We start from the raw sequence: 57,360 nt of genomic DNA on the forward strand, positions 1-57,360 counted from the left end.
GCCACGCGGCGTGGATTCTTTGGGCCAACGTGACGCTCTGCCTCAACCGACTACCTTAATTCCCCAACAGGCTCTTAGCGCTTTAAAATGTTGCGGATGCCACCAGCCGGATTTTTTACGTCACCCACATAGCGCGGAATGACGTGAATACTGGCGTGTTCCATGCGCTGACCTGATGCTGCGCCGATGTTGAGGCCCACTGTGAAACCGGCTGGGGCGTAGCGGTTGCTAATCATGCGCTGGGCGTGGCCGGCTAGCAGCCAACAGTCATTCTGCTCGGCCAGGGATAAATCAAAAAAGTTGGCAACGTGTGCCTTTGGTAGTATCAGCGCGTGGCCTTTGCTTACCGGGTAGCCATCAAGCACGGCGTAGCTGCGGGTAGTTTCGGTCAGCAGATGCAGCTTGGGGCTAGGACTGCAAAATGGGCATTTGCTGGCTGAATGCGTGGCTTGAGTGTAATGCTGATACTCGTAAAACTCGGTGTTATCATTACGAAAAATCGAAGGAAACGGCAGTGTTACGGCGCACTGGTAAACCGGCTTTTTATGAAGATAATGCTGGCGCAAGCCGTCCTGGGTAATGTCGCGCCGCACAGCGAAGTAGGCGCGGCCGGTGGGTTTGAGTAGCCGTGCGATGTCCATCAGTACCGCCGCTTGCTCATCCGCAAGCAACACGTTGAGGACGTAAAAGCACAGGATAGTATCAAACTTTCGGGTCGGTTTTTCGGGGAAGTACGTTGGGTCGTAACCCTGCGCGTCGAAGCCTTTGGCCCGTAAAAACTCTATGTCGCGCCCGTAGCCACAACCGTAATCTAATACACGGCCTACCAGCAACCCGCGGCCGTGTAGCATCCGCACCGGCAGCGAGGGAGCGTCGCGCTCCTTCGCTGTAAGATGGCTGTTCGGGTTGGCCGGGTTGCTCATTTATATTCGTAGGGATAGGAAAAACCGAGGTTTTGCGCGGTTTGCAGTTGCGGCAATACCTGCCGTTCCAACCGCTCCCGAAACCAGCCGAATGGTTGTTGCTGTAAGGCATTCAGGCTTTGGGCGAAAAATACGTGGTAGTCTTCCAACAGCTTTTCATGCCCTTGCGCGGCGTGGAACTGAAAGCCAGCAAATTGCAGCCGGGCGTATGCCTCAAAGTACAAGTCAATTGAAGGCAGCCAATCGCTCTTAGCTGAATTAACTGCTTTGGGCGTGGGTATAATATTCCATAGCTGGTCATGCGCCACGTATGACCACGGCAGAAAATGGTCGAGGCTCAGATTAGCTACTGTCAGCGGTTGGCCCGAGTAAATACACGTTAAGCCGGGTGTAGCAGCCACGTATTCTTTCCAGAACTTACCGGCCGTGTTCAATACGCGGGCGGAAGGTTTTTCCAGCTTTTCGCTTAAACCAATGACATTCGGGTTATGCTTTTGCAGGAAGCGCACCAAGTGCCAGTAGGTGAAACCCCGCAGAATGCCACGGTGCCGCCGCAGATAATCAGCCCAGGCCGGATGTACCTCAATAGCATCAGCCATGAAATAATAAGGTGCGCGGGCACTCTGGCCTGCCAATTCTGCTACGTGGGCGTTTACTTGCTGGTCAGGCAAGCCCCGTGTTTCCGCCGCGAAAAACGGACGAATGAAGCGGTAGGGCACCCAGTGCAATAGCACATCTACGCGCTTGTAAAGCTGCGCCAGAATCTCAGGCGGAACCGCCTTGTTGAGTTGGGTAAATAGGCTCGGTGCAGTAGGCCGGTTATCAACTACAAGGTGCTGCGAAACGAAATCTGCAATTGGTCGAAATCCGTCCTGCTTACCGAAGGACAGTTTAAAATAATCCAACGGATACCATACGCCCGCCACCATACGAAGCGACAACTCACGTAGTGGGAGCCTGTTGTCCGTATTTTCGCTCAAGCCATCCAGAATGGCAAGTAGCCAGTAGAACTTGTATGAATTGGTAATGTCCGAGAAAACGGTATTGAGTTTCGCAATATCAAGCCGGTCGTCTGCGGGCAGTTGCATAATAATGGATCAGACAAATAGGCGGACAACTTTTCATGACTTTGTACTATAACCTTAAAAAGGAGAAGCACACACATGGAAAAGACCCGCGAAATCAAAGAAAATATGAAATGCGCCGCTTACGCTAGCCGTCGGCAAGATATAGCAGCCCAAAAGTTTGCTCGTGCACGAAGTGCAGATGAAAAGGCGCTTTGGAAGCGGCAATATAAATTTTGGGGAGCGGAACGGGAAAAAATCGGCAGCACATTCCGGCTGTACACCCTGCACATGTTACTATCCGCTTGTGCGTAACCGCACATCATTTTACTGAAGAGCGTAAGGCGAAGGTTTGGTGGCCGGCGAAGCTGGGGGGATGCGGTAGCAGAGATTGGGGAAGCGGGTCGATAAAACCTAGGGTAGCGCTATCGGATTGGGGAACAATCATATAGACAATGAACTGGGGTAACGCAAGCGGCAAACAGTAGCAACTTAGCGGGAAATATCGGCAAAGAATGTGGGAGATGCTAGCACGATTTTGGGCTGAGTGGTGAAAGGATTGGGAGGTCAGGGGGTTAGTTTCTAAGCAGGCATACACATATAAATTTCACTATTTAATTCAGTTTCAGCGCAGAGAGCGGCAGGCCTTCTTCCCGATTACCTGAACCGCTTCTGCAAGTGGATAGCTTTTACTGTAGCCGAGTTAAGCCTGTATTGCGAGAAGCTGTATACTTGCCCGCCTTAAAGCGGACTTACAACCCCAGCTTCACACAACCCTTATGGAAATCACCAATCCACAACTTTACGAGGAACTACAGCACGACTTCTTTCATCAGCTGCGCGAGTGCGTGGCGTTGCGGCTGGTGAGTGATGCTGACGGCCGCTCTACCCATGACGTAGCGAATCAGTGCGTAACCGATATTATGGCGCTCGGCTTCAATGAAACAAGAGAAGCCGCAGCCGCTGATTTGCTTGAGGAACTGGCGAATAACCCGTTCGTTGAGGAAGTGTACGAAGAGGATGTACTGCAGCGGATTGAATTCTCAGCCGCCAACTTTTCGGACGAGATTCAGCTGTTTCGGCAATTTATCCAAGCCGTGAACCACGGGCGGAAAGACGCAGCCTTACAACCCGTGCAGGCCCGGCTGATGACGTTGCGGTTGCGAAAAGGGCGCTAGTCCAACCAATGGGAATTGAAAACGGGCCAGGCATACGCTATCTGGCCCGTTTTCACTATTTCCCTTCAAGTCAAGAAGCTGGCTTGCTTGTCAAAATTATTATTTCATCAGCATTGCATATTCCTACGTAAAAACAATACCTTGGGCAGGCCGCGGCGACAGATGTTTATTGACTTGACTTATCATCTTTTCATGAATAGCTCTTTATAATCCTATCTATCTGGTTGGTCGCTGCTGGGCCGCAACTACGTTTCTTATCCGCCCTACCGGGCTTCAGGACTATCCTCGTTTTTTGGCACTACTATGCCTCGCATCATTCTCACACCCGGTACCTCACTGGGTACACTCACAGGCGGCGCCACGCCGCGGGCCACTACCCCAACCACTGCTACACCGCGTCTGCACCTGGGGCGCCGCTCGGCCACGTACCTGAAACTGCTGACGGGGCTGGACCACGGTACGCTGCCGGGTACCCGCGGCTGGGAGGAACTGCTGGCGGCTATTCAGCAGGAATTCGGCACGGCTAGTCTGGCCGATGTACCGCTGGGCATTGTGAGCAAGTGTTTTTTGGGGCCACCTTACGAGGTACACACGCTCGACCTGAGCGCCCACGCTATCATCGAACACTACAAGGCTGGGCAGGCCATGCCGGCCGATTTTGAGCGCGCCCGGCAGCTGGCCCGCCACAACGCCTACGCACTGGTGGAGGTGTACGCCAACAAGCTGCTGCTGATTGCGGAAGACGGCTCGGTGAGCCAACTCTAATTCTTTTTCATTCCCCTGCCTTTGCTTTAACCTATACCCGCTGCCATGAGCACCCACCACATTTCCTACGCCGACCTGTCGGGGATTGAGAACAAGTTTTCCCGGCTCCGACAAGAGTTGAATGAAGTTGCTTCCGATGTAAACCACATCGGGCGCGAGCAGTCGCAGATGAAGAGCCAGCTGGAGCAGCTAATTGACGATTTTGCGGAGTTTGTGGATACGGACCGGAAACAGAAGGCGCTGCAACTGGCCGAAACGCGCGTAGGCGTGCTCAGCCAGCAGCTGCAAACTGAATTCGGCTATTACGCCGAAATCCGGCGCTTGGCGGTGGGCATGCTGCAGGGGGTGGACGTGGGCGTGCTCAGCGACGACACCCTGCGCGCCAGCACGGAGGAGGTGATGATAAAAGCCCCCGGCTACTGGCTGGCGCCGGTGCTGGTGACGCTGGCGGCCTGGATTCGACAGGACCAAACGACCATGCAACGGGCCCTGGCCGAAGCCCTTCGCCGCGACGACTACAAGACCACGTTGTTTCTGGTGCTGGTGATGCGCCGTCTGGGCCGCCGCGAGGCCAGCCTGCAGTGGCTGCAGCGCTATTTCCGGCATCAGGACCCGCGCCACCTGGACCGGGAGTTTGTGACCTTGCTGGAGGGCATTGCCACCGGTCTGTTTCCGCCGGCGGCCCGCCAGCTCATGCAGGACCACCTCAGCCAGTGGCTGAACCAGCTTACCGAAGGCGGCGGCTTCGTGGAGAAGCAGCGCCGGAAGTGGGACGAGTTTATGGAGGCCACGGCTGGAATGGTGGGGCCGGCCGCCGCGGCGTATCCGCTGCTGAGTGAGCACGCTACCAACTGGGCCGAGCTGAACCTAGGCTACAACCGGACCCACGTGCACGAGCTACTACGGCAGCACTTTAATAATATCACCTCGGGCGCCCACGACTTTTCGACCTCGCTGAAGACACAGCTGGACGAAACGCTGAGCCGCTTGGTATCCAACTTCGATGACGAGGAATTACCGCTGCGCCACGAAGTACACCTGAATCAGCTTATCGTGCGCAACGAGGGCGACAAAGCGGCCGCGCAGGCGCAGCTAGCCGCCCGAGATGGCCTGTTTGACCAGCAGGTAGATCTGCTCCAACTGCTCACCAATGCTCTGTTTGACTCTGAGCTGGCGGGCACGACCCGCGTGACGCAGGCGCTGGCCTTGTCGGTCAGCCAGAGCTGGATTTTGGAAGCGCACGGCACTTTCACGGGCCGTGCCCGGCAGCAAGCACCGGCTCAGGCCCAACTGGCACTGGATGGCTGGCAAGGACAGTCGGCCGATGGGCACAACGAAACAGCCCTACTGGACAGTCAGAGTAGCCACTATGCTACCATCATGCAGACGGAACTAGCCAAAGTAGCAGCGCCGGTGGGGCGTTTTGTCGGCGCCGGGGTGTTGGCAGCCTTCGGTGTTTGGGCGGCGTTTAACGGCGGCGGTTTGGCTATGCTGGGTGCTGTCTGCATCATTCTGGCTGGGGTGCTGGGTTACACCGGCTGGACGGCCTTTACCAAAACCAAGCAGCAGGTGCGCGACGCGGTAAACGAGCGGCACCGTCGGGCCCACGAAGTGCTGCGGGGCTGCCTGGCCGAACTGGTGGATTTCCGCCGCGACTACAGCCGCCGCGATGCGCAGGCCGCCGACCTGCAGCAGCTGCTGGCCCATATTACGCCCGAGAGCTTCAGCTCCAAAACGTACGAAACCTCCCGCGCCCTGGCTTAATCCTGCACGCACATCATTCTCAGACTATGCCTAAGATTCACTTCTCCGACCCCGCCCAGGACGGTGGCCATGCTGCCGGTACGCCGGCCCAGGCCGCCACGGCCGTGCGCCAGCCTAATATTTTTCAAGGCCGCGCTGAAGGCACGCCGGACCACGCCAAGTTTCCCGACTGGGACATTCTGCCGCCGGAGGGCGCCATCATCAATCCGCGCCTGAAAAAATGAGTCAGCCGCCGCGCACCTACGCCGCCTGGGCGGAGCTGCTGGAGCGCTGCGGCCAGGGCGATGATGCCACGCTCGAGCTGCTGGGGCAAGGCACCTGGCAGCCCGACGCGGGCACGGCCATCCGCTTTGCCAACCTGGTGAATGCGGCGTACACGGCCCGTAAGCAACGCTGGCTGGACGGCTTCAGCCGCAGCCAGTGCGTGGGGCCGGCCATCCGCTCGCCGCAGGATTTTGCCCAGCTGCTGCGCCAGGCCACGGCCAACCTGGCCCCGCTGTACCGGCTTACCAGCTTGCCGGCGCTGCCAGCTGATATGCGCCAGACCCTGCAAACGGATTTGACCAAGTTCGTGCAGGACGTGGCTGCCACGCTGCGCGACAACGTGCAGCGCGAGGGCGGCAACCGCCGCGAAGAACTGCTGCTGGCGCTGCGAGGGTTTGGTATACCGCCTACAACCCCAGTAACGCCGGCACCGCCCTCCACGGCACCAACCGGGGTGGGGCGTCGCATTGTATTTTAAGTTTTCTTTTTGATTCTATATGGCTGCAGTTGCGGAGTTTCGCCAAGGCCTGCTGCGGATGCTGAAAGCCCGCATTCCGTTTATTTCCATCAAGAGCATTGAGCGGGCCCGGGTGCTGAAGGTGCTGGAGGAGCTGGCCGGCGAAATCGGTATTCCGATGTACGTGCACGGCCTTTCGCACGGCACCCGCGACCTGAAGACGCTCAAAACCGTGCACGATGACCGGTCGGTGGCCGGTGGGCTTGATTTTGCGGTCCAGAACATCGGGCAGCGCCAGAATCTGACCTTTGTCTTCACCGAAATCAGCGACATCGAAGACGACGGGATGCTGGCCCGGCACCTGTACGACTGCGTGCTGCAGGCCATTGAGCGCGGCGGCTCCTTATGCGTGCTCAGCAACGGCCGCGGCATCTGGCCACAGCTACAGCGCCTGGGCATGACGCTTACGCTCGACCCACCCGGCGAAGAAGAAATGCTGACGGTGGTGCGCGAGTGCGTGGAGCCCTACCGCGGGCAGATTCCTATTGAATGGGGCGAAGCCGATTTCCGGCTGGCCGCCACCATCCTGGCCAATATGACGCTGGTGGAAGCCGAGAATGTGTTGGCGACGCTCATGGCCAAAGGCTCGCTGGTGAAGGCCGACTTGCAGGAGCTGAGCCGCACTAAGGACCGGCTGTTCAGCGACATTTCCGGGTTAGAAAAGGTACGCGCCGAAGCGGATACGCTCACGGTGGCGGGCCTGGATGGGATGCGGCACTGGCTGGTCCAGCAGCGGCAACTGCTCACGGCCGACCTGAAAGCGCGCAAGCTGCGGCCACCGCGCGGTATGCTGCTGGTGGGTGTGCCGGGGTGCGGCAAGTCCTTGTCGGCCAAATTCGTGGCGGCTTCCTGGAACCTGCCGCTGTACCGGCTTGACCTGGCTTCCATTCACGGGCAGTACCTGGGCCAGAGCGAAAACCGGCTCAAGGAAGCCCTGGCTTCGGCCGATAACGCCGCGCCGTGCGTGCTGTGGATTGACGAAATAGAGAAGGGTCTGGCCGGTGCTACAGGCAGCAATGACGGGGGCACCAGCACCCGCATGGTGGGGCAGTTCTTGTTTTGGCTGCAGGAAAGCGCCGCCAAGGTATTTGTGGTGGCCACAGCCAACGACGTGAGCCGCCTACCCCCAGAGCTGCTGCGCCGGGGCCGCTTCGATGAGCTGTTCTTTGTGGACCTACCCAGCGAAGCCGAGCGCGCTGACATTATCGATCTGTACATCCAGCGCAACCAATTACCAGCACCTTCGGCCAGCATGCGCGAGCAGCTGGTGGACATGACCGAAGGCTTTGCCGGCGCCGACCTGGAAAGCGCCGTGCGGGAAGTAGCAGTGCAGGCTGTCATCAACGGCGACGACGCCGTGACGGATGGCTTATACGCCAAGAGCTTCAGCAACGTGGTGCCGCTCAGCCGCACAAGTCCAGAACAGATTGAAGCTATCCGCCTCTGGGGCCGGGAGCGGGCCGTACCGGCCTCAGGCCAGCCCATCGCCGTGTCCACGGACCGACCGGTGGGTGCCCGACGTGGGATTTTGATTTAAGTATTCTATAGCGGTGTAACAGACCAGGTGACCCGCTAGGAGTACACCATCAGCCCGCAAGTTCCGGAACGAAATTATTGCTGCTATTTACCAGCATCGTTTATTTTCCTGTCTAGTATGCCAGCCTTATCGGCTCTTGACTCCCTATTTTTCCCGGTGAAGCACCGGCCCCTGCAAACGTCCATCGACGACGAGCTGGTGAAGGTGCCCCGCTACCGGGTAGTAACGTGCCCGGCCGGCGTGCTAGGGGTGAAACCGGCCTGGATGCCGGAAGCCAGGCCGCAGCCCTCAGCACTGGGCCGGCACCTGATATTCAGCCACGGGCAGGCCGACGCGCTGAGTCGGGAACTGTACACGGCAACATACGGCATAGAGCCGGCACCGCAGTATTGGGTAGGTGCCCCGCCGGTGGGTGAAACAAGTCCGTTGGGGGCGTGGGCGGCCGTGGTGTACGGGCACGGAGGCTACTCCGTGGCCGATGTGCTGCGCAACCCAGAGCTGCGCCCCAGCACTGTGCGGCGGCTGCCCACAGCCGCCTGGGAGCGGGCTCTGTGGGATGGAGAAGATGGGTTCAGCGAGGAGCTACGCCACTTCGAGCCGGCGCTGGCCTTTACCAACGGCTTCGATTACGACGACGAGCTGACGTTTTATGTGCTGGTGACGCTGCCCGCTACTCTGCCGCCCGTGGATTTCTGGTGGGAGGATATTGAGCTGCTAGGCCGGCCCCGGCGGCCCGTGCTGGTGCTGAAAACGGGTCGGTTCCGAGCCAGTCAGGTGGCGGAGCTGCACCAGGCCACCGGCGACCAGCTGCTGGCCGGTGGCCGCGCAGCGCTACCGGCATTGGCTGAAGGGTTTCAGCGGGAGCTGCGGCGCTTTGCCGAGCACTATTACCACCTGCGGCGCGCAATGGTAGCGCCCGGCGTGCTGGTGCCGGTGCTGCTGGACCTGTACGACACCAACCGTAACGTGAGCAGCATTGCGCTGGATGCGACCCTGCGCAACCGGGTGAAGCGTCGGGTGCGGGCCGCGCAGCAGTTTTTCGCTACCCAGGGCTCGGACCTGGGGGCGCTGGTGCGCTACCTGATGCACGAAGATGCCTTTGACCCGGCCCACTTCACCCGGCAAGCGGCCGAAGAGGTGCTAAGCCAGCGGGACGCCTACCGTAACCTGTGTCGGCGGTTGAGCATTCTGCTGGTGAATGATCAGAAAGCCCTGGACCGGCATTTGCTGAGTCAGAAGCAGGATTATGAGGATATTGAACGGGTGCTTCGGACGTAACCCGGCTAGCGAGGCTGCAGCCGATATGTGCGTCAATGAGGTAATTATTCGGCTTTCTTTCGAGGTGTGAAGCTATGGGTAGACGTTCACGGGAGCGGCTATTGGAGCCTGGCGAAGAAGTAACGGCAACAGCACTGTTTGCGCGGCTGGAGCAGCAGGCTTGTCAGCTTAACGCGCGGAATTTTGCCGCCGACTTCAATACCCTGCGCAAAACAGCCGAAGCGAATGGCGACTTAGCCTCGGCAGCACGCCTGGACCTGGAAAGAGCCGCGCAGCTGGTGTGGTTAAGTGCGCATGGCCTGACACACTTCCACTCGTGGGAAGACCCCGTAGCAGCAGCCCATTATCTGGAAGCGCGCAAAGCCGAAACTACCAATGGCATGCTGCGGCTACGTTACGCACTGGTGTGGCTGATTACTTTACCCAAGGGGCGGCATACGGGTAAGCTGGCAGTGGAAGCGGTGGCTGATATTCTTGCATGGTTGCGGCAGGATAAAGGAGAACATGAAGCCACGCAGGAAACCTATTTTGAGCTGGTTGAGCTAGGGCTGCTTCTGAGTCGGCAGTACCGGTGCCGGGCTGAGGAAGTGCGGCAAACCGTGCTGGACTACTTGCTGAACGGCCGGCAGCCGGTAGTGCTACGGTGGTGGCAGCTGCAGTTTTTTGGCAAGCACCCTGACCTATTCACGCCAGCGGAGTGTGAACGGCTGGATATAGTGGCTCGTCAGATTTACGAGCACTACCACGCCGAGGACCGGTACATGGTACAAATGGTGTGTGACGCCGCTATACCACTAGCGGCGCGGGCCATCCGGGATGCTCGGCGGTGGCATGGGCTGAAAGGGGACTCTATTAAGGCACACGCACAACGCAGGTACACCGAGGACCCTACCGATTTTGTTGTCCAGACTTTGCTGAACGATGCGCTGAACTGCTACCACGCGGCGGGTGACAAGCAACAAGTGCAAGCCGTGGAAAAGTTAATTTCAGCGACGAAACACGCGGCCAGGCTGCAGACTGTGGAACTCGATTTTACGCTGGACGGCCCAGAAGGTAAGTTTATCAGCGCGTGGCTTCGGAAGATGCCGGCGTGGATTTTGGAGGATTCCGGGCTGGTTTTCTGGCGGCTGCGCTACAACCTGGTGCCGCACAGGCCCGGTACCGCAACGGTAGCTGAAAAGCCGGAACTCGCGGACCTATTCCGTCACGTAGCTTTTGATCGGAACAGAAACATTACCACGCGGCATCAGGATCAAGGGCGAAATCTTCCTTTTCGGCCTTACGAGCTGATGCTGGGTTTGTACGGACACATGCGGTTTGAAACATTTGCTCAAGGCTTACAGAACGGCCAGATTACGTACGCAACCACCCTGGGATTTCTGCGCGAGCAGACCTGGTTGGGCCAGATGGAGTTTCAGCGCGGGCAAGACGCGGCAGACGCCCCAGGTTACACACTCATTTCGTGGGTAGAGCCAGCGCTGCGCAGCTACTTTGCGGAAATGGAGCGGGCGCAGCAGGATAAGGAGTACCAGCCGGATTTGATGTTGTGCATAGACTCGCTGACGCTGAAAATGGAGGCTATACTTCGGCATTTTTGCCGGGCTCTGGACCCGCCTATTGCCACCAACCGACGGAGCAAGAGCGGCGACCAGCAGGAACTGACGCTTGAAGAGGTCATTCAAGCGGTGGAAAGCTATTCGGGTTCGGATGCGGGATACTGGCTACGCTACGTATTTACCAAAGAAGGTTGGAACGTGCGCAACAATGTAGCGCATGGGTTTATGAGCCCAAAAGATTATAGTGTGACCATGATGCAAGCAGTTATACTGGCGCTGTTTGTACTGGCTACACTTCATATTGCTCCCCCTGATTCACACCCCCTGGAGAACTAGCCTATGGCATTATATACAGGGTATTAGAGGTCGTGGAAGAGGCCGCGGCGTAGGTTGCAGCCGGCAATCAGCTCGTCGGTGAGGCCGTTGCGGTGCTTTTTCACGTCGAAGAGGACGGTGTCAGCGGTGGGGGTGCCGTGTACGGCGGCGCCGCGGCCCGAGGTGGTTATTCTTCGTCCTCCTCTTCGTCATCGGCTACGGCCGCCAGCATCTGCTCCGCCCACGTATCGGCGACAAAGCCGCTCTTCACGTTGGCCAGGGCTTTGGGGAAGTGGCGGGCGAACGTAACGGCCACGTAAAAGCTAGCCCGCGAGACGGCCACGTACATCAACCGGTCGAGGTCGAGCTGACGGTTTTCTCGTTCCAGCTCGTCAGCGTCCCAGAAGATAATGCCGTCAAACTCCATGCCTTTGATTTCCGATACCGGGAAAACGCGAATGGCGTCACTATCTCCTATCGTCTGGCCTTCGCAGGCCTGGGCATTCAGGGCGGCGTCCTGCATCCGGTAGTCTTCGCTGAGCCTTTCGGCCAGTTCTCTGGCCGTGCCCGAATCTTTTACCAGAACCGCCAAGCTCGGAATGTGCCGTCCGTCCAGCACTTTAGCCAGGTCGACGAGCAGGCTCACCAACCAATCAAAACGCGCTTCGGGGTCGGCGTTACGACAGTAAGTAGGCCGGAGCTTAAACGGCATCTTGATGCGCCGTGACACTTTATATGCGGGCCGCTCCTGCATCTGGCCTTCGTAGAGCTTGGCAGCGAGCCGCAGCAGGGCTTGGCATTGGCGGTACGAGACAGTAAGCGAAGCGCGACCGGTGTCCGGGAATTGATCGGTGTAGTCCTCCCAGCGCAGGAGTCCCTGCCGCTCGAGCCGCTGCATCAGGTCGCCGCACAAAGTCACGCACCGGTAACGTGGGTGGGCCAGTTGGGTAATGATGGCCAGTTGTAGCGGGGTGAAGTCACTGGCTTCGTCTACCCCCACCACCGGGCGCACCTCCTCCCGGTAGCGGCTTAGGTACGGGTTAGTCGATTCGGCAAAAACGTGGGGCAATTGCCGGTAGAATCGGCTGCCCATCTCAAACAGCAATAAGAGCAGGATGTCGGCTTCGTCCGGGTGCAACTGGTTGCTTTTGTCGGCCGACCAACTGGGCTGTGCATCCGCGAAAGCCGCCACGTAGCGTTTGCCGTACAAGTCTTCGCGCCGGAAGGCGTTGAAGATTCGCGGTAACGACCGAAGCATGAGTGTTTCCGGCCCGCTCAGGAGGCGGTCAAACAGCTGCCTGAAGCGCGTACCAGTTGCAATGCCCCCGTGGTTTTCGCGGTCCAGCCGGGTTTCCAGTAAGGCAGCCAGTTGTAGGTTCTGGCCTTTCAGGTCCTGATCCGGCAGCGCACGGGCCAAGGCATAGGCGCGGATGAACGAACGGAGCATTTTGCGCACCAGCATGAGCTGACGGGCGCTGTCGTCCATACCGGGCAGATTGGCATCCTCTTCCTCGTCGGCTTCGATTTCCGGCGCCGCGTCCGGGTCGTCACCGTTATCATGTTCGTTTTCCGCCAGCTGAACCAATTGTCGGTAAAGCGCGGGTTCCTGCCGGGCGCTAGCCAGCAGACGCACCACCACTGCGTCGCGTACCTGTTTATCATCGTCGCGGTAGGTTTTGAGCAGGCTGGCACCTCGCTCCCGCAGCTGCTGCAGGGGCCGTAGTAAGGCGTCAACGGTGGTATGCTCCTTCAGTGCCCGGATTTGCAGCACCAATGCCTGAACGGCGGCATCATGCTGCCAAGCGAACGTACCGACGCTGAAATTACGCTCCAACCGCTCAGCCAGGGCGTGAATATCAAATACTAAGTGCTCCTCCAACTCGGCCAACAAAGTCCGCACCTGCTGGCCCGTGAGATACAACAAGGGTGCACTGGTTCGCAGCAGCTGCCGCTTGCTGTTGGCTCCGATCAGGCCCATGTCGCGTAACAAGCTGTGGCGGTGCTCAGCCCAGGTAGTCACGGTCTTCGGTGAGTAATCCAGCCGCTCTGTTTTCAGCGCATCCTGCAGGTAATACTTGAGCGTTTTATTGGGCGAGTAGAAGCGGAAACGGAAACGACCTGGCTCCTCGCGCAGCAAGGCCTCATCCTCGGCTCCCCAGGTCAGACCCAGCTCCTGCCACCGGCTCGTAAAGTGCTCATCTTGACGCAGGTGAAAAGCATCGAGCAGGTACTGGATGCGGTGAATGAGCGTGGTGGTTTTGCCGGTGCCCGGTCCGCCCTCGATGATGACGGGGCCGGCCAGCAAATTCAGGCGCTTGGCCCTGTTTTGTACCCCATCCAGCTGCGGGCGAATGCGCAGCTTGGCCCGAGCGATGAAGGCGTCCAGCCGCTCGCGGATGCGTTGGATGCGCTGGTCGTTGTCGTTCAGCTCCGCCGTAATGCGGGCAACAGCTTCGTCGTCTTGCGCCTGCTGGGCCTCTTCCTGCAAAGAGAGCAGGCGCTTCTTTTCGCGCAACGCATCCAGCAGGGCTTGCTGGTAGCGCACCAAGGAAGCGATACGCGGAAAATCGCCTTTTAAGGTCGTAATGTCAATGTCCCCCAGGTCGGCGGGTAGGTGCGTGTACAAGGCCCGGCTCAACAGCCGTAGGCCGTTCACTTCCTCGCCCGGCGTAGCTTCGGCCAGCCGGTTGCCCATAGGCGAGTTGCGGGAGATGGCCGAGAAGTTTGGGTCGTAATAGACAGCCTGCCCAGGGGCTGTGGCAACTGGCGTGCCCGTGATGTTACGGATGATGGCAGAAGTCTGCGGTATTTTGCGGTGCAGCCATCGAACTTCTTCCTTGCCATCAAAGAAAAACTGAATACGACCTTCGGCATGCAGCGTAGCGTTAACCGCCTGTTCGTTCTGTAAGCGCCGTTCTAAATCTGATACGATTTGTTCAACTTCAACTGGAATTTCGGCCTGTGCCATGCGTAAGATAGGGAGATAGGCAGGAGAGTGAGGGCTACAAGTTTAATCATTTCCTTCGCTCCTACTGCTACCCTGTCGCATGTACTTTTTTCCATTCAATAGGCTATTCGGGGGGAGGAGGCATAAGGCTTTTTAGCGTATTGCTGCTGCCAGGATGAAACGTGGGCAGATGCAAGTCGTCGGGCCAGGAAGATTGTCGGCTCAACGCGGCTCCAAGTCGTGGAAGAGGCCGCGACGCAGGTTGCAGGCGGCAATCAGCTCGTCGGTGGGGCCGTTGCGGTGCTTGGCCACGTCGAAGAGGACAGTGTCGGCGGTGGGCGTGCCGTCCTCGTACTCGCGGATGTCGTAGTATTCGCCGCGCCAGAGGAAGATGATGCAGTCAGCATCTTGCTCCAGGGAGCCGGACTCGCGCAGGTCCGAGAGCAACGGGCGCTTGTCCCCTCCCCTTTTCTCCACGTCGCGGCTGAGCTGGCTGAGGGCAATGACGGGGGCGTTTAGCTCCTTGGCTAACTCCTTCAGGCCGCGACTGATGCTGCTGACTTCTTGCTCCCGGTTGCCCTTTTTGTCGCCGTGCAGCAGCTGGATGTAGTCGACCAGCACCAGGCCGAGGGGTTGCTGGGCGTGCAGGCGGGCGCACTTGGCGCGCAGCTGCTGGATGGTGAGGGCGGGGGTGTCGTCGAAGTGCAGCAGGTGGCCGTGGGTGCGCAGGCGCTGGGCCTGGTGCTGAATGTGCTGGACCTGCTCGAGGCCGCCGGGCAACTCTCCCCGGCGCAACTCGGCGTTGGTGTAGCCGGGCACCTCGCTGGCGATGAGGCGCTGCATGAGCTGCAGGGTGGGCATTTCGAGGCTGAACACGGCGGTGGGGCGGCCGTGGTCGAGGGCGGCGGTACGGGCGAAGTGCAGCAGGGCGGCGGTTTTGCCCATAGCGGGTCGAGCGGCCAGGATGACGAGGTCGGACGGTTGCCAGCCGCCGGTGAGGCCGTCGAGCTGGCTCATGCCCGTGGGCACGCCGGTGGTGCCGCGGTGCTGCACGGCGTAGGCCAGGTGGGCAAAGGCGGTGTCGAAGGCGGCAGCGGCGGTTTGGCCGGCGCGGGTTTCGAGGCTGCGGTAGAGGGTGGTGAAGTGGGCCTGGGCGTCGGTAAGCAGTTGCAGCGGGTCGCGGGTGGCGTCGTAGCCGTAGGCGGCCAACTCGCGGCCGGCGCGGATGAGTACGCGGCGGGCGTGGTGCTGCTGCAGGATGCGGCAGTGCGCTTCGAGGTGGGCGGCAGAGTTGATGTTGTAGGTCAGGCCGGCGACGAAGGCCGGACCGCCGATGCGCTGTAGCGTGCCACGGTTGCGCAGCTGCTCCACCACCGTGAGCAGGTCGGCCGGCTTGCCGGCGGCTACTAGGTCGCGGATGGCCAGGTAGACAAACTGGTGGTGCTGGTGGTAGAACACCTGCTCGTCGGGCAGCGTGGCCAGCAGGGTGCGCTGGGCCTCGGCTTCGAGCAGGGCGGCGCCGAGCACGGCTTTCTCCAGGTCCAGCGCCTGCGGCGGGATGTGCGCGTTGCTTACCACCGGTTGGCCGGTGGCTGCGGGTCGGCTGGCAGAACGGGTAGCGGAAGGTGGCATGGGTGGCGTTGCGTATCTGGTAGTGGGCTGCTGGATGGATCAGCGCCAGCGGTCGGGGTCGGGTGGCTTGGGCGAGGTGCGGGCCCGACTGGGGGTAGCGTTGGGGGCCGCGGTTGCGGGCTGGAAGTTGGCGCGGCGGCGCATCCAGCCGCGAAAGGCCGCCTGCCAGTCCACCATGGGTGTTTTGCCGCCGACGCGCCAGCCGTTGCTTTGGAAATGGTCGTGGAACGCGGCAGCCTCGGTTTGGGCCTCGGAGCTGGCGGGGTACTGCTCGGCCGCGTAGGCTTGCACTTCGGACAGAACGGGTGGGGCGGCAGGCCGGCGCTTGGCCTCGGACGCTGGGGCGGCCCTCCCCTGCCCTCTGCTCGGAAGCTTGGTGGCACCTGACAACTTTCTCACGGGCTTAGCGGGTGGGGCGGCGTCAGCCGCGCCCTCCTCACTACCCGAAGGTGAAAGTGAAGATGAAAATGAAGGGGTTGGCATTTGCTTATCCCCGGTGGTTGGGATTTGCTTGTCGGTTTGGTTAAGCAAACGGGGGTTGCCGCCCTTGCGGCCTGCCTCCTGGCGGATTTGGCGCAGACGCTCGTCGCGCACCATACGGCGGCAGTACAGGGCGCCGTCGGACTCGCGGCGGCTGGCCACGCCGTAGGTTAGCAGAATGGTTAGGATTTGGTTGGCGGTTTGGTTATCCAAACCTAGGCGGCGGGCTACGACGGCATCGGGCATGGGCTGGCCGTTGACCAGCAGCACGCCCCGTTCGTCGCTGTCGTGCATCATCAGCAGCAGCTCGAACCAGGCCCCGCGCTGCATCAGGTCCAGCGCCTGAACGCCCTGGTCTTTGTGCCAGTCGCCGGGATAGAACTGCATAGCGGGGAGCTTCATTTTCTTTGGCTGTTAGCTATTGGCTGTTAGCCGTTAGCGTCGTACATGAAATCAAAAAGCTATTAGCTATCAGCCAATAGCTAATAGCTTAGAAGGAGCTGGCGGTCGGGTGCGCACTTGCCACGCAGTGCCGCTTCTACTTCGGCAACGGCCTGCTGCGCGGCGGTTTCGAGCAAGCCGGCGTAGGAGTAGGCGCCGGAAGTTTCGTCGTCGAACGCCACGTGCGGGCTGGTCAGGTTGAGCACCTTGCCGCCAGCCAACTCCCGCCGGCCGATGAGGGTAATGCCGGCGCTGTCCTTACTCAGAGAAAAACCGGTAACGGCGAATGAACGGAACAGCGTGGGCAATTCTTCGGCTTCGTCGGGCCAGAAATCGGGGGTTTCGTGCAGCTGCTCGGTGAGCAGGCAGAGGTGCGGCACCAGGCGGGTAAGGGCATGAAGCAGGTCGGGGTGCACCTGCTCGTGGCAGGTAAGGGCAAAGGCACGGCGCGTCGCGTCGGCGGCGCGCTGCTCGGTGAATTCGCAGCTGAGTTGGCCGTCCTTGACCTTAGCCTTCTGCACGCTGATGATGGAATGGAGTGCGGGGTTGTCGGGGCCGACAACGGGCAGTAGTAGCGACATGGAACGATTGGTTTTAGCTGAGCACGACGGCACGTGGCAGGCCGTTCGTGCGAGCAAGGGGAAGAAAATCAATCAGGCAGCCGGGGCTAATGACGGTGAAGGAGCTTCCGCGTCTTGGGGCAGCCGGCGGTAGCGCCGCAGGTAGCGGACCAGCTCCGACTGGCGGAAGCCCCACTCCTTTTCGTTGATGCGTACCCCGGCCACACGACCCTGGCGGCGGGCCTTGCGCAGGCCTTCGGGAGTCAGGCATAGGTAGGCCGCGGCTTCGCGCACCTTCAGAATGCGGTCGGGTGCGGGTGGCGGCGGCGCGGGCGTAGCGGCTTTCAGCGCTTGTACATCGGCCAGCAACTGATGCCACTCTTGTTCGGAAACCAGGATGGCGTGCTGCATGGCTAGGTGGAAGCGACTTTGGTGACGCGCTTTTCCAGGTCAGCAATGCGCTTGCGCTCCTCCTCGACTACGCAGATGAAGGCCTCGGCCACATCGGTGTTGTGGTACCGTCCGCTGAGCACGTTGTAAACCTGCTGTTTGGAAAACTCCTGCCCCTTGGCGGCTAAGTATTCGACCGTGCGGCGGGCGTAGTCGTTGCGCTTGGGTAAGGTGGCCCGCAGCTCAGAAATCTTCTTTGCTAATTGTTCCATTTTGTTTGCTGTTTCGTATCTTTGTTTAGACCTAAGTCGTACAAACCTGGCGAACAAACTTGGTTTGTGCAACAAAATTTTACTACATAACAGCAAAAATAGTGGCACAACAGATGCAAGTTGGGGACCGAATCAGTGCTCTATTGCAGCATTACGGTCTATCCGCCTATAGTTTGGCTGCTAAGCTGGGCTATGAAGGTCCACAAAAGTTGTATAAGCTGGTTCAGAATAAATCGAAGCCCGGCTACGAAACTTTAATGGACATTCTCAACCAGTTTCCGGAACTCAGCGCCGAGTGGCTGATGCGTGGCGAGGGGCCGATGGTGCACGGTGAGGAGACGCCGGCCCAAGCTGCTCCTAGCACGTATCCTGGCATTCCCTATGCCGTGTCGGTCGATGCCAACGGTGAGGAGCGTATTAGCGTGTGGGGCATCAAAGCCCAAGGCGGCTACATGCTGGCCCGGGCGCAGGGCCAGGAGGCACCTGAGGCGCTGGAAACCATTAGCGTTCCAGGCTACAAGGGCCGTTCGGTACGTGCCTTTGAGGTAGCCGGGGACAGTATGCAGCCAATCATCCACCAAGGCGACTTGGTCATTGCGACCTACACCGAACGGCTGGACCTGATTCAGCCCAAGCACGTATACGTAGTCATCACCGACGAGCTGGTGACGGTGAAGCGGCTGCGCGGGCCCGTGAAGAAGAACGAGCCGCTGGAGCTGCTGTCGGACAACCGCTACTACGACCCCTACCTCTTGCCGCAAAAAGACGTGCGGGAAATCTGGCAGGTGCAGGCGCTGCTGACGCGCAGCATTCCGGCCAATCGTGACGAGGCCTACGACCGGATGCTGGTGCTGATGGAAATGCTGGCTCAGGACTCGCAGCAGCTGCGTAGCCTGTTGCTGGACGTGGCAGCCCGCTACGATGTGCGACTAGTGGGCGAAAACGGCTGATTCGGCTGTTGTCACCAATACTGTCACCAAGACGTTACTACCTACTCTGAAACGCGGAGTAAATGGGCTGTTTATTAACAAGTTAGGGCGGTTCTGAAAGTAGTTGTTAGTACCCCGGCTCTGGGTACAAAAAAGCCCCTCCGCAGAGCTGCGGAGGGGCTTTTTGTTTATGAGCACGGCTGTATCGTTAGCACGCTGATGTCATCCACAAGCTGCTGTGCCCACGTTTCGTCAATGGATTTGCGGTGGTTTTGAAACGGCAGCTGCCCAATTTTGGCAAACAGTAATTGAGCCCGGCAGTGCGCCGCCCTCCTGCCGCCACCACCGTATTACCGCGTAGCCGCTGCCCGCGCCGGGCAGCTTCCGTCTTCATTCCGACTGCTCATGGCCCGATTTACCCGCGCCGATGCCGTGGCCCAGGGGCTGCGCAGCCCGCTGATTCCGGTATTCTACCACGCCGAAGCCGCTTACGCCCGCCTCGTGCTGCAGGCCTGCTACGAGGGCGGCGTACGGCTGTTCGAGTTTACCAACCGGGGCCCGAACGCCTTTGCCATCTTTGCCGAGCTGCAGCGCTTCGTGGAGGCCGGCTACCCCGACCTGCTGCTCGGGGCCGGCACCATTTACACGGTGGAGGAGGCCGAGCGGTTTATCAGCGCCGGAGCCGATTACATCGTGCAGCCCGTTATCAGCGCCGAGGTGGCCCAGCTGTGCCAGCGGCACGACCTGGCCTGGCTGCCGGGCGTGCTCACGCCCAACGAAATCTACCAGGCTGATGAGTTGGGGGCGGCGTTTGCCAAGCTATTTCCGGCCAATATCATGGGGCCCGACTACCTGGCGGCCGTACGCGGGCCGCTCCCCAAGGTGCGCATCATGGCCACCGGCGGCATTCAGCCCACCGCCGAAGCCGTGGCGGCCTGGCGGCAGGCCGGAGCCGCCTGCGTCGGCATCGATTCGCGGCTGCTGGACACCACTACGCCCGCCGCACTGACCGCGCAAATCCGGCAGCTGCTGGCGGCCATGCAGCTGCCGCCAGCGTAGTCCCGTTCTTCGGCAACGCAGAAGCGGCGCCCCGAGCAAGCCGGTGAGGCCAGCTCGGGGCGCCGCTTAGGCTAGTTGCCGGGCAATGCGAGTTACTCCGGGAAGTCGGCCGAGTCGCCGAGGCTGGCCACGCCTTCCAGCTCCTGCACCAGGGCCGTGAACTTCTCGCGGGCGCCCTTGACGGCGGCTTTGCCCAGCGGCAGGTGCAGCGGCGGGTTGTCCTGGCGCACGAGGTCGAACATGATCTGGGCGGCGCGCTGCGGGTCGCCGGGCTGGCGGCCGCTGTAGCCCTGGATGCCGGCCAGGTTCTTGCCGACGGTTTCCTCGTAGTCGGGGATGCTGGTCGTCACCACGTTGGCCGAGCGGCCGGCCCAGTCGGTGCGGAAGCCGCTGGGCTCGATGTTGGTGACCTTGATGCCGAGCGGGCCAACCTGTTGGGCCAGGCTCTCGCCGATGGCTTCGAGGGCAAACTTGCTGGCGTTGTACACGCCCACGCCGGGGAAGGTCTTCAGCCCGCCGATGCTGGTGATGTTGAGCACGTGGCCGCTGCGCCGTTCGCGCAGGTGGGGCAGCACTGCCCGCAGCACGCGCAGCGGCCCGAACACGTTCACCTCGAACTGCCGCTTTACCTCGTCGTCGTCGATTTCCTCGATGCTGCCGAGCGAGCCGTAGCCGGCGTTGTTGACCACCACGTCGATGTGGCCCAGGGCCTGAATGGCCTCGGCCACGGCCTGCTTCACCTGCGCTTCGTCGGTCACGTCGCACACGACGCCGTGGCCGTTGGCGCCGGCTTTTTGAGTAAATTCATCGGCCTGCTGCTGCTGGCGGAAAGTAGCGGCTACTTTGTCGCCGTTTTGTAGGATGAGCTCGGCCAGCGCGGCGCCGAAACCGGTGCTGACGCCGGTGATAAACCAGTGTTTGGGAGTTGCGGACATTAGCTCTTGGGTAGAGAGTTGACGGAGCGCCGGGCCAAGCGGCCGCGGCGGATTTGTTCAACTGCCAGCCCGGGGCGAAGGTTTTGGGAAGGGCCATTTCGGCGCTGAAGACCACCATCAGGCCGTCATCCTTCGCGCTGTTCAGGATGAAGGGCTGGTGTAATCCCAAAAACAAAAAAAGCCGCTGCCCAAGCTGGGCAATGGCTTTTTCACGAACTGAGCAGCGAAGCTTACTGCTTCACCACACGCTGGCTGAAGGTCTGGCCCTCGGCCGTGCGCACGCGCAGCAGGTAGGTACCGGCGGGCAGCGTCGTCACATCTAGCGTAGCGGGCTGGGCGGCGTCGAAGCTGACGGCGCGCAGCTGCTGGCCGGTGGCGCTGTAGATGCTGGCCGTGACCTGGCCGGTGGCGCCCGTCAGGCTCAGGCGCAGCCGGTCGGTGGCCGGGTTCGGGTAGGCGCTCAGCGTTACGCCGGCCGTTTTGCCGAAGCGCACGGCGCGCACGTCCGAGGTGGTGGCGGTACCATCGGTATCCACCTGGCGCAGGCGGTAGTAGATGGTAGCGCCGAGGCGGGCCGCTTTGGCATCCACGAAGCGGTAGTCGTGGGCCACGGTGCTGTTCAGCTGGCCGGCTACCTCACCCACTTTCTCGAAGCGCAGGCCGTCGGCGGAGCGCTCCACCTCGAAGCGGGCGTTGTCCTTCTCCTGGGCCGTAGTCCAGGTCAGCAGGGCATCCTGCTGCTGGGCCTGGGCTTTGAAGTCGACCAGCGTGACGGGCAGCGGACCGAAGCCGATGCTGAAGGGCACCGCCTGGGTGTTGGTGCCGCCAAACTCGTCGACCGTCGTAATCGTCACCGAGTACGAGCCGGCGCGCCAGTTCAGCTTGGTGCGGTCCGCCACGGTAATGGCGCCGGTGGTCGGGTTCAGCGTCAGGCCCAGGGCGTCCAACTGGGCGGTACCAGCGGCATCGGTGCTAGCCGAGCGCACGCCGGCGTCGGTGACTGAGGTCTGGTTGTTCGCGCTGTTGAAGCTGTACTCCCCGCCGTTGGCGTCGAAGGCGCTGGTAATCAGGTCACCGTTCTGGTAAGCCGTGGCCAGGCTGCCGCCTTTCAGCGGGGCCGCCGTGTACACCGAGCTGTTGTCGAGGCCCACCGGAATGGCGTAGAGCGCGGTAGTCGATTCGGCCCCGGCGTTGTCGACGGCGAGGTAGCTGAAGAAGGCATTGCCCACGAAGCTGCTCACCGGGCGGAAGCGCAGGTTGCCGGCGTTGGCGGCGGCTACCGTGAAGCGGCCGCTGCTGAGCGCCACGGGGTTGTAGTTTACCCCATCGGTCGAGTAGTAAAGCGTGCCCTGCGTGGCGGCGTCCGGCAGGCTGGTCAGCACGAAGCTGCTGATCGAGCCGTCGGCGTCGCGGCCGCTGAGCGGGCTCAGGGCCTGGGCCGTGGCGGCGGTGTTGCCGTCGGGGGCAGTCAGCTGGTTTTGCAGCGCGTTGGCCACCGGCGCCTGGTTGAGCAGGCTGGTGGAGAAAGTCTGCGTGTCATCCAGCGTATTCGACTGCGCCGTGCTGGTCGTCGTGGCACCGATTACCGTGAAGGCCGTTGTCGGCGCCGGGAACGTGATGGTGTAGGCCAGCGAAGCTTCCTGCCCGGCCAGCAGCGTGGCCGTCGTCGGGAAGGTCACCAGGCCCGAAGCGGCGTAGGTGCCCCCGCCCGAGATGCTGACGGTAGCAGGATCGAGGCCGGCCGGAATCTGCACGCTGAAGCCCACGTTCTGGGCCGGCGAAGGGCCATCGTTCAGGGCGCGCACCAGGTAGGTCACGGGCTGCCCGGCCAGTACGGTGCTCGTCAGGGCCGTGCCCTGGCTGCGCACCACCATCCGCACGTTGCTCAGCGCGTTGATGCCCACGCTCGTCACGGCCGTGTTGTTGGCGGGCGTGCCGTCGCTGCTGGCCGAGCCCACGCTGGCTACCGCCGTCAGCGGGCCCGTGCCGGGCGTCGGCAGGGTGATGGTGTGGGTCAGCGAAACCCCGGCCGCCAACGATGCCGCGCTCGGGAAGGTCACCACGCCGGTAGTGCTGTTGTAGGCGTTGGCAACAACGGCCCCGCCGGCATCGGTTACCACCACCCCGCTCAGCCCGGTGGGCAGCGCCACCTGCTGCTGCACATTGCTGGCCGCGGCCGTAGCGTTGTTGGTCGTCGTGAAAGTAAACGTCACCGGCTGGCCGGCCGTCTGCGCGGCCGCGCTGCTGGTCAGCGTCACGCCCAGGTCGACGGCCGAAGTGGTGGGCCGCAGTACGCTGGTCGTGGCCGTGCTGGTGTTGTTGGCCCGGTTCAGGTCGTTGGTGGCGGCCGTGGTGCTGGCCACGGCAGTGGCGCTGATGGCGGCCACGTCGGGGGCGGCGAAGGTGATGGTGCGCGTCACGGCGCCGGGGTAGCCCACGGCTACTTCGGTGCGCGTCGGGAAGGTCACCACGCCGGTAGCGGCGTTGTAGGCGTTGCTGATGACGGCGCCCGCGTCGTCGCGCACCACCACGCCCGTCAGGTCGGTGGGCAGCTGTACGGTGGTCGTCACGCTGGCGGCGGGCGAGGTGCCGTTGTTCACGGTCCGCACGCTGTAGACCACCGGCGTACCGCTCACCACCACGGCCGGACCGGCCACCGTCGTCACCACGTCCGAAGCGCGGGCGGTGCTGACGGTCAGGGCGCTGGTGTTGTTGCTGGTCAGGTTATCGGCGGTGCCGCTGGTCACGTAGGCCAGGTTCACGAAGGAAGCCGCGGCCGGAGCGTCAAAGGAAATCGTATTGGTCACCGACTGGCCGGGGGCCAGGGCGGCAATAACGGGGTAGGTGAGCAGCGTCTGGTTGGGCTGCACGTCCAGGGCGCCGGTGGTACCGACGGGCAGGTTGCTGGTGTAGCTCAGGCCAGCCACGGCCGGGGGCAGGCGCAGCATCTGCTGCACGTTGTAGGCCGTAGTGCCGCCGTTGTTGGTGGTCGTCAGGGTGTAGCTCACGCGCTGGCCGGCCGTCACGCTCGTCGGGCCCACCAGGCTGGTGGCCACGTCGGCGTTGGGGTTGATGGTCACGAGCGTGGTAGCGGCGTTGTCGCCCATCACCGGGTCGGCTGAGGTACTGCTGACGCTGGCGGCGGCCATGAGCGGACCGTACGCCGGGGCGGGCAGTTGCACGGTGGTCGTCTGAGTGGCGCCGGGGGGCAGGCTGGTGCTGGGCCAGGTCACTACGCCGGTGGTGGCGTTGTAGCTGCCACCGCCCGAAATGGTCAGCGTGGCCGGGTTCAGGCCGGCGGGCAGCGTCAGGGTGCTCACCACGCCGGCGGCCGCGCCGGGGCCGGCGTTGTAGGCCGTGGCCGTCAGCGTCAGGGCGGCGCCGGGGGCAATGTTGCTCACCGGGCTGCCGCCGCTGGTAGCCGTTACGCCGGCCAGCAGGTTGGCCGCCATGCCGCCGGTGGCCTGCACGGAAGTCGAGGCCGAGGCGGAGTTATTGCTGGTCGTCGTTTCGCCGCTGCTGGCAGCCACGCTGGCCGTAGCCACGAAGGTGGTAGCCGTAGCGGGGGCCGGCACCGTGATGGTGTTGGTCACCGTTTGGCCGGCCGGCAGCACGCTCAGGCTCGGGAACGTCACCACGGTGGTGTTGGTACCCGCGCTGTAGGCGTAGGTGCCCTGGTTCGACACGAACAGGTTCGTCAGGTTGCCGGGCAGGCTCACCGTTTGCGTCACGTTCGTAGCGGCCGAGGGGCCGGCGTTGCGCGTCACCACGGCGTAATTCAGGGCCGTGCTGGTGCCCGCGCTGGCCGGTCCGCCGAGGGCGGTGGTCAGGTCGAAGCCGGTGGCCACGTTCAGCGTCGCGCTGCTGGTGTTGTTGCTGGTCGTCAGGTCGGGCGTGGTGGCCGTGGCGCTGGCCGCGCCGGTTACCGGGCCGCTGCCGGGTGCCAGGAAGGTGACGCTGTTGGTCACGCTGGCGCCGTTGGCGAGGCCGGTCGTCGGGAAGGTCACCAGGCCGGTGGCCGCGTCGTAGCTGCCGCCGTTGGAGAAGGTCAGCGCGCCGGCGGTGCCCGGGCCGGTGAGGCCGGCGGGCAGCTGCAGGGTGGGCGCCACGCCGCTGGCCGCAGCCGCGCCGTTGTTGGTCGTCACCTGGGTGAAGGTCACCGACTGCCCGGCCGTCACCGTCGCGCCGCTGGTCGGGGCCGTCAGGCTCACGGCCAGGTCGGCGGTGGTCGGCAGCACGGTCACGGCCAGGTTGGCCTGGTTGGTGACGGCGCCGGCCGCGTCCTGCACCGTGTAGCTGGCCGTAGCCGTGCCCACGAAGCCCGCCGTCGGGGTGAAGGTCACCTGCCCGTTGCTCACGGCGAAGGTGCCGCCGGTCACGCTCAGGCTGGTCTGCTGGCCCGCCACGTTCGGGTTCAGGTCGATGGAGCCGGTGTTGAAGCTGTTTTCCGGGTCCACGTCGTTGGCCAGTACGTTGATGGTCGTGCTCGTGCCGGTCATGGTCACCGCGTCGGCCACGGCCGTGGGCGAGAGGTTGCAGGTGCCGAAGTACACGTCGTCCACGGCCAGGTCGTTGCCGCCGATGGCCGTGCTCACGTTGCGGATTTCAAACGTGGCCGAGGTGCTCGTGCCCGAGTACCACACGTCGGAAAACTGCACCCACTGGTCGGGCGACTCGTTCAGGGTGATGGTGCCCGACACCGATTCGCCGTTGATGACGAAGCCCAGCTCCGGCACGCCGCTGTTGCTGCCGGGGGGCAGCAGGTTGTTGAAGAAGGCCGAGAAGGTGTAGTAGCGGCCCGGCTGCACGGTCACCGTCTGCGCGTAGAGCGTGCGGATGGATGCCGCCCCGTTTACCATCAGGAAGTTGTCCGAAGCGCCGCCGGTGTGGCCGGTGCCCACGAAGCTTGGGTGGTAGGTGGCGGCGCTGGTGCCCACCGCGTAGGTGCCCTCGGGGTAGATGCCCGAGGCGCCGTTGCCCGTCACGTAGCCCGACGACACGTAGCGGTAGTTGGTGGTGAAACCGGTGTTGCCGCTGGTGAAGGCCGGGTTCTGCAGCAGGTTCGAGCCGGTGGCCGAAGTGCAGGCCGCGTTCGTGCTGAACACGCGCAAGCTCACCGTGGCGGCCGTCGAGCACAAAGACGGCGTGCCGTTGTCGCAGGCCGTGTAGGTGAAGAAATCGGGGCCGGTGTAGCCCGTGGCGGGCGTGTAGGTATAGGTGCCGTTGGCGTTGAGCACCACCGTACCGTGGGCCGGGGCCGTGCCCAGCGTCACCGTAATCGGGTTCTGCTCCTGGTCGTAGTCGTTGAGCACCACGTTGCCGCTCACGCTGGAGTTCAGCGGCACGTCGCGCGAGTCGTTTACGGCCACCGGCGGGCGGTTCACCACGCTGATGGTGTAGGTAGCCGCCGCCACCGAGCGCATGCCCTGCTCATCGACGGCGTAGTAGGTGAAGCTGGTGGTGCCGATAAAGCCCGCGTTGGGCGTAAAGTTCAGCTGCGGCAGGTTGGGCGTCTGAATCAGCTGGTCCACCGAGATGGGTGCCCCGTAGCTGGTCAGCGTGCCGTTGGCCGGCAATGAGGCAATCTGGTAGCCGAAGATGCTGCCGTCGGGGTCGGAGCCGCTGGGCAGGGGCGTCAGGTTGTTGCCCACGGTCGTCAGCCCGCCGCTCACGTTGTTGGCCGTCGGGGGCAGGTTGCCGGGGCCGGCGCACAGGGCCGCGTTGGGCACCACCTGCTTCGAGATACCCGCCGCCGTGCTGGCGTAGGAGAAGGTCAGCACGTTGTCCGTCGTGCCTTCGCCGTAGAAAATCAGCAGGTGGTGCAGGCCGGCCGTCAGGTACGCGGTGCCGCTGCGCTCCTGCACGCTGTGCCCGCCGCCGTTGTTCACGGTAGCCGAGGCCGTCGTGGGCGTGGTGGCCAGCGCCGCCGCGTCCAGCCAGAGGTAGGAGGCGTCGTCGGAGTTCAGGTAGAAGGTGTAGTTGCCACTCGCGGGCACGTAAAGGCTGCCGCGGTAGCGGGCGCTGTAGCCGTTGGCGTTGGCATCGGTGCCGGTGCCGGCGCCGGCCGAGACGAGGTTGCCCCAGCTGGCGTTGGTATCAAATTCCAGCTGCGCATCGTTGCGCCGGAGCGCGGGCGTGCGGCTGGCGAAGTAGCTCATGTCATCGGCGAAATACCCGTTGTAGTATTCCGCCGTCAGGCCGCTGCGCGAGGTGCCGTCCAGGTACGAGCCGCCGCAGTTGCCACCGGCCACGGCCACCGCCTGAATCGGAATGGTGAAGGTGGCCGCATTCGAGGTCAGCCCCGCGTCGTCGGTGACCGTGTAGGCGAAGGTGGAGTTGCCGCCCGAGAAAGTCGGGGCCGGGTCGAAGCGCAGCGTGGTGGCCTGGGCAGCCGTCAGCTGGGTGGCGGTGGTTACTTCCAGGTACCGGTTGGGGTTCAGAAAGACCGGCGAGCTATAGTAGAGTACGCCCTCGTTGGCGGCGGGCAGCCGCGTCACGGTGTAGTAGCCGACGGGGCCGTCGGTGGTGGCGTTCAGCGCGCTGATACCGGTTTGCCCGGCCGAGCTGGCCAGGCTGGCCGCGTTGGTCACGTTGTTGGCCACCGGCGCCGTGCGGCACCAGCTCAGGGAGTTGATGCCGACGGCCTGCCCAGCGGGGGCGCCGTTGCTCACGTTGCGGTAGGTTAGCGTGAGTGAGGTAATGCTGTTGCTGCCGAAGTCGGCTGTGACCGTACCCAGCGTGTTGTTGGTCACGTTGCCGGTGCCGGTAGCCGTAGCGCCATTGATGCTGGGGCTACCCGCGTTGGTGCTCGATTTCGTAAGCGTGGGCGTCACGGTCGTACTGCCGTCGCTGCCCGCAAAGGTTACTTCGTCAGTGAAGCCCGTGGATGCGTCGATGTCCTGTACCTGAATTTTCAGGTACGAAACCGCACGGTTGAAGGTAAACGTAATGGTCGAGGAGCGCGTCACTGAGTTGCCGCTCGGGTAGTCGTTGTACCAGTACAGCGTCGTGACGTTGTTCAGGTTGCCGGTATTGAGCAGCGCATTGGCATCGGTGGCCCCGGAGCTGTAGCCGCTGCTGCCGATGGTGGTCAGGCCGGTGCCCGTGGGCACGGCCACGGCGCTGCGGTTTTTCCAGTCGCCGCTGAAGTCGCTGTTACTGAAGGCCAGCGTGGTAGTGGCGGCCGCCGAGCACTGCGCCGCCGCTCGGTTGGTCAGTCCCAACGAAAGGAAGACGCCCAGTAGCGCCCACAAGCGTAAGGTTATTGGCATATGAAACAAGTGAAGTGAATCGAACCAGAGTTTCCGAGGAGTATCCCCCAGAAACCCAGCGACAAATTTACTTCACCCGAATACAAAAAATACAATTACATCATAAGCTCGACCATTAGCCAACGGTTAAGAATCAACTAAATTTAAGCATTAAAAAAGGCCCAATTGAACAAAATAAGGATTATTCCCATTATTAGAATTCTTCCCAATTATAGAATCACTCACTTAATTATATCCTATTCACTCAAACACAAACCCCGAAGCTCGCTAATGCTCATATAGCTTTTCGCCTCCGTGTTTTTTTGGGAAAACGCCTAAAATCAAGCAGGGCCGCCACGGTGCCCGCCCAATAGCTACATGGGCACCGTGGCGGCGCCACCAAGCAAAATGCTCCGAACGTTCGCGCGTTTGCTCCGCTCCGCACCCGCCGGCAGTCGGGAAAGCCCCACCCGACAGCGTCGGGTTAGAGCGTCAGCTCCACCTCCACCGCCGTGGAGCCGCCCGCGTCGTCGTCGGTGACGAGCAGCAGCTCGTAGCGGCCGGGCCCGAGGCGGCGCCGCACCGTCACTCCCTCCACCTTGCCGCGGTAGGGCTGGCCGTCGGGCCGGCGCAGCTGCGTCAGGGCCACCGGCACGGGCCGGGCGCTGCGGCGCGACGGGTCGAGCACGCCCACGAAGGAGCCCAGCACGGCGCCGTCGGCCACGGGGTCGGTGGTGTCTTCCACCGAGGCCGTGACGAACAGCCGCTCCTCAAACGTCACCGCCCCCGACAGCCCGGCCGGCTTGCCCTCGATGCCGGGCAGGGCGTAGTACTGCACCTCTACGGCCGGCGCCTGCGCCGTGTGGTGGCGCACAAAATCGAGCGTAGCGGCCAGCGGGCAGCGAAATACCAGGTTGCCGGCGGCCGTACCCACGCTGCGCTGCATTAGCAGCAGCGCGTCGGCAGTAGTGGCGGCGGCCTCTAGGTTCAACGTCAGGCCGGCCGGCAGCTGCTTGCGCAGCAGCTGGTACAGCGGCGTCAGCGACAACGGATACACGGCAGCGGCGGCGGGCGCATTACCGCTCAGGGCTATCCAGTAGCCCACTTCGCGCGCGGCGGTGGCCCCCGAGCCCAGCGCCAGCAGCGCCGTGCCGCCCTCGGCGGTGGGCACGGCGGTCAGGCATTCCAGGTCGGGCTTGAGGCTTTTGGGAATGCGCCCCGCGCTGAAATGGGCCGTTTCAAACAAGGTCACCGGCTGGCCGGCTTCCAGCTTCCGCGCATCGAAGCAGTAGAGCAGCGGCGCATCATCCCCGATGATGTACACCGTGTCGCCCACCATTTCCACCCCCGAGGCCGAGGGCAGCTTGGGCAGCTGGATTTCGCGCAGGATGGTGGCTTGCATGGGCAGTTGGCAGTTGGCAGTTGGCAGTTGGCAGTTGGCAGTTGGCAGTTGGCAGTTGGCAGTAAGGCTACGCCCGGGCGCCGGTGTCGGGTTGTCCTGCTCTTTTCTTTTTACTCATTCGGCGTCTGCCCTGACAACCGAAAACTCGCAACTGACAACTCCCCTACTGCTTGGTGATGGTGAATTCCACGCGGCGGTTCAGGCGACGGGTTTCTTCCCGCTCATTGCTGGCGCGGGGCTTGCTGCCACCGTAGCCGATGGTGCTGATGCGCTCCTCCCCCACGCCCCGGCTCACGAGGTAACGCTTTACTTCGGCCACGCGCTGCTCACTCAGCACTTTGTTTTTTTCGGCGTCGCCCTGGTTGTCGGTGTGGCCTTCGAGGCGAATCTGCACCGAGGCGTTGTCGAGCAGGGTGCGCGAGAGGCGGTTCAGCTCGTTGTAGGAACCCGCGAGCAGGCTGGCTTTGCCCTGGGCAAAGATGATGGTGGGCAGCTCCAGCTTGGCGCCCACGGCCGCGGGCAGCACCAGCAGCTCGATGCTGCGCTGCCCGGTTATCAGCACGGTATCGGTGGCGGTGAGGAAGCCGCCGGCGGTGGCCGCCAGGCGGTAGCGGCCCGCCGGCAGGGTAAACTGGAAGTTACCGCCCGCCGCATCGGTGCGGCCCGAGGCGTTGAACACCATGTCGCCGCCGAGGCGGTCGGCCTTCACCTCGGCCAGCACCGGCTTGCGGGTGCGCGCGTCGAGCACGCGGCCCGTCACCAGTCCGCGGGCCGGCTCGGCGTGGGTAGCCACCGGTACCGGCGCGGGCTTGGCCGTGTCGGCGGGCGGCGTCAGCCCCGCGGCGGCCCGCACGATGTCGGCCGGCCCGGTGGTGGTGCGCGACAGGGCCCAGTACGCCGATTTACCATCGGGCCCGAGTAGGAAGTAGGCCTCGAAGCCGGCGCTGTTGACGCTGGGGCCGAGGTTTTGCGGCTCGCTCCAGCGCGTCCAGGTGTCGTCCAGGCGCTCGGTTACGAAGATATCGGCGCTGCCGTAGCCGGCGTGGCCGTAGGAAGCGAAGTACAGCGTCTTGCCGTCGGGGGCCAGCCAGGGCGCGAAGTCGAAGCCGGGTGAGTTGACCACCGGGCCCAGGCTGCGCGGCTCGCCCCAGCCCCCGGCGCCATCGGGCTGGCTCACGTAGAGGTCGTTGCCGCCCTGGCCGTCGGCGCGCTCCAGGCTCATCAGCAGCACTTTCTCGTCAGCGGGCTGAAAGAACGTGGTGGACGTGCCGGTGGAGTAGTAGTTGGTAATTTCCAGCGACTCCACCTTGCCCCAGCCATTGCCCACGCGCCGCGCCCGCGACACGCCCTCGTCGCGCGAGCCGCCGTCGCGGGGCTCGTACCAGCCGCGCACCAGCAGGGCATTGCCGCCGGCCAGCACGGCCTGCACGCCGTTGTGCTGCGGAGTATTCAGCGCGTCGAGGCGGGTGGCCGGGCTCCAGGTCTGCCCGCCGTCGGTGGTCTGGCTGGTCCAGATGTCGCCCGACTCGGCCACGCCCTCCTTGTTGCCGGCGTAGCGTGTGCGCACGAAGTACAGGGTGTTGCCGTCGGGCGTAAGTACCGGGTGCAGCTCGTTGGCCGCCGTGTTGATGGCCGCCCCCAGCGGACTGGGCTTGCCGAACGTGGGGGCGCTGGCCGCCACCTGCAGGCGCAATGGAAACAGCCGCCACTGCTGCGTGGCGCGGCCCTGGTAGCGCTGCAGCACCACGGCCGTGCCGTTGGCCTTGTCCGAGTTGGCCACGGCTAGGCACATGGCGTCATTGCCGCGGCTCACCAGCGCGGCGCTGCCCACCGGGCCGGCCGCCACCAGCTTCCACTGCTGAAACAGACCGCCCGAGTAGGGCCGCTGGGTCACCGGGCCGTTGTCGGCGGGGCCGTCGGCCGTCAGGCACTTGCCGCTGTGGCGCACCTCGATGCGAAACCACTCGCTGCCGCTGCTGATGGGCACGAAACGCCACTGCTGGCTAGGGGCCTGGGTGAATTCCCACTGCACCACGGCGGCGCCGGCTTCGGCCGCGGCGCCGCGCACCTCCAGGGCCCGTCCGCTGCCCCGGGCCACCACGCCGTACCAGGTGCCGGCAGCCGGTGCGGAAACCGCCTGCGCCCCGGACCGCCGCGGCCCCAGGAGCAGGAGTATCCAACATAATCCAGCAACGCAACGCAACAGCACGGGGGGAGTAGGCATGAGTAAGCACACTTGTTCTGGTGCGCAAGTTAGCCGAAATACGCCCCGGCGGCTGCCCCTGACACGCCGCCGCCCGGCTTGCTCCTGCAAGCCGGGCGGCCAAAGCGGGTCGGATCGACGAATCAGGCGCGGTGCCGGGGCCTAACTCGCATTGCTGATGTACTTGAAGCGCACAAAACGTTCGTTCTCGTAAATGGCGGTAAAATGGCCGCCTGGATCGGTGGCACTGTTGCTGCTGCTACGCCGCGGCTCACTTACGGAGCGGGTAGGGACGCCAGCGTCGGTCGTCGGCACAGCCGGATACGCACCAGGAATCACGCCGGGTACGTGGCAGATGAACGAGAGTATCTTTGAAGCCATGACCTTGGAATAGGTGAAGTGGAGGTGGAAGAGAGGCGAAAAAGAGGTCAACCGGAAAAGCGCGCTGTTCAATATGAAGCAAGGATTATTTTATTGAACGATGCTAAGATAAAACAATATATGGTAAAAAGGCTATCCGTACTAACCCGTAATTTCAGCTAAGTACCAGCACTTACTATTTATTGAATATCAAGGCGTATCCCAATGATTTTCGCCTTTTCCGGCCCGTAAGCCCCCGCTTGGCTCTGCATATCTGGTTTCTTCCCGCTCAACAACCCAAAACAACGACGCCCGACCTTACGTAGGCCGGGCGTCGTCGCTGCAGAAAAGCCGCGGAATTCAGTCGATCAGCTTGTGGCGCAGCGCGTACTGAATCAGCCCGACCACCGACTTGGAGTTGGTCTTGGTCAGCAGGTTTTTGCGGTGCGACTCCACCGTCCGCTCGCTGATAAACAGCTTTTTGGCAATCAGGGAGTTGGGCAGCTCGTCGGCAATCAGCTCCAGTACCTCCTTTTCCCGGGCCGTCAGCTCCGCGGGGCGCTCCTCGCGCACTTCGGCGGGGGCGCTGGGGCGCGGCATGTTCTGCAGCAGCGTGTCGCCGACTTCCTGGCTGAAGAAACGCTGGCCGGTATACACCCGCCGGATGGCCTCAATCAGCTCCTTCTTGCTGGTGTTCTTCAGCAGGTAGCCCGCGCCGCCGGCATCGAGCACGTCCGTCACCGAGCTGTAGTCGAAGTACACCGACAGGGCCATGGCGCGCACCGCCGGGTGCTGCTGCTGCATCAGTCGAATCAGGTCGACGCCACCCATACCGGGCATGTTCAGATCGACGATGGCCACGCGCAGGGCGGGCTGCTCCTGCAGCCGCTGCAGGGCTTCGTAGCCACTGCTGGCCGTAGCCACCACCCGGACATCGTCGAGGTCCTTGAGCAGGGAGCTGATGCCCTCGATGACCAGCGGATGATCATCGACCAGTAATACCTGAATGATTTCGCGGAGAGGTTCGCTCATACAATCAATTTGCGGCTTCTATAAACGAAGGCGGGCGCCCCGGGGGCCCGACCAAATACGGTGTGTTATCAACGGCGGGCCGTCAATTACATTGCGTGCGAAACGTTGGTTCCGGGGGAATAAGCAAGCGCTGCGTAGTGGGCAAAACACTGCAAAATAAGCACGGAAGCGCGTATTCTGGTGCAAACCTGTTCAGCTACCGCCCATCAGGGTGCTCCGCTTCAATGCGTTACTACCGGCTTTCAGCCAAGGTGGCGCGGCGGCCGTACAACTTTCGGGCCACCCGCTAACGGCCCACGGTATGCGCAAAGGCACTTTGGTTTCCTGGAAATACGGCACCGGCCGGGCCACCGGCAAGATCGAGCAGACCTTCAAAGAGTCGGTCACGCGGCAGCTGAAGGGCGCCAGCATCACCCGGCACGGCACCGCCGACAACCCGGCGCACCTCATCGTGCAGGCCAGCGGCGAGCGGGTGCTTAAGCTGCAGAGCGAGCTACAACTTGCCGCCGGCTGACCACATCCTTGCGCTGGCAGCTGTGCAGTGCGTATGTCCCGCGGAGCTGTTTTGAGCTTTTTCACCGGTGTCAGGAGTCGGTTGGCCTGTCGGCGGTTGCATAGCCGGCGCAGCATATTTATTTCCAACAAAAAGCCCCACCGGAAGGTCCGGCGGGGCTTTTTGCGGCTAACGAAAGCGCGGTTACTTCTGCTCGATAAACGCCTGCTCCTCCAGCTCCGTCGGCACCACCACGATGCCCTGCTGCAGCTTGGAGTTCTGCCGACCGTAGATGAAGTACACGATGAAGCCCAGCAGCATCCAGCCCAGGGCCAGCTTCAGGGTGTTCGAGTCGAGGGCCAGGATCATGGCCAGGCAGATCAACGCGCCCAGAATGGGCACCAGCGGGAACGAGGCCGAGGACAGCGGCGAGCGGAACGGCCGCGGCTGATCCGGGTCGGAGCGGCGCATGATCCACACGCCGATGGACACGAGCACGAAGGCCAGCAGGGTGCCGAAGGAGGTCAGGTCGCCGGCCAGGGAGCCGGGCACGAAGGCCGCGAAGGCACCCACGAACACCAGCAGGATCAGGTTGGACTTGTAGGGCGTGTGGAACTTGGGGTGCAGCTCCGAAAAAGCTTTCGGCATCAGCCCGTCCTTGGCCATGGAGAAGAACACGCGGCTCTGGCCCATGAGCATCACCAGGATAACCGACGAGAAGCCGGCCAGGATGGCTACCACCACGGCCGTCGACAGCCACTCGTAGCCGGGCATGTGCTCCTTGATGGCGTAGGCCACCGAGGCTTCGCCGCCCTTGGCCGGGTCGGCAAACTCGCGCCAGTTAGCCACGCCCGTCAGCACGTGGCCGAACAGGATGTAGAGCACGGTGCACACGGCCAGCGAGCCGAGAATACCGATGGGCATGTCGCGCTTGGGGTTCTTGGCTTCCTGCGCGGCCGTCGACACGGCGTCGAAGCCGATGAAGGCGAAGAACACGATGGCGGCGCCGCCGAGGATGCCGCCCCAGCCGTGCTTGTTCCAGGCTTCGTAGGAGCGCACGACCTCACCGGCGGCGTTTTTCACCGGCTCGGCGTTGTCGGGAATCAGGTAGGGCGTGTGGTTGGCGGGGTTGATGAACTGCCAGCCCACGGCAATGAATACCAGCACGATGGCCACTTTCACCACCACGATGATGGCGTTGAAGGTAGCCGACTCCTGCGTGCCTTTGATCAGCAGCAGGCTCAGCATGATGATGATGAACAGGGCCGGCAGGTTCAGCACGCCGGTGTGCATCACGCCGTTGACGGCGGCGCTTTCAAAGGGCGAGTGGCTCCATTCGTAGGGTATACTGGTGCCAAAAACCGCTAAGAGCTTGTTGAGGTACTCGCTCCAGGCAATGCTGACGGTGGCCGCCCCGAGGGCGTATTCCATGATCAGCGCCCAGCCGATAACCCAGGCCACGAACTCGCCCATCGTCGTGTAGGCGTAGGTGTAGGCCGAGCCGGCAATGGGAATCATGGCGGCGAATTCGGCGTAGCAGAGGCCGGCGAAGGCGCAGCCGATGGCGGCCACGATGAAGGCCAGCGTCACGCCCGGGCCCGAAGCCTGGGCGGCCGCGGCGGCCGTGCGCACGAACAGGCCGGCGCCGATGATGGCCCCGACGCCCAGCGCGACGAGGTTGGCCGCGCCGAGGGTGCGTTTCAGCGCGCCTTCGCCCGAGGCGTTGGCTTCGCCCAGCAGCACGGCCAGCGGTTTTTTGGCGAAAATGTTTGCCATTAGATGATTGGGATGGGGAGAATTTTAGAGAGAAGGTGGTCGTGAAGCAGCCCGATATGCGGCAAGCCGACACCCCGGGGCCCGAATATAGGCAGAATCCGGCGTCCGCAGATGTTGGCCCGGAACTTGTCAAAGCCCCCGCGGGCCGATTAAACCCACGGGCCCGCCGGCCCTCTAAGCCGGCAGATTTTCCAACTGACCCTCTTCCGATGAAAAAGATGCTTTTCCTGCTGACGGTTGCCACCCTCAGCTTCGCCAGTGCCCAGGCCCAGACCACCCCGCCCGCCAACGGCGGCTACCAGGGCCAGGGCCGCGGCATGGGCCGCGAGCAGCGCACGCCCGAGCAGCGCGCCGACATGCAAACCCAGCGCCTGACCAACCAGCTTAGCCTCACGGCCGATCAGCAACCCAAAGTGCGCGCCATTTTCCTGGCCCAGGCCAACGAGGTGGACGCCGCCCGCGCCCAGATGACGCCCGGCAGCATGGACCGCGACGCCATGCGCCAGAAAATGCAGGAAGGCCGCGCCCGCTACGACGAGCAGCTAAAGGCCGTGCTCACGCCGGAGCAGTTCACCAAGTACCAAACCCAGCGCGAGGACCGCATGGAGCGCATGGGCGAGATGAAAGACGCCCGCAAAGAGGGCAAGGCGAAAGCCAAGAAGGACAAGGTGAAAGTGAAGGCCAGCTAAGCCTCGCCCCCTCTCTTCAACCGGCAACCCGCCCTCCCTCGGTTTCGAGGGCGGGCGGGTTGTTTTTAGGGCATCGGATGCTGGGCAGGCTGCGGATGAGGCTTGCTGAATTAGTGCTGCACGGCCAAGCGCTGGGTGACGGCCGCGCCGGCGGCGTTGCGCAATTCCAGCTGGTAGAGCCCATCAGGCACCTGCCCCAGCTCGAGCTGCCTGCTGCCCGGGGCCAAGCGCAGGCTGCGGCAGAGGCGGCCGGCCGTGTCATACAGCTTGGCTTCGCGGTAGGTGTGGCCGGCGGGAAGCTGCAATTCGCCGGCCGTGGGGTTCGGGTATGCTGCGGCTTCGTCGCGCAGCTGTGCCGGCTGAGCCGCCAGCGTCAGGCTGCTGGCTTTGAACACCTGCGACCAAACAAACCCATTACCACCGCCAAAGCTACTTGTGGCTCACAAGCGGGTACTACTGGTAGCTGCCAGGTGCGCGTACCGAATAGTCTGGTCGAGCGGTTCCCAGGTACGGCCCTCATCAAGCGAAACAGAAAGTCCCTGCTCGTAAACCGGCTGCCCCATTCCCCCGCCATCCAGCCCTACGTAAAGGTCACTGCCACTCAGATATATATTGGTGCCTGGCACGGCTTCTACTACACCAAAACGCGGAGTACCAGTCAGCGCGACTGGCGTCCAGGTCAGGCCGCCGTCGGTGGTACTGGCCATCTGCCCCGCAAGCACATAGCCCGTTTGGGTGCCGTTTCTGGCAATAACGTACCCAAGATACGCCAGTCCGTGCAGCGCATCCCGAAAGGCTACGCCCGATTGAGTTTGGATGATATTCCCGCCACTCGTTGCCAGGCCCGTAGCGGCCCGCGTCCAGGTGACTCCGCTATCGACCGAGCGCAGCACGTAGCCGCGGTCGGTACTTAGCCAGATAGTGGTGCCCATTACCATGCGCTTGGTCAGGCTTTCGGTGCCACTGCCCGTAGGCGCAGGTAAGGTCAACGAGTTCCAGGTCGCGCCGCCGTCGGTGGTGCGTTGCACCTGCAGCACTCCGGCAGCCGATGTGCCCACGGCAACGCCGGTATTGGCGTCAAAGAAAGCTACCGATTCCAGCGACGCTGGCAAAGGCGTAGTGACTGCCTGAAAGCCGCTGGTGCCGGTGCTGCTGCGTTTGTTCGTCCCGCATAATCACCCACGCGGCCTAGTCGTTGAGCACGTACAAGTCCACGAAGCAGGTGCCCGTCCATACCGGCACGCTCCCGCTGAAAACCCGGCTTACGCTCCCCAAAGCCACACATTCCCAGGTTTGACCATCATCTAAAGAATGGTGCAGCCTAGAGTAGGTGGCGCCCATCGTAGGCACCGACCGGTTGGCCACCCAGACGCTGCTGGCGGAGGGCAGACAAAGACGCACGTAATTATTCAAGCCGTCGACCCGGGGCGCCCCCGCCACATTGTCGTCGACGACCTGCCAGGTGATTTGCGGAGCCTGGGCCACGGCCGTTAGGCTGCTGGCCAGTAAACACAGGTGGAGTAAGGTTCTTCTCATTGGACTTGGAATGCTGGTAAGTAATCGATTAAAAGCGCCCTCTTGCACAGGCTGGGCGCAGGCTGATTAAACTCATTCGATTGGCTGGAATTTTCCGCAACACTTGCACTACCCAAGCAGTTGTGCCCAACTGTCGCCGCTGAGTTGGCTGCCCAAACAGTCCGACCCTTATATTTGACCTACGCCCGCCGGCCCCAACCGATGGCCCGGCCGGGCTTCACCAACCGACCATTCCATGAGTCCGCTGCCTTCCACACAACCGTTCCGGATACATCAGTTTTACGACAAGGGCCTCGCCCATGCCTCCTACGCCGTGCTCAGCGGCAGCCGCATGGCCGTCATCGACCCGGGCCGCGACCCGCAGCCGTACTACGATTTTGCCGACGAGCAGGAAGCCCGCATCGTGGCCGTCATCGAGACGCACCCGCACGCCGACTTCGTCTCCTCGCACCTGGAAATTGCGCAGGAAACCGGGGCCGCCATCTATGTGAGCAGCCTGGTAAAGGCCGCCTACCCCCACCGGCCCTTCGACGAGGGGGACCGAATCAGCATCGGGCAGATTGAGCTGCACGCCCTGAATACCCCGGGCCACTCGCCCGACTCCATCACCATTCTGCTGGTCGACGAGCTGGGCCAGATCCGCGCCGCCTTCACCGGCGACACGCTCTTCGTGGGCGACGTGGGCCGCCCCGACCTGCGCGAGGAGGAAGCCGTGGGCGGGCACAAGCGCGAGGAGCTGGCCGGGCAGATGTTCGACAGCACCCGCGACAAGCTGATGACCCTGCCGCCCACCACCAAGGTGTACCCGGCCCACGGCCCGGGCAGTCTCTGCGGCAAAACCACCTCCCCCGACCTGGACAGCACCATCGGCAAGGAGCTGCGCACCAACTACGCCCTGCAGCCGATGACGCGGGAGGAGTTTATCCAGGTGTTGCTCGAAGACCAGCCCTTCGTGCCCAAGTACTTCGGCCGCGACGTGCAGCTCAACAAGCAGGGCGCCCCGGCCTTCGAGGACTCGGTGCGGGCCGTGAAGCACCTGCCCGGCGGCACGGCCCTGGAGCCCGATGTGCTCATCATCGACACGCGGCCGGCGGCGCAGTTCCGCCAGGGCCATTTGCCCGGCGCCATTAACCTGATGGACGGCGGCAAGTTTGAAACCTGGCTGGGCTCCGTCCTGGGCCCGCAGGAGCCTTTCTACCTGGTGGCCGAGTCGCAGATTGCGCTGGACACGGTGATTCGCAAAGCCGCCAAAATCGGCTACGAGGGCAACATCCAGGGCGCCCTGCTTACGCCCCGGGAGCTGCCCGCCACCAGCCCCACCGTGGACGTGGAGCGCGTGCGCCAGCACCCCGAGCAGTTTACCATCGTCGACATCCGCAACCGCACCGAGGCCAAAAAACAGGTCTTCGACGGGGCCCTGCTCATTCCGCTACCCGAGCTGCGCGAGCGGGCCCACGAAGTGCCCACCGACAAGCCCGTGCTGGTGCACTGCGCCGGGGGCTACCGCTCGGCGGCCGGGGCCAGCATCCTGCAGGCCACCCTGCCCGCCGGCACCGAGGTGTACGACCTAGGCGAGGCCATCAACGAGTTTCAGCAGCAGGCCGTCCATTAGGCCGTCCATTAGGCCGGCCGCATCTGGGTGACGGGATTAAGTTCTTTGCTTAGATTCACTCGACTGCTCAAAGCAAAAGCCCCCGAACCAGCACGGTTCGGGGGCTTTTGCTTTGAACGAAGCGCGGGTGGGGCTACTGCTGCGCCAGCTTTTCCAGGGCCGCCTTGAACTCGGGCGTGTCGTAGTCGGCCATGCCTTCGTGGCGCGACACCACCTGGCCATCCGGGGCCAAGATGAGGGTGGTCGGGATGCTGTTCGAATCGAAGGGCGGGCGCACGGGGGCGGCGGGGAAGTACACCGGGAAGGTGTAGCCCTGGCGCCGGATGAGGGCGGCGGCCTTGGCGGGCGTCTGGTCGAAGGAAATCAGCACGAAGGCCACCTTTTTGGGGTCGACCTTCTTATACAACGCCTGAATGCCGGGCAGCTCGGCCACGCAGGGCGGGCACCAGCTGGCCCACAGGTTCACGAACACCACCTTGCCCCGGAACTGGCTCAGGTTGGCCGCCTGCCCGTCGAGGGTCAGCAATGGCACATTGTGCGGGTAGACCGCCCCGCCGGTAGCCACGATGGGGGCCGCTGACGCCTCCGTGGCAGGGACGGCGGGCAGGTCGGCGCGCCAGAGGCCGGTGGCCAGCAGGCCGCGCTGCAGCGTGCCCAGCACCGGGGTGCGCAGGTCGGTGAGCATGACTACGGCGAAAAGGGCCATCGGCAGCCATTGCAGCAGGTTCTTGCGGTTCATAGGCGGGGTGTTGGGGGGCAAACATAGCGCGGCCGTCCCGGGTTTCCCGCACTGCCGCCGATTCCGGTGCCCCGGCCGCGGGCCCGCCCTACCCCGCGTTCGGCCCGACCAGCCGGTTGGCGTCGTCGTTCAGGGGCAGCGCGCCGCTGAGGCGGCCCTGCATCTTGCGCCGCCACGACTCGCCCAGCGCGGGGCAGGCGGCCAACTCGGCTACCAATGATTGGTCGTGGCGCTGCGCATACTTGGCGGCGTTGACGCGGGTGAGCGGCCATTCGGGGTAGGGCCGGCTATCGAGTATCAGCGCATCCGTCGGGCCAACGCGGCCCGGCTGCAGCACGCGCATGTACCAGCCGGTGAAGCCCGTTTCCTGCAGCCAGAGCGAAAACAGCGGCTCCTGCCAGCGGCGGGCAATTTTCCAGCAGGGCGAGCGGGGCTGGCTGACCTGCACCACGGCCTCGCCCAGCCGATACACGTCGCCCAGGCACACGTCGGCTTCGGTGCAGGCACCGCCGATGGTCAGGTTTTCGCCGAAGCTGCCGGGGCCCAGCTCCCGCCCCAGCCGCTGCGTCCAGTAAGCATAGTGCGCGGCGGGGTAGGCGCACAGGGCCTGGTCGGGGCCGCCGTGGTTGCGCTGGTCGGCCTGCTCGTCGCCGTCGAGGTTGAGCTCGGTGAGCCAGACGGGCGCCGTGACGGGCATTTTGCCGATGGCCGAAGTCCACGGCCGGGCCAGGGCTTCGGTGGCGCCGGGCGTACCCAGCTCCCGCGGCCGCCCCACGCGCAGCGACAACACGGGCAAGGTCAGAGCGGGCAGGGATGGGGTCATGGGAAGAGCGGTAAATCGGGCAACCAATATCGGCTGCGCGAACGGGTCAGCAGAAAAACTATTGAAGCTCAATAACAAGTAACTTACTTTACAATGACAAACTAGTAAACATGACTACCAGATAACATTCCGGTTTGGTGCCGCCAAATTGCAGAGAAAAACGACGCGGCAAACGTTAATTTTGAAGTTGCATCAGCCCCGCCCCTGCGCATGAAAGTTCTACACACCGCCGACTGGCACCTGGGCCAGCGCTTTATCAGCGGCCACGAACGCACCGAGGAGCACCGCCAGTTTCTGGACTGGCTGGTGGCCACGGTGCAGCAGCGCGGCGTGGAGGTGCTCGTGGTGGCCGGCGACGTGTTCGACACCGGTTCGCCCAGCAGCGCGGCCCTGGAGCTCTACTACTCCTTCCTGGTGCAGCTGCGCCAGACGGGCTGCCGCGAGGTCGTCGTCGTGGGCGGCAACCACGACTCGCCGGCCACGCTCAACGCCCCGGCCAAGCTGCTGCGCCACCTGCGCGTGCACGTGGTGGGCGGCGTGCCCGAGCGGTTCGAGGACCAGGTTATCGTCATCGACGACGCCCAGGGCCGGCCGGGGCTGGTGGTGTGCGCCGTGCCGTTTCTGCGCGACCGGGACATCCGCCTCTCGGTGCCGGGTGAATCGGCGGAGGAGCGCGAGGCCCGCATCCGCCAGGGCATTGCCGACCACTACCACCGCCTGGCCGAACTGGAAACCGTGTGGCAGCACCGCGACGCGGGCGTGCCGGTGCTGGCCACCGGCCACCTCTACGCCGCCGGCGGCGCCGCTTCCGATTCGGAGCGCACCATCCACATCGGCAACCTCGGCCAGGTGACGGCCGACCACTTCCCCTCGGTCTTCGATTACGTGGCGCTGGGCCACCTGCACCGCCCGCAGCGCGTGGGCGGCACCAGCCACATCCGCTACTGCGGCTCGCCCATTCCGCTGTCCTTCTCCGAAATCCACGACCCGAAGCAGGTCTTGCTGCTCGACTTCCAAGGCCCCGGCTGCCCTGCCATCGAAACCATCGAAGTGCCCACGGCGCGGCGGCTGGTGCGGTTTCAGGGCGAGCTGCCGGAGGTTATCGAGCAGCTCACGGCCTACGACAACGCCGACCTGCGCCTGCCCGCCTGGGCCGACGTGGAAATCCGCTCGGAACTGGGCCAACTGGAAGTAGCCGAACAGCTTCTCAAGTGCATCGAAGGCCTCGACCGGAAGCACATCGAGGTGCTGGCCCGCCGCCACTTCCGCCTCGTGGCGCTGCGGCCCCTGGGCGAAGCAGAAGCTGAGCCGCTGACGCGCAGCCTTCACGATTTTACGGAGCGCGAAGTATTCGAGCGGCGGCTGGACGACGAGCCGGCGGAGACGCGCCAGGAGCTGCTGAGCACGTTTGATGAGCTAATTCAGTTGATGCACGAGCGGTAATCCGACCGCTGCCAACACCTATTTCATCAGCCTACCTCGTCCCCTGCTATGCCCACGCGCATCATGTACATCGAAAGCAAGGCCGCCGGGCTTACCGGTCCGGCGCGAATTGGCCGGGTCTCGTTTTCGCGTACCTATCAGAGCATTTACTACCGGGGGCAGCATTTCCAGCGTTTGGGAGGACACGGCTTTAAAAGCAACTACTTCGACGTCGCTACCGGTGATGATTACTGGATTTCGGGTTGTCGCAAAGACGGAGCTGACCGCCTGTATGGCGAGCGGTTACCGGTGGAAATCGACGAGGATGTCCGCGAAGAATACTGGACCACTATCCGCGGCGTCCGCTAACTTATTCAGTGTATTTTTCTTTGTCGCGGCCGCTTGGCCGCTATGCCAGCCGGCTATTCCATGAAAATCCTCCGCGTCCGCTTTTACAACCTCAACTCCCTGCGCGGCGAGCATGAAGTGCACTTCGGCGGGGCGCCCCTGGCCGATGCGGGCCTGTTTGCCATTACCGGCCCCACCGGCGCGGGCAAAACCACCATTCTCGACGCCATTACGCTGGCCCTCTACGGGCAAGTGCCGCGCCACGACGGCGAAGTGGCGCAGGTGATGAGCCAGGGCACCGGCGAGAGTTGGGCCGAGGTGGAGTTTGAAGTCGGAGGCCGGCAGTTCCGGGCCAAATGGGGCCAGTACCGGGCCCGCAAAAAGGCCGACGGCAAGCTGCAGGACCCGAAAATGGAGCTGAGCGAGCGGCAGCCCGAACTGGGGGAAGACGGCGCGGAGCGTTGGGAGTTTCTGGAAACATACAAGTCGCGGGTGCCGCTGAAGGTGGCCGAGCTGAGCGGGCTGGAGTACCGGCAGTTTCTGCGCTCGGTGCTGCTGGCCCAGGGCGAGTTTACCAAGTTCCTGAAGTCGAGCCCCGGCGAGCGGGCCCAGCTGCTGGAAAAGATTACCGATACGCGCAAGTACTCCGACATTTCGCGCTTCGCCTTCGAAAAGGCCAAGGAGGAAGACAAGCGCAGCGAAGCCCTGCGCGCGGGCCTGGCCGGCGTCACCCTGCTCTCCGACGAGGAGCTGGCCGCGCTGACGGCCGAAATCGAGGCGCTGCAGGCCGAAACCACCGCCGCCGAGCAGCAGCGGCAGCGGCTGAGCGAGGCCCAGAACTGGCTGCGGCAGCTGGCCGAGCTGGGCCTGCGCCGCCAGCGCGCCGCCACCCAGCTGGAGCAGCTCACGGCCCAAACGGAAAGCCTCTCGCCGGTGCGCCAGCGCCTCTCGGCCCACCACGAGGCCCTGCCCTTCCGCACGCCCTGGGCCCTGCTGCAGGAAGCCGATGGCCAGCTGCAGCGCCGCGGCCAGGAGCTGCAGCAGTTGCAGCTACGCCGCCCCCAGCTGCTGCAGGCCCGCGACGCCGCCCTGCAGCAGCGCGCCCAGGCCCGGCAGCAGCTGGCCCAGGCCCAGCAGGTCCAGCAGGAACAGGAGCCGCGCCTGCGCGAAGCCGAAAAGCTCGACGGCCTCATCGGCCAGGACGAAGCCCAGCTGCGCCGCGAACGGCAGGAATACGACCAGCGCAACGAGCAGCAGAAGCAAACCACCGCCGCCGTGGAGCAGGCCCAGCAGCAGCAGCAGCAGCTCACCCAGCAGCTGCGCGAGCTGACCCAGTGGCTGCAGCAACAGCAGCGCCTCGCCGCCCTGCCCGAAGCCCTGCCCGACTTGGTGGGCGAGCTGCGCGTGTGGACCAACCTGCAGGATGAGCTGGGCGAACTGCGCAAAACCGAAGCCGAGCTGAACCTGCGCCTCACCGAAGTCAGCCGGGCGGCCGAGCGGGGCCGCACGGCCACCGAAACGGCCCGGCAGCAGCTGGCCGCCGTGCAGCAGCAGCACGCCGCCGCCGCCGCCGAGCGCGACGCCTGGCTGCGCCGCCTGCTGCACCACGTGGCCGTGCTCCAGCGCGAGTACCAAGCCGAGGAGCAGCGCTGGGACGATTTGCGCCGCCTCACCCAGGCCCACCAGCTTATTCTGACCCATGAGCAGGCCCGCCAGCACCTGAGCGCCGGCCAGCCCTGCCCGCTGTGCGGCGCCACCGAGCACCCCTACGCCGCCGGGGTGCTGGGCGTCAGCCACGAGTCGCTCAGCCGCGACCAGGCCCGCGAAGAGGAACTGGGCCAGCGCGTGCGCACCCTCAACGCCCGCCTCAACCGCATGCAGAGCCTGACCGGCCTGCTGGAACATGCCGGCGGCCACGCCGCCGCTGAGGCCTCCCCCACCCTCGTTTTGCTCAGCGAAGCCGACGAGGAAGCCGCGCCCAAGCTGGTGCGCGCCGTGGGCCAGCAGCTGCGCGAATTGGAACAGCAGCGCCACGAGCTGGACGTGAGTTTCACCCGCGCCCAGGGCCAGCAGCAGCAGGCCAGCCAGCAACAGCAGCAGCTCGGGCAGGATCTGCAAGCCCTGCGCGCCCGCCTCAACGATGCCGAGGAGCGCCGCCCGCTGGTGCAGCACACCATCAGCAGCCTGCTCAGCGCCTTTGGGCTGGCCTTTACCGGCGAAAACGGCGCCACGCTGGTGGAGCAGCTCAAGCGCCTGGGCGCGGAGTTCGAGCAAAACCGGCAGGCCCGCACGGAAGCCGAGCGGCAGCTGGGCGCCGTGCAGAGCCGGGCCGAAGAGCTGACCAAGGTGCGCGGCGAAAACCAGCAGTGGCTCTCGGAGCGCAAAGCGGTGTTGCTGCAGCACTTCCAGCGCATCGAGCAGCAGAAGCAACAGCGGCAGGAGTTTTTCGGCGGCCCCGACGTGGCCCAGGCCCGCGCCCAGCTGGCCGACGCCGTACGCCGCGCCGCCGAAGCCGCCGAGCAGCAGGAACGGACTTTCCAGGAGCACGAAACCGCCCTGCTCCGCCACGACGAGCGCACCACCCAGCTGACCGAGGAACAGCAGCAGCAGCAGCAGCAACGCGCTCAGCGCCACGCCGCCCTGCTGGCCGAGCTGCAGGCAGCCGGCCTGCCCGCCGACGGCGCCGCCCTGGCCGCCCGCCTGCTGCCCGACACCGAAGTGCACCGCCTCGCCGAGCAGGTGCACGGCCACGAGCGCGCCGTGGCCGCCGCCCAGCACGCCCTCACCGAGCTCACGCAGCAGCAGCAGACCGAAGCGGCCCGCGCCCTCACCGCCGAGCCGCTGGAAGTGGTCAGCGAGCAGCTGGCCGCGCTGAACGAGCAGCTCGCCCAGCTGCACCAGCAGCTCGGGCAGCGCCAGCAGCGACTCACCGACCACCGCGCCGGGCAGGAGCGCCACGCCCAGCTCGCCCGCGACCTGGAGCGCCAGCAGCAGGAAGCCCGCCGCTGGCGCCGCCTGGCAGAGCTTATCGGCTCGGCCGACGGCAAGAAGTTCAGCGAGTTTGCCCAGGGCCTGACGCTGACGCGCCTGGTGGAGCTGGCCAACCGCCACCTCCATCGCCTCAACGACCGGTACCGCATCACCCGCAACCCCGAGGAGCACCTCGACCTGCTCATCGCCGACGAGTACCAGGCCGGCAGCACCCGCTCCATGAATTCGTTGTCGGGCGGAGAGAGCTTTTTGGTGAGTCTGGCGCTGGCACTGGGCCTCTCGGAGCTGGCCGGGCACCGCACCCAGATCGAGACGCTGTTCATCGACGAAGGCTTCGGCACCCTCGACCCCGAAACGCTGGACGTGGCCCTTTCGGCGCTGGAAACCCTGCAGGGCTCGGGCAAGATGGTGGGCATCATCTCGCACGTAGAGGCCCTGAAGGAGCGCGTGAGCACCCAGATTCACGTGCGCAAAGGTGCCGGCGGCGTGAGCACGCTGCGCGTCGTCGGCTTCGGGTCGGATACTTGATTCGGCGCCGACTGCTTATTCGCTGACCACCGCCGCGGCGGCGCGCACCGCCTCCCAGGTCCAGTACCGGCGGGGCTCGATGCGGGCGTAGCGCTGCCGAAAAAAGCCCACTACCGCCTGCTCCAGCTCCTCGGGGCTGATGCTGGAGGCGTAGATGGGCCGCTGGTCGGGGTCGGCGTAGCGCTGCACTTTGTTGAGCCGGCGGCCGGTCAGGCGCAGCAGCGGGCCGGTATCGGTGATGCCGTCGGCGGCCCAGGCGTGGCCGCTGGTTTCCTGCGCGTTCAGCGCGGCCACTAAGGCATCGAGCGGCAGGCGCGGGCGCGTGGGGCGGCTTTCCAGGTCCACCCAGGTGGTGTATTTGTATTCGAATTCGTAGCGCTGCCCGTCGTAAAGGCTCAGCACCATATCGGTGCCGGCGGTGGGGCCGAACAGGGCGTAGTAGGGCAGCGGCTCGGGGGTGCGCACCACCGTCAGGCCGATATCCGAGTAGCGGCGTAGCGCGGTGGCGGGGCTTTGCATCACGGCCACGGCGGCCCGCACCCGCTCGTACTCGGGCTGCCAGGCGGCGCGGCCGGCTTCGGGGTTTGCGAGGATTGCGGCGAAGCGGGGCAGAAACCAGTCGAATTTCTCGGCCGAGGCTTCGTCTTCGCGCCGGCGCCGGGCCGGGGCGCCGAAGGGCTCGTAGAAGCGGGCTTTTTCTTCGGCGTTCAGCCAGCACACCAGCTTCATGGCGTGGTCGGCCAGCGGGTCTTGCCAGTCGATTTCGCGGAAGTCGCCGAGCACGGCCACCAGGCGCAGCAGGGGCTCGTGCTGCCGGGCCAGCGCGGGGTGCAGCAGGGCCCACACGCCCACGAAGCCGTCGACGTCGAAGTGGTTGGCGGTGACATACTGGGCCGCCGCCAGCTCCGCAGGGGCAGCGGCCAGGGCGCGCAGCACCGAGCCGGCGCTGGTGTCGTCCTGCAAAGCGGCGGGCGTGGGCGCGGCGCGCCAGTGGGCCAGCGTGAGGGCGGCGCGGGGCAGAATGCTGTCGACCACCACCGTTTCGGCGGCGTGGCGGCGGGCTTCGGCGAAGGGCAGGAACTGCAGAGGGGCCATAGAGCGGCAAAGAAACGCCACCGGCCGCACTCAGCGGCGCCGGCGCCGGTTGGTGATGCGCTCCACCCGGCTGCGCCGAATCCAGTGCAAATACTTTTGCAGCTCCTCGGCCCGCTGCAAGTCCTCCACGGTGTGGTAGCGGCGGGCCAGCTCCTTGTTGGTCAGCAGCAGGTGTACCGAGCTGTGACAGGGCTGGCAGAGGTCGACGGTGGGGCCGTAGCGCCCGCCTTCTTCCCGCGGCACCAGGTGGTGGCGCGAGGTGTGCCGCACGGCCCGCTCGCAAAGCTGGCAGCGGGTTTCGGCCGGGGAACCTGGCGCAGCTTCGAAGAGTTTGGGACGGCGGGCCATACCGATTTTTCTACGGCGCGGCCGGACCAAAGATGCTGCAGCCGGCACTGGCATCCGCCTGGCCTCAAAAAAATATTCTCCTGATAATGCCAGGTCTCTTACCTGATTGATATATTTGATAGGGTGGGGTGTTGCAGCACCGCCACTCCCCGGTTCATCCGGCTGTTTTTTACTTCTTCGCCCCCTGTACCTGCCTGCCCACTCCGTTAAGCTCACACTGCTCTCCTCACTCTCCTACTTTTCCGCTCTATGCAAACCTCTACTTCTGTCTTTGGGAAACGCTGCGGCGGCCTGCTCGGGCTGCTGTTTCTGTTCCTGCTGCTCTCAGCCCCGAAAGCCCAGGCCCAGACCTGGCTGGTTTCGACCGACCCGTTCGTCAAAATCGGGGTATCGGACAAATTCGGGCAGTTGGGGGCGTACACGGCCAAGTTCACCGTCAGTGGCAATGGCAAGGAATATTCGCTCGTGAAACAGGTGGATAAAGGCCAGAACGGCGTCGACGTGTTGTTTCCCTCGCCGCCCACCGAAGCAGAATTCTTCCAGACTCCCGCCGGCATTGCCGCCAATGCTTCTCCCGGTAACTATACCTGGCAGTGCGAGGTGAACGGCAAGAAAGTGGCCGGTGGCCGCTTCGTGATGCCCACCGTGGCCAACGACGTAACGGTGGTGGAGCGTAACCGCTAGGCCGCGCTGCTTTTCGTACTTCTGCCGGCGCCCGGCTCTGCGTGCAGAGCCGGGCGCCGCCGTTATCCGGCGGGGCGCCGGGCTCGTATAGCCCCTTATTCACCTCAGCTCTTTCCCCGCAATGGCTAAAAAATCCTTCACCGAACTCATCAGCAGCCCCGGCATGCCGGTGCTGGTTGATTTTTACGCCGACTGGTGCGGCCCCTGCAAGGCCATGGCGCCCATTCTGCAGCAGGTGGCGGCCCGGCACCAGGGCAAACTCAAGGTCATCAAGGTGGACGTGGACCGCAACCCGGCCGCCGCTCAGCAATTCCGGGTGCAGGGCATTCCCACGCTCATTCTCTTTCACCAGGGCCAGCCCGTGTGGCGTCAGTCGGGCGTGGTGCCCGAGCCCCAGCTGAACCAGGTGCTGGCCGGCTACGTGAGCTAGTTGTCAGTTGTCAGTTGTCAGTTGTCAGTTGTCAGTTGTCAGAGTGTACTTGAGTAGCTGACGGCGGTTGCAACTGCTGACGAAAAAAACGCACCGGCCGCCGTTCCAATCGGGACGGCGGCCGGTGCGTTTTACGAGCTGAAGTTTGGGTCGGCAGTCCTGGTCTTGCCCTGACAACTGACAACCCGCAACTGGCAACTATTCTACTGCTTGGCGTAGCGCTTCAGGCTTTGGGTAGCTTCGGGGTTGAGCTGGGCGGCTTTTTCCAGGTCGCGGCGGGCTTCTTCGGGCTTGTTGATGCTGGAGTAGCAGATGCCGCGGTACTCGTAGGCGTCGGCGTAGTTGTTGTCCAGCTCGATGGCCTTGTTGAAGTCGGGAATGGCGCCCTTGAAGTTGTCGAGCGACATTTTGGCCAGGCCGCGGCCGAAGAAGGCTTCCTTGTCTTCGGGGCGGTAGCGCAGCACCTTCCCAAAGTCGCTGATGGCGGCGTTGAACTCCTTGGTTTTCACCCGGGTCAGGCCGCGGTTGTAGAGCGCGTCGGCGTTGGTGGGCTTCAGGCGCAGGGCCATGTTGAAGTCCGTCATGGCCTCGCGGTAGTTTTTCAGGGCGGCGTTGGCCCGGCCGCGGTTCAGGTAGGCGTCGAAGTCGCGCGGCTTGGTTTTGAGCGTCGCCGTGGCGGTTTTGATGTCGGCTTTGTACTCGGCGTTGCTGCGCTTAACCGCCACGGCGGCCGGAGCCGCTGCGGGAGCCGGCGTGGCCGTAGCCGTGCCCGGCGGGTTGGCCGCGTCGGCGGGCGCCACGGCGGCATCGGTGGCGGGCGTAGCCGGAGCAGCGGGCGTCACGCTGGTGGCCGCCTGCGTTTCGTTCAGGCGGGCGCGGGTAGCCATGCCGGGCGTTTCGTTTTCGCGGGTAGCCGAGCACTGGGTGCTCAGCAGCACAATGAGCAAGCCGCCGGCCACGGCCTGCAAACGGGGTAAGAATGCGTTCATGGAAGTTGAGAGAAGAAAAAGTCAGGAAAAGCGGCAAAACCCAACGGCGGATTCGGGGTTGTATACGGCGGTTTCCGACTTAGGTCGACTTCGTTCATACTGATTGGGGCGGTAAGGCCGGGGCGGCTATCTTTGCCGGCCCGGCGCCGCGGCTCCGGCCCCCCATTTGCTCATTTTTCCCCTTCAGAACAGTTTACTATGGCATTGCAATACGACGTAGTCGTGATTGGCTCGGGCCCAGGCGGCTACGTGGCAGCCATCCGCGCCTCCCAGTTGGGTCTCAAAGTAGGCGTGGTGGAGCGCGAATCCCTCGGCGGCATCTGCCTCAACTGGGGTTGCATCCCCACCAAGGCGCTGCTCAAGTCGGCGCAGGTATTCGACTACCTGAAGCACCCGCAGGACTACGGCCTCTCGGCCGACAACGTGGGCTACGACTTCGCGGCCGTGGTAAAGCGCAGCCGCGGCGTGGCCGACGGCATGAGCAAGGGCATCAACTTCCTGTTCAAAAAGAACAAGATTGACGCCATCATGGGCACGGCCAAGGTGCTGAAAGCCGGCGAAGTAGACGTGACCAAGGCCGACGGCGGCAAGGAAACCATCCAGGCCAAGCACATCATCCTGGCTACCGGCGCCCGCGCCCGGCAGCTGCCCAACCTGCCCATCGACGGCAAGAAAATCATCGGCTACCGCGAGGCCATGGTGCTGCCCGAGCAGCCCAAGTCGATGGTGGTGGTGGGCTCCGGCGCCATCGGCGTCGAGTTTGCCTACTTCTACGCCACCATGGGCACCAAAGTGACCATCGTGGAGTACCTGCCGCGCATCGTGCCGGTGGAAGACGAAGAAGTGTCGAAGCAGCTGGAACGCTCGTTCAAGAAAGCCGGCATCGACATCCTGACCTCGGCCGAAGTGACCAAGGTGGACACCACCGGCGCGGGCTGCAAAGTGAGCATCAAAACCGCCAAGGGCGAGCAGCAGCTGGAGGCCGACATCGTGCTGAGCGCGGTGGGCATTCAGCCGAACCTGGAAAACATCGGCATCGAGGAGCTGGGCATCGTGGTGGAGAAGGGCCGCGTGAAGGTCGACGAGTACTACCGCACCAACGTGCCCGGTGTGTACGCCATCGGCGACATCGTGCCCGGCCCGGCGCTGGCCCACGTGGCTTCGGCCGAGGGCATCACCTGCGTGGAGGCCATTGCGGGCCACCACCCCGAGCCCATCAACTACGGCAACGTGCCCGGCTGCACCTACTGCTCGCCGGAAATTGCCTCGGTGGGCCTCACCGAAGAAGAAGCCAAAAAGCAGGGCTACGACATCCTGGTGGGCAAATTCCCCTTCTCGGCCTCGGGCAAAGCCTCGGCTTCGGGTGCCAAGGACGGCTTCGTGAAGGTCATCTTCGACAAGAAGTACGGCGAGTGGCTGGGCGCCCACATGATTGGCGCCGGCGTCACCGACATGATTGCCGAAGCCGTGGTGGCGCGCAAGCTCGAAACCACCGGCCACGAAATCATCAAGGCCATTCACCCCCACCCCACCATGTCGGAGGCGGTGATGGAAGCCGCGGCTGCCGCCTATGGTGAGGTAATTCACCTGTAGGCTGCGGACTGCCGAAGCTTATCCAACGGTCTTGCCGGGTACGCCCGGCAAGACCGTTTTCGCGTTTACCATCCTCGTTTTACTGTTATGCCCATGGCATTTTATCTTCGCTCTGGTCTGCTGCCTGGCCTGCTGGCCCTGCTGAGCGCCACCGCCCAGGCCCAAACCACCCCGGCCGCCCCATCTGACACCCTGCGCAAGGCGGAGGTGCTGCAACACCCCGACGCCACGGCGCAGCAGACGCCGGGGACGCTCACGCTACGGCCGGTGGCCGGCGGCCGGGCCCGCATCCTGGTGCCCGCCGCCTTCCGTCCCCTCGACAAGGACGCCATCAGCCTGAAGTACCCCATCCAGGGCGGCCCGCAGGAAGCCTATTCCGACAACGCCCTGGCCGTGAACCTGGCGTTTCGGCAGGGCCCGAACCCGATGACGCAGGCGCAGCTGTCGGCCGACATAGCCGACAAAATGGTGAAGGCGTTTTCAGCTCGCCAGCCCGGCTTCAAGGACCTCGGCCACGGCCTCAAGACCATCAACGGCCGGCAGGTGGTGTACCTGGAGTTTATGGCGGACGTCCCCCTGAGTGACAAGCCCAACGACCGGGTGTACAACCTCATGTTCATTACCGACGCCGGCGGGCAGGTGCTGGTATGCACCTTCAACTGCGTGGAGCGGCTGCAGAAGCAGTGGCAGCCCGCCGCCCAGCAGATCATGAACTCGCTGCAGGTGCCGTAGCACGGCTGAAATCGACCGAAAACGCCCCGCTGGAACCAGGTTCCGGCGGGGCGTTTTCGGTTTAGGGTCTGTGGACACTAACCAAAAAGGGGGTTCTGTGCTTCCCAGACCGTCATGCTGAGCTTGTCGAAGCATGACGGTCTTTTGGCTTGCTGTCCACACGGCTTAGCACGGCCAGTAGTCGATGGGCGAATCGACCCGGGCGTGCAGGCGGCCTTTCAGCAGCCGGTTCAGCAGTACAAAACCGTGGAGGTAGTTGCGTTTTACTTCCTGAATGGCCGAATGCTGCCAGCCACCGTCGTTTACTGCTCGTTGGAAGTCTTCTTTGCTTTCGAATACCAGCTCGCCCGTTTCCCACAGCAGTTGCATGGCCCGGTGCCGGAAGCGGTGCAGGGTGGGGCCGGTCAGGTAATCGGGCTCCTGCCGGATACGCCGGATGATTTGCTCGTTCAGCTGGCAGATAAGCTCCCGGCGCGCCGCCGTAGTCAGGTGCTCGTCCAGCTCCAGCGACGTGCCACCGTAAATCAGGGGCAAGGCCTGCAGGGCCAGGCGGCGCTTGTACGTCAGCAGCCAAGGCTCGGTATCCAGCCGGCGGACTTCGATTTCGGCAACCAGGCACAGCTGGATGGCCTCGACAAAGCCGTCCCGCGCCCAGAACCCTACGTCGTCGCCGAGGCCGATAAAGCTGCTTGCCATGCGTGAAGGTTGGAATTGAGAGCCACTCGAAAGTACCGCCTTTGCGGGCGGGTAAGCAAGCGGCCCGGCAGCGTAGTGCTGCCGGGCCGTTTACCCAGGCGCTCCGGGGGGAAAGTACGCTACCGCCGGCCCTGGTCGTGGGAGGAATCCGGGCCGCTCCAGCCGCGGCTGGAGTGGCGGCGCGCAGCGGGGGTATCGGCCTGGTACGAGTCGGGGCCGTGGTTGTAGTCCAGGAAGTCGTTGGGCGCCCGGTGGGGCTGAGGGGGAGTCTTGGAACGCCCGTCGGTGGGCTGATTGCGGGCTTTATCGGCGGATTGCGGGTAGTAGCTCATTGCGGTAGGGTTGAACGGTGGCAGGAAACAGAACGGTAGGGCTTTTACAGCGGCTGCACGTCGCCGGTGTTGCTGGCGCCGGGGTCCACGTCGCCCTGGGTGTCGGGCTGAATATCGGCGGCGGAAGGGTCGGCGGCGGGAGCGGCATCATCGGCGGCTTCGCTTTCGGCGGTGGGCGTTTCGCCCGACGACTCCGGCGCGGCGGGCGGGGCCTGACCGGCGTCGGGGGTGCTGTCGGGGCGCGGGCCGCTGGGCGCCGGGGCCTGGTCGGCGCTCTGGCTATCGGCGCTGCCCTTGGTGGGCAGGGTGGTATCGGCAGGGTTGGGCTGCGCGGACGGGTTCGGGGTGGGTTGCGGCTTGGGTTCCATGCGGGTGAGAGCGACTAGGAGATGACGCGGAGACGCCGCCGGACGCGGCGGCTTCCTACTAGTGGTGTACGAAACCGGCCAGCCACAGGCTACCTCCGGCCGGGTTTTTCGGGCCCGGCCGGCGGCCGGTATCTTTGCCGTAGCGGCCGCGCCGGCGCGCTTGTTACGCCTCCTGCCCTTGCTCTTCCCGGACGACGCCCTCCTCACCCCGGACTCGCCCCCGCCCCACCGCTACCAGCTGCCCGGCCTCGCCGTGTCCACGCTCACCAGCACCGTGGTGGAGCTGCACGCGGCCGCGCCCCTGCCCGCCGAAGCCCGCCCCCGCGCCATTCAGCCCGAAGCGCTGACGCTCGACGCGGGTACGTTCAGCCGGGTGGTAGAAGGCCTGGGCGCAACGCCGTTTCCGCCGGTGACGGTGACGCAGACGGCGGCGGGCCTGGACCTGAGCTGCGCCTGCGGCCAGCCTTTGCCGGGCCTCTGCGCGCACCAGGCCGAGGTGCTGCTGGCCGTGCTGCAGCGCAAGGAGCTGCGCCTGTTTTTCGATGCACCGGCCCGCCACACCTATCTGCGCCCCCTGGCCCGCGACTACGGCCTCGACCAGGCCGTCGACCTCGACGCGCACTTCGAGCTGCGCTACGACCCCAAAGCCGGCCTGACGATAACGCCCCGGCAGGCGGCGCTGTACCCCGTCACGCCCGCCGCCAAGCAGGAGCTGATGGCGCAGCTGCTGCCCGCCGCCCCACCCACGCCCACCGGTCCGGCCGGGGCCGCGCGGCTGGTGGTGCTCGGCCGCCACCGTTACTACGGGCACCTGCAGCTGCACCTGGCCGAGGCCGCCCTCACCGCCACTGGCAAGCTGAAGAACCCCGTCGCGCTGCTCAACCCGCTCGACGAAGTCTGGGGCCTGGCCGATCCGGCGCTGGTGAAGTTCTATTCGGGCCTGGCCCGGCTGCAGCAGAACTACGACGACGCCCGCTCCCTGGCCACCCTGGAGGCCCTGCGCGCGGTGGTGCTGAACCCGGCCGCGCTGCCCGTCTTCGCCCACGACGCCGAGGTGGCCGAGAAGCCCAACGCCGCCTCGCTACGCCCCGTGGAGCTGCGCCGCGTGCCGCCCGAAGTGCGCCTGGAAGTGCGCCAGCGCGACGAATTCTACGAAATCAGCGGACAGCTCTTGCTCCACGACCAGCCCTTCGACCTGCGCGAGCTGAGCGTGGCCTTCGAGTACTTCGTGGCCGCCCACGGCGCCTACTACCTGCTCGACGACCTGCACGTGTGGCGGGTGGTGGAGTTCTTCCAGCGCCGCAACAACACCCTGCTGATTCACCAGAGCCGCTTCGTGGAGTTTCGGCAGGACGTGCTGGCGGGCCTCGAAGCGCGCCTGCACATCAGCTACCACCACGCCCGCCCGGCCACGCCCGTCCAGGCCCAAACCAGCGGCCTCGACGCCCCGCCCGAAGCCCTGCTCTACCTCACCGAGCGCGGCGCCCACGTGGAGCTGCTGCCGGTGATGCGCTACGGCCCGCGCGAGGTGCCCGTCCGCTCGCGCCAGCAGCTCTACGCCACCGACGAGTTGGGCCGGGCCTTCGTGGTGCAGCGCGACGCGGCGGCCGAGCAGCGCGTCCTGACTGCGCTAATCGACCAGCACCCGGATTTCGCGGCCCAACTGGTCCAGCCTTCGGACGCGCTGTACCTGCCGCGCACCCAGTTCCTGCAGCCCGACTGGTTTCTGGCCGCTTTCGAGCAGTGGCGCGACGCCGGCATTTGCATCCTGGGCTTCAACGAGCTGCGCCAGAACCGCCTGAACGCCTACCGCGCCGAGGTATCGGTGCAGGTGCACTGCGGCGAAAACAACTGGTTCGACACCGAGCTGCTGGTGCGCTTTGGGCCCCAGCAGGCCAAGCTGCGCCACCTGCAGAAAGCCGTGCGCCAGCGCAGCCGCTACGTGCCGCTCGACGACGGCACCCAGGGCCTGCTGCCCGAGGAATGGGTGGCCCGGTTTGCCGCCTACTTCGCCGCCGGCGAGGTGGTGGACGAACGGCTGCGCACGCCCAGCGTGGGCTTCTCCAACCTGCTGGAGCTCTACGACCCGGCCGCCCTGACCCGGGCCGCCCGCGCCCGCGTGGCCCAGTACCAGGCCGCCGCGGCCGACTTCACCGGCATTGCGCCCGTGGCCGCGCCCGCCGCGCTGCGGGCCACCCTGCGCGAGTACCAGCTGCTGGGCTTGCGCTGGCTGAGCTTCCTGAGCACCTTCGGCTTCGGCGGCATCCTGGCCGACGACATGGGCCTGGGCAAGACCCTGCAGGTACTGGCCCTGCTGCTGCACCGGCGCGAGAAGGGCCACCGCGGCGCCTCGCTGGTGGTGGTGCCCACGTCTCTGCTGTTCAACTGGCAGGCCGAAGCGGCCAAGTTTGCCCCCACGCTGCGGGTGCGCACCCTGCACGGCAGCAGCCGCCCCGGCACCTCGGCATTTGAGGAGGCCGATATCGTGCTGACCACCTACCACACGGTGCTGGCCGACATCCGCTGGCTGCGCGAGTACCGGTTCGATTACGTGGTGCTCGATGAGGCGCAGGCCGTCAAAAACCCCGATTCGCAGCGCTACAAGGCGGTGAGTTTGCTGCAGAGCCGCCACCGCCTGGTGCTGACGGGCACGCCGGTGGAAAACCGCACCACCGACCTCTACGCCCTGCTCTCCTTTGCCTGCCCCGGCCTGCTGGGCAGCCGCCAGCACTTCCGCGACCAGTACGCGCTGCCCATCGACAAGTTCAAGGACCTGAAGCGGGCCCGGACCCTGCAGCAGAAAATCAGCCCCTTCGTGCTGCGCCGCACCAAAAGCCAGGTGGCCGCCGAGCTGCCGGCCAAGACGGAAATGGTGCTCTACTGCGAGCTGGACGCCGAGCAGCGCCGCCTCTACGAAGCCTGCCGCCAGGACGTGCGCGCCCGCCTCATGGGCCAGCTGGAGGAGCTGCCCGGCAAGCAAGGCCTGCACCTGCTGCGTGGCCTGACGCGCCTGCGCCAGCTCTGCAACGCCCCCGCCCTGCTCCCCGACGAGGCCGACTACGGCCGCAGCTCGGCCAAGCTGCAGGTGCTGCTGGAAGAGCTGGAAACCCGCGCCCCGCAGCACAAAATCCTGGTGTTTTCGCAGTTCGTGGGCATGCTCGACCTCATCCGGCCCGAGCTGGAGGCCCGCGGCATCGGCTACCGGGTGCTGACGGGCCAGACGCGCCGCCGCGCCGAGGCCGTGCAGGCGTTTCAGGAAGACGAATCGGTGCGCGTGTTTCTCGTCAGCCTGAAAGCCGGCGGCGTGGGCCTGAACCTGACCGCCGCCGACTACGTGTACCTGGTGGACCCGTGGTGGAACCCGGCCGTGGAAAACCAGGCCATCGACCGCAGCCACCGCCTCGGCCAAACGCGCCCCGTGGTGGCCGTACGCCTCATCTGCCCCGACACGGTGGAGGAAAAGATGATGGCCCTGCAGCAGGGCAAGAGGGAGCTGGCCTACGAGCTGGTGAAAACCGACGCCGCCCTTCTCAAAACCTTCAGCCGCGAAGACCTGCTGACGCTGCTCAGCTAAACGGGCCGTGGCCGGGAAACAAGCCGTTCGGCGCCCCTTCTCGCCGTCATGCGTCGGCCGCGCTCAGCACAACGTTCGGCTCGGGTGGCTCACTGTCCGCTGGCTCCGGGGGCGCCCGCGTTATTCCGCCGCTCGTACCAGTACCACGTGGCGCCGTCCTGCTCAAACTCCGCCGTGCGGCCGAAGCCGAGCCGTTCCACCACCCGCTGCGAGGCCACGTTGCCCTGCATCACGGTGGCGTGCAGCTCGGGCAGTTTCAAGGTGTCGAAGCCGTGGCGCAGGCTGGCCGCGGCGGCCTCGGAGGCGTAGCCCTGCCCCCAGTGCCGGGGCAGCAGGCGGTAGCCCAGGTCGTGGTAGTTGATGCGCCCGTTGGTGGTGGCGTCGTCCACGTACTTGAGGCCGCACCAGCCCAGAAAGGCGCCGTCTTCTTTGCGTTCCACCACCCAGCGTCCCAGGCCGTTGCGCGCGTATTGGGCGAGGATGTAGTCGACCACCTTGGCGGCCTGTTC

General features: G+C 64.2%; 47 protein-coding genes and 1 pseudogene (1 of these 48 only partly in view). 22 read left to right on the forward strand and 26 right to left on the reverse strand.

All coding sequences use genetic code 11. The features are described from left to right. Positions 1-74: 74 nt before the first annotated feature. A complete protein-coding gene (locus FDY95_RS20000) occupies positions 75-923 on the reverse strand; it encodes an HIT family protein (protein WP_138080306.1) in 849 nt (282 codons plus the stop codon). Next, complete coding sequence (locus FDY95_RS20005; RefSeq protein WP_138080307.1) at positions 920-2,011, reverse strand: HNH endonuclease domain-containing protein; 1,092 nt, start codon at positions 2,009-2,011, stop codon at positions 920-922. Before FDY95_RS20005 ends, FDY95_RS20000 begins: the two co-directional genes overlap by 4 nt. 75 nt (positions 2,012-2,086) lie before the next feature. Between FDY95_RS20005 and FDY95_RS20010 the strand changes: the two genes are divergently transcribed. The 9 genes from FDY95_RS20010 (at position 2,087) to FDY95_RS20050 (ending at position 11,182) form a co-directional block, all read left to right on the forward strand. Next, positions 2,087-2,302 carry a hypothetical protein gene (locus FDY95_RS20010; protein ID WP_138080308.1) on the forward strand — a complete coding sequence of 72 codons (216 nt, stop codon included), beginning with the start codon at positions 2,087-2,089 and terminating at the stop codon, positions 2,300-2,302. A 464-nt stretch (positions 2,303-2,766) separates the two neighbouring features. Continuing rightward, complete coding sequence (locus tag FDY95_RS20015; protein ID WP_138080309.1) at positions 2,767-3,165, forward strand: hypothetical protein; 399 nt, start codon at positions 2,767-2,769, stop codon at positions 3,163-3,165. Positions 3,166-3,468: 303 nt separating this feature from the next. Beyond that, positions 3,469-3,930, forward strand: a complete 462-nt coding sequence (locus FDY95_RS20020) for a hypothetical protein (protein WP_138080310.1) — start codon at positions 3,469-3,471, stop codon at positions 3,928-3,930. Between the two features lie 45 nt (positions 3,931-3,975). Then, positions 3,976-5,694 (forward strand): hypothetical protein, encoded by a 1,719-nt coding sequence (locus FDY95_RS20025; RefSeq protein WP_138080311.1) that lies wholly within the window; start codon positions 3,976-3,978, stop codon positions 5,692-5,694. Between the two features lie 26 nt (positions 5,695-5,720). Then, positions 5,721-5,918 carry a hypothetical protein gene (locus FDY95_RS20030; protein ID WP_138080312.1) on the forward strand — a complete coding sequence of 66 codons (198 nt, stop codon included), beginning with the start codon at positions 5,721-5,723 and terminating at the stop codon, positions 5,916-5,918. Further along, positions 5,915-6,436 (forward strand): hypothetical protein, encoded by a 522-nt coding sequence (locus tag FDY95_RS20035; protein ID WP_138080313.1) that lies wholly within the window; start codon positions 5,915-5,917, stop codon positions 6,434-6,436. Before FDY95_RS20030 ends, FDY95_RS20035 begins: the two co-directional genes overlap by 4 nt. Positions 6,437-6,455: 19 nt before the next feature. Then, entirely contained in the window at positions 6,456-8,012 is a 1,557-nt protein-coding gene (locus tag FDY95_RS20040) for an ATP-binding protein (RefSeq protein WP_138080314.1), read from the forward strand. A gap of 156 nt (positions 8,013-8,168) precedes the next feature. Continuing rightward, positions 8,169-9,290: a hypothetical protein gene (locus tag FDY95_RS20045; RefSeq protein ID WP_138080315.1), complete on the forward strand. Its 1,122-nt coding sequence runs from the start codon at positions 8,169-8,171 to the stop codon at positions 9,288-9,290. A 74-nt stretch (positions 9,291-9,364) separates the two neighbouring features. Next, positions 9,365-11,182: a DUF4209 domain-containing protein gene (locus FDY95_RS20050; protein WP_138080316.1), complete on the forward strand. Its 1,818-nt coding sequence runs from the start codon at positions 9,365-9,367 to the stop codon at positions 11,180-11,182. Positions 11,183-11,348: 166 nt separating this feature from the next. On the opposite strand, the gene FDY95_RS20055 is transcribed toward FDY95_RS20050, so the two are convergent. The 6 genes from FDY95_RS20055 to FDY95_RS20080 all read right to left on the reverse strand — a co-directional run bounded on the left by FDY95_RS20055 (position 11,349) and on the right by FDY95_RS20080 (position 17,883). Beyond that, the gene (locus FDY95_RS20055; protein ID WP_138080317.1) at positions 11,349-14,129 is read right to left on the reverse strand and encodes a UvrD-helicase domain-containing protein; all 2,781 of its coding nucleotides are present in this window, start codon (positions 14,127-14,129) and stop codon (positions 11,349-11,351) included. Positions 14,130-14,330: 201 nt separating this feature from the next. Continuing rightward, a complete protein-coding gene (dnaB, locus tag FDY95_RS20060; protein ID WP_138080318.1) occupies positions 14,331-15,740 on the reverse strand; it encodes a replicative DNA helicase in 1,410 nt (469 codons plus the stop codon). Positions 15,741-15,779: 39 nt separating this feature from the next. Beyond that, a complete protein-coding gene (locus FDY95_RS20065; RefSeq protein ID WP_138080319.1) occupies positions 15,780-16,622 on the reverse strand; it encodes a hypothetical protein in 843 nt (280 codons plus the stop codon). An 80-nt stretch (positions 16,623-16,702) separates the two neighbouring features. Beyond that, positions 16,703-17,242 (reverse strand): hypothetical protein, encoded by a 540-nt coding sequence (locus FDY95_RS20070; protein WP_138080320.1) that lies wholly within the window; start codon positions 17,240-17,242, stop codon positions 16,703-16,705. A 72-nt stretch (positions 17,243-17,314) separates the two neighbouring features. After that, entirely contained in the window at positions 17,315-17,632 is a 318-nt protein-coding gene (locus FDY95_RS20075) for a DNA-binding protein (RefSeq protein WP_138080321.1), read from the reverse strand. Between the two features lie 2 nt (positions 17,633-17,634). Beyond that, positions 17,635-17,883 carry a hypothetical protein gene (locus FDY95_RS20080; RefSeq protein ID WP_138080322.1) on the reverse strand — a complete coding sequence of 83 codons (249 nt, stop codon included), beginning with the start codon at positions 17,881-17,883 and terminating at the stop codon, positions 17,635-17,637. 257 nt (positions 17,884-18,140) lie between these two features. Between FDY95_RS20080 and FDY95_RS20085 the strand changes: the two genes are divergently transcribed. Both FDY95_RS20085 and FDY95_RS20090 read left to right on the forward strand, forming a co-directional pair. Beyond that, a complete protein-coding gene (locus FDY95_RS20085; RefSeq protein WP_171025766.1) occupies positions 18,141-18,833 on the forward strand; it encodes a S24 family peptidase in 693 nt (230 codons plus the stop codon). Between the two features lie 384 nt (positions 18,834-19,217). Then, positions 19,218-19,871 (forward strand): beta/alpha barrel domain-containing protein, encoded by a 654-nt coding sequence (locus FDY95_RS20090; RefSeq protein WP_138080324.1) that lies wholly within the window; start codon positions 19,218-19,220, stop codon positions 19,869-19,871. Between the two features lie 92 nt (positions 19,872-19,963). Here FDY95_RS20090 and FDY95_RS20095 read toward each other — a convergent pair whose 3' ends face one another. The 5 genes from FDY95_RS20095 to FDY95_RS20115 all read right to left on the reverse strand — a co-directional run bounded on the left by FDY95_RS20095 (position 19,964) and on the right by FDY95_RS20115 (position 33,053). Further along, positions 19,964-20,806 (reverse strand): oxidoreductase, encoded by an 843-nt coding sequence (locus FDY95_RS20095; RefSeq protein ID WP_138080325.1) that lies wholly within the window; start codon positions 20,804-20,806, stop codon positions 19,964-19,966. A 230-nt stretch (positions 20,807-21,036) separates the two neighbouring features. After that, positions 21,037-28,077, reverse strand: a complete 7,041-nt coding sequence (locus tag FDY95_RS20100) for an Ig-like domain-containing protein (protein ID WP_138080326.1) — start codon at positions 28,075-28,077, stop codon at positions 21,037-21,039. A 463-nt stretch (positions 28,078-28,540) separates the two neighbouring features. Next, the gene (locus FDY95_RS20105) at positions 28,541-29,458 is read right to left on the reverse strand and encodes a DUF6929 family protein (RefSeq protein WP_138080327.1); all 918 of its coding nucleotides are present in this window, start codon (positions 29,456-29,458) and stop codon (positions 28,541-28,543) included. Positions 29,459-29,621: 163 nt separating this feature from the next. After that, positions 29,622-31,661 carry an RICIN domain-containing protein gene (locus tag FDY95_RS20110; protein WP_171025767.1) on the reverse strand — a complete coding sequence of 680 codons (2,040 nt, stop codon included), beginning with the start codon at positions 31,659-31,661 and terminating at the stop codon, positions 29,622-29,624. A 720-nt stretch (positions 31,662-32,381) separates the two neighbouring features. Then, complete coding sequence (locus tag FDY95_RS20115) at positions 32,382-33,053, reverse strand: response regulator (protein WP_138080329.1); 672 nt, start codon at positions 33,051-33,053, stop codon at positions 32,382-32,384. 301 nt (positions 33,054-33,354) lie between these two features. Between FDY95_RS20115 and FDY95_RS20120 the strand changes: the two genes are divergently transcribed. Continuing rightward, positions 33,355-33,567, forward strand: coding sequence for a hypervirulence associated TUDOR domain-containing protein (locus FDY95_RS20120; protein ID WP_138080330.1), 213 nt, complete (start codon positions 33,355-33,357; stop codon positions 33,565-33,567). Positions 33,568-33,750: 183 nt separating this feature from the next. Here FDY95_RS20120 and FDY95_RS20125 read toward each other — a convergent pair whose 3' ends face one another. Then, positions 33,751-35,322, reverse strand: coding sequence for an amino acid permease (locus FDY95_RS20125; protein ID WP_138080331.1), 1,572 nt, complete (start codon positions 35,320-35,322; stop codon positions 33,751-33,753). Positions 35,323-35,531: 209 nt separating this feature from the next. On the opposite strand from FDY95_RS20125, the gene FDY95_RS20130 reads away from it, so the two are divergent. Beyond that, on the forward strand, positions 35,532-36,011 hold the full coding sequence (locus FDY95_RS20130) for a Spy/CpxP family protein refolding chaperone (RefSeq protein ID WP_138080332.1): 480 nt from the start codon (positions 35,532-35,534) through the stop codon (positions 36,009-36,011). A gap of 110 nt (positions 36,012-36,121) precedes the next feature. Here FDY95_RS20130 and FDY95_RS20135 read toward each other — a convergent pair whose 3' ends face one another. The 3 genes and pseudogenes from FDY95_RS20135 to FDY95_RS20145 all read right to left on the reverse strand — a co-directional run bounded on the left by FDY95_RS20135 (position 36,122) and on the right by FDY95_RS20145 (position 37,547). Further along, a complete protein-coding gene (locus FDY95_RS20135; protein WP_138080333.1) occupies positions 36,122-36,406 on the reverse strand; it encodes a T9SS type A sorting domain-containing protein in 285 nt (94 codons plus the stop codon). Positions 36,407-36,451: 45 nt separating this feature from the next. Further along, positions 36,452-37,138, reverse strand: a pseudogene (locus FDY95_RS20140) (WD40/YVTN/BNR-like repeat-containing protein); the annotation flags it as partial. A gap of 61 nt (positions 37,139-37,199) precedes the next feature. Continuing rightward, positions 37,200-37,547: a hypothetical protein gene (locus tag FDY95_RS20145; RefSeq protein ID WP_138080335.1), complete on the reverse strand. Its 348-nt coding sequence runs from the start codon at positions 37,545-37,547 to the stop codon at positions 37,200-37,202. Positions 37,548-37,782: 235 nt separating this feature from the next. On the opposite strand from FDY95_RS20145, the gene FDY95_RS20150 reads away from it, so the two are divergent. Continuing rightward, entirely contained in the window at positions 37,783-39,159 is a 1,377-nt protein-coding gene (locus FDY95_RS20150) for an MBL fold metallo-hydrolase (RefSeq protein ID WP_138080337.1), read from the forward strand. Positions 39,160-39,292: 133 nt separating this feature from the next. On the opposite strand, the gene FDY95_RS20155 is transcribed toward FDY95_RS20150, so the two are convergent. After that, complete coding sequence (locus tag FDY95_RS20155; protein WP_246074090.1) at positions 39,293-39,898, reverse strand: TlpA family protein disulfide reductase; 606 nt, start codon at positions 39,896-39,898, stop codon at positions 39,293-39,295. A gap of 88 nt (positions 39,899-39,986) precedes the next feature. Then, positions 39,987-40,721 carry an MOSC domain-containing protein gene (locus tag FDY95_RS20160; protein WP_138080339.1) on the reverse strand — a complete coding sequence of 245 codons (735 nt, stop codon included), beginning with the start codon at positions 40,719-40,721 and terminating at the stop codon, positions 39,987-39,989. A 210-nt stretch (positions 40,722-40,931) separates the two neighbouring features. Between FDY95_RS20160 and sbcD the strand changes: the two genes are divergently transcribed. From sbcD to FDY95_RS20175, 3 genes are read left to right on the forward strand one after another with little or no spacing between them, the layout of a single operon-like run. Next, positions 40,932-42,164 carry an exonuclease subunit SbcD gene (sbcD, locus tag FDY95_RS20165; protein WP_138080341.1) on the forward strand — a complete coding sequence of 411 codons (1,233 nt, stop codon included), beginning with the start codon at positions 40,932-40,934 and terminating at the stop codon, positions 42,162-42,164. Between the two features lie 48 nt (positions 42,165-42,212). Next, complete coding sequence (locus FDY95_RS20170) at positions 42,213-42,512, forward strand: 1-deoxy-D-xylulose-5-phosphate synthase (RefSeq protein WP_138080343.1); 300 nt, start codon at positions 42,213-42,215, stop codon at positions 42,510-42,512. 60 nt (positions 42,513-42,572) lie between these two features. After that, positions 42,573-46,010, forward strand: coding sequence for an AAA family ATPase (locus tag FDY95_RS20175; protein WP_171025768.1), 3,438 nt, complete (start codon positions 42,573-42,575; stop codon positions 46,008-46,010). A gap of 15 nt (positions 46,011-46,025) precedes the next feature. Here the strand turns inward: FDY95_RS20175 and FDY95_RS20180 are convergent, their stop codons facing one another. Together FDY95_RS20180 and FDY95_RS20185 are read right to left on the reverse strand one after the other, a co-directional pair. After that, positions 46,026-47,105 carry a DUF6687 family protein gene (locus tag FDY95_RS20180; RefSeq protein ID WP_138080346.1) on the reverse strand — a complete coding sequence of 360 codons (1,080 nt, stop codon included), beginning with the start codon at positions 47,103-47,105 and terminating at the stop codon, positions 46,026-46,028. 30 nt (positions 47,106-47,135) lie between these two features. After that, entirely contained in the window at positions 47,136-47,453 is a 318-nt protein-coding gene (locus FDY95_RS20185) for an HNH endonuclease (protein WP_138080348.1), read from the reverse strand. A 249-nt stretch (positions 47,454-47,702) separates the two neighbouring features. Between FDY95_RS20185 and FDY95_RS20190 the strand changes: the two genes are divergently transcribed. Further along, the gene (locus FDY95_RS20190) at positions 47,703-48,137 is read left to right on the forward strand and encodes a hypothetical protein (RefSeq protein WP_138080350.1); all 435 of its coding nucleotides are present in this window, start codon (positions 47,703-47,705) and stop codon (positions 48,135-48,137) included. 121 nt (positions 48,138-48,258) lie between these two features. Continuing rightward, positions 48,259-48,567 (forward strand): thioredoxin, encoded by a 309-nt coding sequence (gene trxA / locus FDY95_RS20195; protein WP_138080352.1) that lies wholly within the window; start codon positions 48,259-48,261, stop codon positions 48,565-48,567. 203 nt (positions 48,568-48,770) lie between these two features. On the opposite strand, the gene FDY95_RS20200 is transcribed toward trxA, so the two are convergent. After that, positions 48,771-49,556 carry a tetratricopeptide repeat protein gene (locus FDY95_RS20200; protein ID WP_138080353.1) on the reverse strand — a complete coding sequence of 262 codons (786 nt, stop codon included), beginning with the start codon at positions 49,554-49,556 and terminating at the stop codon, positions 48,771-48,773. A 198-nt stretch (positions 49,557-49,754) separates the two neighbouring features. Here FDY95_RS20200 and lpdA point away from each other — a divergent pair, with 198 nt between their 5' ends. After that, positions 49,755-51,149, forward strand: coding sequence for a dihydrolipoyl dehydrogenase (gene lpdA, locus FDY95_RS20205; RefSeq protein WP_138080355.1), 1,395 nt, complete (start codon positions 49,755-49,757; stop codon positions 51,147-51,149). 93 nt (positions 51,150-51,242) lie between these two features. After that, complete coding sequence (locus FDY95_RS20210) at positions 51,243-51,881, forward strand: hypothetical protein (protein ID WP_138080357.1); 639 nt, start codon at positions 51,243-51,245, stop codon at positions 51,879-51,881. A gap of 165 nt (positions 51,882-52,046) precedes the next feature. On the opposite strand, the gene FDY95_RS20215 is transcribed toward FDY95_RS20210, so the two are convergent. The 3 genes from FDY95_RS20215 to FDY95_RS20225 all read right to left on the reverse strand — a co-directional run bounded on the left by FDY95_RS20215 (position 52,047) and on the right by FDY95_RS20225 (position 53,277). Continuing rightward, positions 52,047-52,577, reverse strand: coding sequence for a hypothetical protein (locus FDY95_RS20215; protein WP_138080359.1), 531 nt, complete (start codon positions 52,575-52,577; stop codon positions 52,047-52,049). A gap of 119 nt (positions 52,578-52,696) precedes the next feature. Further along, positions 52,697-52,909 (reverse strand): hypothetical protein, encoded by a 213-nt coding sequence (locus FDY95_RS20220; protein WP_138080361.1) that lies wholly within the window; start codon positions 52,907-52,909, stop codon positions 52,697-52,699. Positions 52,910-52,953: 44 nt separating this feature from the next. Continuing rightward, positions 52,954-53,277 (reverse strand): hypothetical protein, encoded by a 324-nt coding sequence (locus tag FDY95_RS20225; protein ID WP_138080363.1) that lies wholly within the window; start codon positions 53,275-53,277, stop codon positions 52,954-52,956. Positions 53,278-53,455: 178 nt separating this feature from the next. Here FDY95_RS20225 and FDY95_RS20230 point away from each other — a divergent pair, with 178 nt between their 5' ends. Continuing rightward, positions 53,456-56,851, forward strand: a complete 3,396-nt coding sequence (locus FDY95_RS20230) for a DEAD/DEAH box helicase (RefSeq protein ID WP_138080365.1) — start codon at positions 53,456-53,458, stop codon at positions 56,849-56,851. 89 nt (positions 56,852-56,940) lie between these two features. On the opposite strand, the gene FDY95_RS20235 is transcribed toward FDY95_RS20230, so the two are convergent. Then, on the reverse strand, positions 56,941-57,360 hold the 3' portion of the coding sequence (locus FDY95_RS20235) for a GNAT family N-acetyltransferase (protein WP_138080367.1). It continues 129 nt past the right edge of the window; 420 of the gene's 549 nt are visible here — the last part of the coding sequence; its start codon lies beyond the right edge, outside the window — the gene reads right to left on this strand; the stop codon is at positions 56,941-56,943.

It is taken from the genome of Hymenobacter jeollabukensis (assembly GCF_005771675.1).
GTDB lineage: Bacteria > Bacteroidota > Bacteroidia > Cytophagales > Hymenobacteraceae > Solirubrum > Solirubrum jeollabukense.

Coding starts and splice junctions, on each gene's coding strand:
- FDY95_RS20215 (WP_138080359.1), bottom strand. CDS start 52,577: ATGGCAAGCAGCTTTATCGGCCTCGGCGACGACGTAGGGTTCTGGGCG.
- FDY95_RS20025 (WP_138080311.1), top strand. CDS start 3,976: ATGAGCACCCACCACATTTCCTACGCCGACCTGTCGGGGATTGAGAAC.
- FDY95_RS20105 (WP_138080327.1), bottom strand. CDS start 29,458: ATGCAAGCCACCATCCTGCGCGAAATCCAGCTGCCCAAGCTGCCCTCG.
- FDY95_RS20090 (WP_138080324.1), top strand. CDS start 19,218: ATGGCCCGATTTACCCGCGCCGATGCCGTGGCCCAGGGGCTGCGCAGC.
- FDY95_RS20095 (WP_138080325.1), bottom strand. CDS start 20,806: ATGTCCGCAACTCCCAAACACTGGTTTATCACCGGCGTCAGCACCGGT.
- FDY95_RS20080 (WP_138080322.1), bottom strand. CDS start 17,883: ATGGAACAATTAGCAAAGAAGATTTCTGAGCTGCGGGCCACCTTACCC.
- FDY95_RS20220 (WP_138080361.1), bottom strand. CDS start 52,909: ATGAGCTACTACCCGCAATCCGCCGATAAAGCCCGCAATCAGCCCACC.
- FDY95_RS20115 (WP_138080329.1), bottom strand. CDS start 33,053: ATGAGCGAACCTCTCCGCGAAATCATTCAGGTATTACTGGTCGATGAT.
- FDY95_RS20185 (WP_138080348.1), bottom strand. CDS start 47,453: ATGGCCCGCCGTCCCAAACTCTTCGAAGCTGCGCCAGGTTCCCCGGCC.
- FDY95_RS20005 (WP_138080307.1), bottom strand. CDS start 2,011: ATGCAACTGCCCGCAGACGACCGGCTTGATATTGCGAAACTCAATACC.
- FDY95_RS20190 (WP_138080350.1), top strand. CDS start 47,703: ATGCAAACCTCTACTTCTGTCTTTGGGAAACGCTGCGGCGGCCTGCTC.
- FDY95_RS20065 (WP_138080319.1), bottom strand. CDS start 16,622: ATGAAGCTCCCCGCTATGCAGTTCTATCCCGGCGACTGGCACAAAGAC.
- FDY95_RS20225 (WP_138080363.1), bottom strand. CDS start 53,277: ATGGAACCCAAGCCGCAACCCACCCCGAACCCGTCCGCGCAGCCCAAC.
- FDY95_RS20210 (WP_138080357.1), top strand. CDS start 51,243: ATGGCATTTTATCTTCGCTCTGGTCTGCTGCCTGGCCTGCTGGCCCTG.
- FDY95_RS20030 (WP_138080312.1), top strand. CDS start 5,721: ATGCCTAAGATTCACTTCTCCGACCCCGCCCAGGACGGTGGCCATGCT.
- trxA (WP_138080352.1), top strand. CDS start 48,259: ATGGCTAAAAAATCCTTCACCGAACTCATCAGCAGCCCCGGCATGCCG.
- FDY95_RS20200 (WP_138080353.1), bottom strand. CDS start 49,556: ATGAACGCATTCTTACCCCGTTTGCAGGCCGTGGCCGGCGGCTTGCTC.
- FDY95_RS20120 (WP_138080330.1), top strand. CDS start 33,355: ATGCGCAAAGGCACTTTGGTTTCCTGGAAATACGGCACCGGCCGGGCC.
- FDY95_RS20160 (WP_138080339.1), bottom strand. CDS start 40,721: ATGACCCCATCCCTGCCCGCTCTGACCTTGCCCGTGTTGTCGCTGCGC.
- FDY95_RS20155 (WP_246074090.1), bottom strand. CDS start 39,898: ATGAACCGCAAGAACCTGCTGCAATGGCTGCCGATGGCCCTTTTCGCC.
- FDY95_RS20130 (WP_138080332.1), top strand. CDS start 35,532: ATGAAAAAGATGCTTTTCCTGCTGACGGTTGCCACCCTCAGCTTCGCC.
- FDY95_RS20055 (WP_138080317.1), bottom strand. CDS start 14,129: ATGGCACAGGCCGAAATTCCAGTTGAAGTTGAACAAATCGTATCAGAT.
- lpdA (WP_138080355.1), top strand. CDS start 49,755: ATGGCATTGCAATACGACGTAGTCGTGATTGGCTCGGGCCCAGGCGGC.
- FDY95_RS20035 (WP_138080313.1), top strand. CDS start 5,915: ATGAGTCAGCCGCCGCGCACCTACGCCGCCTGGGCGGAGCTGCTGGAG.
- sbcD (WP_138080341.1), top strand. CDS start 40,932: ATGAAAGTTCTACACACCGCCGACTGGCACCTGGGCCAGCGCTTTATC.
- FDY95_RS20170 (WP_138080343.1), top strand. CDS start 42,213: ATGCCCACGCGCATCATGTACATCGAAAGCAAGGCCGCCGGGCTTACC.
- FDY95_RS20125 (WP_138080331.1), bottom strand. CDS start 35,322: ATGGCAAACATTTTCGCCAAAAAACCGCTGGCCGTGCTGCTGGGCGAA.
- FDY95_RS20085 (WP_171025766.1), top strand. CDS start 18,141: ATGGACATTCTCAACCAGTTTCCGGAACTCAGCGCCGAGTGGCTGATG.
- FDY95_RS20070 (WP_138080320.1), bottom strand. CDS start 17,242: ATGTCGCTACTACTGCCCGTTGTCGGCCCCGACAACCCCGCACTCCAT.
- FDY95_RS20175 (WP_171025768.1), top strand. CDS start 42,573: ATGAAAATCCTCCGCGTCCGCTTTTACAACCTCAACTCCCTGCGCGGC.
- FDY95_RS20020 (WP_138080310.1), top strand. CDS start 3,469: ATGCCTCGCATCATTCTCACACCCGGTACCTCACTGGGTACACTCACA.
- dnaB (WP_138080318.1), bottom strand. CDS start 15,740: ATGCCACCTTCCGCTACCCGTTCTGCCAGCCGACCCGCAGCCACCGGC.
- FDY95_RS20145 (WP_138080335.1), bottom strand. CDS start 37,547: ATGAGAAGAACCTTACTCCACCTGTGTTTACTGGCCAGCAGCCTAACG.
- FDY95_RS20100 (WP_138080326.1), bottom strand. CDS start 28,077: ATGCCAATAACCTTACGCTTGTGGGCGCTACTGGGCGTCTTCCTTTCG.
- FDY95_RS20010 (WP_138080308.1), top strand. CDS start 2,087: ATGGAAAAGACCCGCGAAATCAAAGAAAATATGAAATGCGCCGCTTAC.
- FDY95_RS20015 (WP_138080309.1), top strand. CDS start 2,767: ATGGAAATCACCAATCCACAACTTTACGAGGAACTACAGCACGACTTC.
- FDY95_RS20150 (WP_138080337.1), top strand. CDS start 37,783: ATGAGTCCGCTGCCTTCCACACAACCGTTCCGGATACATCAGTTTTAC.
- FDY95_RS20075 (WP_138080321.1), bottom strand. CDS start 17,632: ATGCAGCACGCCATCCTGGTTTCCGAACAAGAGTGGCATCAGTTGCTG.
- FDY95_RS20050 (WP_138080316.1), top strand. CDS start 9,365: ATGGGTAGACGTTCACGGGAGCGGCTATTGGAGCCTGGCGAAGAAGTA.
- FDY95_RS20000 (WP_138080306.1), bottom strand. CDS start 923: ATGAGCAACCCGGCCAACCCGAACAGCCATCTTACAGCGAAGGAGCGC.
- FDY95_RS20040 (WP_138080314.1), top strand. CDS start 6,456: ATGGCTGCAGTTGCGGAGTTTCGCCAAGGCCTGCTGCGGATGCTGAAA.
- FDY95_RS20180 (WP_138080346.1), bottom strand. CDS start 47,105: ATGGCCCCTCTGCAGTTCCTGCCCTTCGCCGAAGCCCGCCGCCACGCC.